Origin of the sequence: Paenibacillus sp. cl130, assembly GCF_900116035.1 — a bacterium.
GTDB classification, from domain to species: Bacteria; Bacillota; Bacilli; order Paenibacillales; family Paenibacillaceae; genus Paenibacillus; species Paenibacillus polymyxa_B.
In genome coordinates, this window is sequence record NZ_FOYG01000002.1 from 173,015 (window position 1) to 230,685 (window position 57,671).

Below are 57,671 nucleotides of genomic sequence, written 5' to 3' on the forward strand. Positions count from 1 at the left end.
CTTGAAATATTTGCTAGCCACCTGCTCAGGTACATCCTTGAGCGAACGCTCCAAATATTTGCCTTCCTTGGCTTTTGCCAATGCACCGTCATCAATGTCGGAAGCTGTAATGGAACAATTCCCCAAAATCCCTTTACCGTCGAGAACCATAGCCAGGCTATAAGGCTCTTCACCAGTCGAGCAGGCCGCACTCCACAGCTTAAGCTTCTGCTTCCCCACAAGCAGCTGTGGCAAGATTGTATCCCGCAGCACTTCCCACCGATTGGGATTTCGCCAAAATTCCGAAACATTGATCGTCATTCGATCCAGAAATTCATAGAATAGAGGTTTTTCCTTCATCATGGCATCATAAAAAGAAACAAAACTGGGAAACCCGTTTTTGTTGCGAAGCGTAGTTAACCGCCTTTTCATCTGTGCTTCTTTGTATTGTGCAAGATCAATACCTGTGCTGTCCTTGATTTTGCGGATAAACGCTGTGTAATCGGGGTCCGTCTGACCCAGTTCCATATCCGTCATGCTACCATCCTTCTTCATACGTAATTTAACTTACATCCAGGTCGCCACACTTTTTTCATACCGAATGGATTCTTCCGGCATGAAAAAATTTGCAATCTCGCGCTCTGCGCTCTCCGGTGAATCTGAACCATGAATGAGGTTAAACGGTGTATGTGCTGCAAAGTCTCCACGAATTGTGCCCGGAAGAGCTTCAGTTACTTGTGTTTTACCAATCAACAAGCGGGAAAGCGTAACGATGTTATCCCCTTCCCATACCATAGCAAACACAGGACTTGATGTGATAAAACCTACAAGCTCTTCAAAAAAAGGCTTGCCCACATGCTCCGCATAATGCCGTTCTGCCTGTTCTCTAGATACTTGCACAAGCTTGCCAGCCGTCATTTTGAAGCCTTTGTCTTCCAGTCGACTGATGATACGTCCAATCAATCCACGTTGTACACCATCCGGTTTAACCATCAAAAAAGTACGATCCATCGGCTCACTCCCAATCCAATCTAATGTATTTATACAGTACTAAACTGTATTGTAACAGAAAGCTTGGAACCGGTTAAAGCATTTTGTCACAGCAAACCCAAAACACAACTTTAGTAGGAGCGGCGTGTTACAAAATGAGCAATATCGCGTAGCGTCTTTTTTGTTTTGACATCTGGTAGTAAGTCCAGCGCGTTTAGCGCTTTATTAATATATCGGTCGGCGAGAATTTCAGCTTTAGCGATTCCTTCACTTTTTTTGATCATATCCACCGCTTTGCGTGCGTCTCCTTGCCCATCTCCATCCTGAATGCGGCGGATTTCAGCCAGTAGATCGGCACGCAACTCAGGCTGTTCAAGCGCATAAATCACCGGAAGCGTAATATTCCCCTGTCTCATATCGCTGCCCGGCGGCTTGCCAATCTTTTTTTCCGTGCCACACAGATCAAGCAGATCATCCTGAATTTGAAAAGCCATACCTACGTTATAGCCGTAGCTGTACAGCAGGGAATTGACACTTTCTCGTGCCCCTGCAGCCATAGCTCCCAGCTGGCAACTAACCGCAATCAACAATGCCGTTTTTCGCCGTATGCGAAGCAAATAATTCCGCACACTCTGATCCACATTAAAAAAATCACGAATTTGTTCCATTTCACCAATGGACATCTGCACCAGCGCTTTAGACAGTACCCGGTGAATGTCGGGATTCGGCAGTCCAGCAGCAATAGACAGCGCACGTGCATATATGTAGTCTCCGGTGTACATAGCCACCCGATTGTCCCATTTGGACTTCACGGTGGGTTGACCGCGTCTCATTTCCGCATCGTCAATCACATCGTCGTGAACGAGAGAGGCAGAATGAATCAGTTCCAGAGGTACCGCTATACGCTTGAGCTTGTCCAGATCATATTCTCCAAACTTGCCTCCCAGCAATACAAATACGGGACGCAAACGCTTGCCCCCTGCTTTAAGCAGATGAAGCGACGTATCATTAATCAACGGCTCCGTACTGTCGATACTGCGATACAACTCTTCTTCTATAAAGTTCATATCCTTCTTTAATAAACCGAACAAATCCAATCGTTTCATTCTTTCACCCGTGTCAGCGTATTGTCACTCCAGAGAAGCGGCTTCACTCGTCGGTCAAGCAGCCCCAGTTCATGCGCATACTGAAAATAAAGCTCTAAACCTTGTTGTTGCTTCTCTCCAAAATCATAACACAGATTAGTAAAGTAGCGCTCCCAATAATCTCGCAGACCTCCAATTTCCTCGCATGCTTCAGAAATAACAGGCGTCAGGTCCGACAGACTACGCTGCTTGCTTACGCGGAACGCACTTGCAATTTCAGCCACCGCCGCGGGATTTTGAGCAGCAACAGCACGTCGTACTGCCCATACAGCAAAAGTCATACTATAGCCCGTCCAGCGCTTCCACTCTTCTCCGAGGTCCGTAACATACAGACCTTCGCTTCGCCAAGATGCCTTAATCGCGTGATCTCCAATCAGCAGCCCTGCATCTGCCTGTTCCAGCATCAAGTCAAGATCCGGTTCACAGTCAAAATAGGAAGGCTGACCTTCCCATGCCTTTTGCATCAAAATTTTCAACAAATTCACGGATGTAGCAGACGTATTCGTTAGTGCAATGGTTCCGTTTTTGATTTCGTCCAGCGGCTTGCGTGAAAATAGTAAAATGGATTGCACAGGACCATCTGCACTGACGGATAAATCCGGCAACAATAGCATTTCCTCAGCACCCGATGCATACGCAAATGAGGACATCGCACTGATATCCAAACTCCCATTCAGCATACCTCGATTCAATTCAGCCGGAACTTTAGAAACCATCTCCGCCGAATGGAGAAGCTCAGAAGGATTAAAATAATGAAAAATAGGCCAAGCGTTTGTATATTTAATTTTTCCGATTGTGATTGTCTTGGTGTCCGGCGTCGGCATCGGAATCCCCCCATCTCGTAAACAGTTGATGTTCTATACGCAAGCTGTCCAATACTTTGCCTACGAGGAACAGCACAATATCATCCAGCGTCTTCGGATGAAAGTAAAAAGCCGGCATAGCCGGAATCATTTTGACGCCGAGTCTCGCAAGCTTAAGCATGTTTTCCAAATGAATGGCATGTAGAGGCGTTTCACGAGGCACAAGGATCAGCGGACGCCCTTCCTTCATCATCACGTCCGCTGCCCTCGCCATGAGGTTATCGGACGAACCGTGTGCTACTGCTGACAACGTCCCCATCGAGCATGGCATAATAATCATCGCATCCACCAAATAAGAGCCGCTCGCAATCGAAGCTCCAATATCTGTGAACGGATGGTATACAAGAGAACCGGGACGGCCTCCGAATTGTTCATTCAAAGCCCCTTCCCGGTCAGTCACATTCCAGCCCAACTCCTCTTTCAAAACCCGCCAGCCAGCATTGGAAACGATCAGGTGAACTGTGTATTGCAAGTCCAGCAGAGTCTCTACCAGTCGCACACCATAAATGCTTCCGCTCGCGCCTGTAATGCCAATAACGATTCGTTTGCCTTGATGTCCGCTCACCTGATTATTCATTAGTATTGACGCACCACCAAATCAATCAGTGTAAAGGCAAACACGACAGTGCTAAGTACACCGTTCATAGTAAAGAATGCCGTCTGCAAACGACTCAAATCTTTTGGAGATACGATATAGTGTTCATAAAATAAAATAATGTACGAAATAATCATGCCCGCCAGATACCACCAGCTTAAATCTGCAATAAAGAACAATACAATAAATCCGATTGCCGTAATGACGTGGAATGCCCGAGCGATGTTCAACGCACCTGCTACACCAAAACGGGCAGGAATAGAATAAACTCCTTCGTTTTGGTCAAAATCTATATCCTGACAAGCATAAATTACATCAAATCCCGCCGTCCAAAATGCAATCGTGAGATATAGTACGATAGCGGTCAAATCTATTTGTCCCGTTACTGCAACCCACGCGCCGAGTGGCGCCAAACCAATGGTCAGACCAAGTACAATATGGCAAAGCCAAGTGAAACGCTTGGTGTAAGAATAAAAAACGAGCATAAAAAAGGCCAGCGGGAACAGCTTGAACGCCAGCGGACTTAACTTGAATGATGCCCAGAATAACAACACCAAACTGACGATAATGAAAATCACCACTTCGCTCGATTTGAGCAACCCCGCCGGGATAGCGCGTCCTGCTGTGCGCGGATTTTTCCCGTCAATCACCCGGTCAATCATACGATTGAAGCCAAAGGCCGCGCTACGTGCGCCAACCATAGCTAGCAGAATCCAGCCGATCTGCGGCCAAGAGGGAAGGTTGCCTGTCACGATAACAGACCCCAATACAGCCCCCATGAATGCAAATGGGAGCGCAAATAACGTATGTTCAATTTTAATCATTTCCAAAAAAATAGCAATTTTCTTAAACATGCTGACTCTCCTTGATTCCAATGTGCAATGCCGCAATGCCTCCGGTGAGAGAATGAGCCTGAACATCCTTCAATCCGACTTCACGGAAGATGCCAGCCAACTCATCCCTTCCTGGAAAAAGCGCCAACGAATCAGGGAGCCATTTATACTGCTCATAACGTTTGGCGAACAATTTGCCGAGCATGGGCAAGATGTGTTGAAAATATGTGTAGTAAATTCCCTTGAACGGCTGCCAAGTAGGTTTGGACAATTCCAGACATACGACCTGCCCGCCAGGTTTGACGACTCGTTGCATCTCCTGTAACACGTGGCGCAGATCAGGCACGTTGCGCAGACCGAAACCAATCGTCGCATAATCAAATGAATTATCTTCAAAAGGTAGTTCCATCGCGTTGCCTTGAACAAGCTTAATTTGCTTTTCACGGGATTCTGATGTAATCTTACGCTCGCCAACATTGAGCATGTTCTGACTAAAATCGAGTCCTACGATGTGACCACTTTCACTTGCTCGTGCCATCGCAAGCGTCCAATCACATGTACCACAGCAAAGATCAATTGCCGTATCGCCGCGATGCATGTTCATTTTTTTCATCGTAAATTTCCGCCAAGCCTTATGTCTGCGAAAGCTCAGTATATCGTTCATCAAATCGTATTTACCTGCTATGCTTTCAAACACACCATGAACAAATTGCTCTTTCGGCTTGGTGTCGCTTGATCCCATCACGTTCACCTAACCTTCCCTCACAACTGGGTGCGGACTATTTAGCAGCTTCTGGAAAGGCTCAAGCATGCGTTCAAATTCCTCGATCCCTGTATTTTGATCATCTGACAGGATATGCCTGATGTGTGTAACAGCCGTGCGAAGCTTGTCCAGTATCGCATCCTCGGCTTTGTATTTCAGAACAAGCTTACGCCATGCTTCAGTGTCAGTACCACTCCCTGAAAGCAATGCCTGCTCGTTCCGGTCCCCGTTACCATAAATATGCCAGAACATATATCCGAAACGGGACTTGTCCGGTTCTGCCCGCTTGCCCCATTCCTCCACCAAGGTATCACAGAGGGCAAATTTGTTGAGAAGCTGCTTCCAAATTTCCTGATCCTGTTCTGCTACAAGTGAAGTGAATGATAAAAAAAGCTCCTTTTTGAAACGAACCATCTGAGTTAAATACTGAGTTGCATCCAATCGGAATTGCTTCATTCCCCAGTACAGATTCATTTTCCCTGCGTTCACTTCACATACAGCATCACTCAGCTTCGAAATGGCCGTGATGCGGCCTGCCAGTGCAAGCAGCTGATAAAAACGACTGCTAAAATAGTCCCCAGCTAACACTTTCAGCTGTCTGGAACGCATCTCCTCCGGGCTCCGTATACCGGATAAAGTATCAATCATATCATGCGTATCCAGCCCCATCTGCACAAGCGAGGTTACCAATGCGTACAGTTCGTCCTCACTGGCATGCAGCTCCTGCGCATTCCGGTTCAAAAACACAAACATCAAACGGGTACGGCTGTCAGGAAAAGCCGGCATTTCCGTATGTTGTTGAATCATGTCGTATTCCACATATTTCCTTGCTAATTGGGGTACGCGATACGGTTTCATCCTAAGCCTCCGAGACATGACTTTCTGCTATACTCAAATAATTGCAATGCCTTATATTATATCACAATTTAAAATGATTCGCGACTAAAGTACTGTAGGTCCACCGGCAGAAACATCTAATCTGTATATACACCGTTAAACCTGTTTTGCCACATGGGCGTTACCGTAATGCGGAAACGGGACTTCAAATCCTCTGGCAATTCCGCGCCTTCCCGGCTTCTCAGCTGTTCCAATGCCTCGTTCGTCCACTCGTTCCGGCGTATATCGGATGCAAGCAGCAAATGACGTTCTCCTGACCATTCATCCTGTGTCACCACCCGAAGCAGCAATTGCCGTACATTCGTCGTTCCGTAAAAGCTAAAAGCGGCAAGCTCCGCCATGTTTTGATAAATCTCTAGTGGGGCAGTTTCTTCCTTAGACAGCTTGACATCCAGGGTCAGGACTGAATGTTCCCAGCTTGCGCTTGCAATCGGTGTGGTCAACGGCAGCTCATTCAGCGTATCCACCAGATTGTCATCCGACAGCAGCACCCGTTGCTGAGGCGAAATCGTCGCCTGTGTCTCGCGAACTGCTGCGGTTCCTGAGTCCAGCACCTGTAAGGACGGCAGCAACACAGCTGCTGCGATGGTTATGAGAATGGAGCCACCGAATACAATCCAAGGTTTCATCAGAGCCTCCCCTGACCTCTACCTCATAATGTGGGTTTGCTACGGTAAAGGTCCTCACTCTCATTCTACAACAAAAAAAAGCAGGCTATGCCTGCATTTTAATCCTCCGTATCTACTACCCCGTGCTTGGTCATCACAACGGCTTTGCCGCGAATTTTAATAGCAGAAGTATGATCCGTAAATTGGACGATCAGTACTTCGCCCTTGTCCAATTTTTCTGAATGATGCAAGCGTGTATCCTGACCTCTGGTCAGACCAAAAACCTGACATCCGTTGCTTTTCGCTTTAATTACGACGTACTCACTACTACCCGTCACGTTATCTTCCATGTCCTTTTCCTCCCTGAGAGCCGAAGCTATACTTTTTATGATGGAGATTCAAGCTTGTTTTGTCAACTACATGCTTCCTTCGCTACCTGCAACAATTAGCGTGTCCCGAGCCATACTATCCGTGCAGTCCCATCCATTAAAGAAAGGAACGGATTTGATGAAAAACTATCTTCCCGCCAATCTCAGTCCTGCCCAAATCGAACGACTTCAACAGCTGGAGCATGAATTTGCTGAGCTAACAGGTGAACCCCTAGTGCTGATCGCTTATGCCTCGCGAAACGGCAGAACAGCTTCCTCTTCTCCAGTCCATAGCACCTCTACCACGAAGTAAACAGGACAAAAAGAAAAGGCCGTGAATCAAATTCACGGTCTTTTCAGCGCATTGGGAATATGTAAGAAATCTTATTTAATTCCGTCTTTGAGCGCTTTACCCGGTTTAAATGCCGGAATTTTGCTCGCAGGGATTTCGATTTCTTCTCCTGTTTGCGGGTTACGTCCTTTACGTGCGGAACGTTCACGAACCTCAAAGTTCCCGAAACCTACCAGTTGCACCTTATCTCCGCTTTGCAGCGCTCCAGAGATCGCCTCAAATACTGCATCGATTGCTTTGGTTACGTCCTTTTTGGACAATTCAGTGCTTTCAGAAACCTGATTGATCAAATCCGTTTTATTCATAATATTCACCTCCCAATTCAAGTGTAGTCCAGCATTAAGGTTATCGGTGTTAATGACCGATATGAGGTCGCCTGTATAAAATAACCCGGGCGGCGTACTGCCTTCCATAATGTTATCATCTGTTTCCGTTTCGTCGTTAAATATACATAGAATATACCTAACCTCCGCAATATAGGCCGAAACTGGCGTTTTATGGCACCCTTCTTGCGTGGAACAAGGTTTATAGTAATACAGTCCACAGACAATTTCAAGTACGACGACGGTTTAACACGTAAAAAGTAACGGCCAGCGCAAGTACCAGCACTACTCCTTTGACAATATCATGGGCAAAATATTGCACATTCATCATCGTTAGTCCATTAACCAACACACCGATCAACACTGCACCAATAAATGTACCAATGACATTGGGTTTACCAGCACCAAAGACCGAAAAACCGACGAATACTGCAGCTACCGCCTCCATGAGCAAGGGGGACCCCGCGTCAATTTGGCCTGAGCCTACTCGCGAGGCATACAAAATACCGGCAATCGCCGCAAATACGCCTGAAGCAACATAGGCTAGAGTACGGACTTTTTTTACCCGTATGCCCGACAGACGAGCAGCTTCCTCATTTCCACCCGTTACATACATTTGACGCCCATGCTTTGTATAGGTCAAGAAAACATGCACCGCTGCCACAGCCAGCAACAGTAAAATAACTGAAATCGGGATACCCAACCATTTACCTTGCCCCAGCAAAAGAAATGCAGGAGATATCTCCCCCGGCGCCTTGCTGCCATCGGGAAACTGCATATGATTGTATATGGTATAGCCCTGGGCGTACGTTTTGTGAATCCCGCTTACAATATACATGATTGCAAGGGTTGCGAGCAAATCAGGAATACGCAGTTTAATAATCAGTAATGAATTCAACAGTCCTACCAAAGCACCGACAACCAGAGACACAATAATGACCACCGCAACAGGCTGCTCATACCAGACCATCAAAGAAGCTGAAACGACCGTTGTCAAAGATACTGTAGCTCCCACCGATAGGTCAAAACCGTCCACAATAAGTGACAACGTCACACCAATGGCAACGAAAGTCACAATGGCAATTGAGCCAAGAATGTCCATTAAATTATCATACGTCCAGAAATAAGGTAATGTAGATGAAAAAAACGCTAACACACCTATAATGACAACTACGGCACCGTAACGAAATGAGACGTTTAACCATTTTTCCTTCATGAATGCACCTCTTCACCGCCGCTGGCATACAACAGAAGCTGTTCCTGTTCCACTTCGCCCCGCGCAAATTCCTTTATAATTTTGCCATCATACATCACTGCAATCCGATCACCAATACCAATCCCTTCAGCAAATTCACAGGTTAGATAAATGATCGCTTTTCCTTGCTCCGCCAACTCGCCAATGATACGGAAAATATCACTTTTTGCCCCTATATCTACACCTTTGGTTGGCTCGTCAAAAACAAATACATCCGCTCCAGAATGTAACCATTTTCCAATCGCAACTTTTTGCTGATTCCCACCACTTAAATATTTAACATTCTGGCGGAGCGATGGCGTCTTAATACCGAGAGAGGCGACAATCCCATTACCGTTATTTCGTTCTTTATGCCGACTGATGAAACCAAGGACACTCAGTTTGCCCAAAAGCGGAAGGCTGAGGTTTCTTTCCACACTCTCCTCAATTAGCACCCCCTGCTTACGCCGCTCCTCAGGTATCGACACAATTCCTTGAGCTACCGCGTCCGCTGGCTCTCTCAATCGAATGGAGCGACCTTTAAAGGTCAGCTCTCCCTTATCCGGCTTGTCTGCTCCTGTAAGAAGTCGTGACAGCTCTGTCTTGCCTGCACCAACCAAACCCACAATAGAGAGAATTTCACCACATCGGACTTGTAAATCAACGCCGTGCACTCGTAATCCTTTGTGAAGCCCTTTTGCTTCCAATACCGTTTCACCAATCGGTACCTCTGTTTTTGGGAACTCCTCTTCAAATGTTTTTCCAAGCATATGCGTAACGATGTCGCCTACACTTAAATCAGAGGCAGGCCCCGTGAACACACGCTCACCATCACGCATCACCGTAACATGGTCACTGTGTTCGATAACCTCCGGCAATCGGTGTGTGATGAGGATACATGCAGCTCCCTCATCCTTGAGTGTATGGATTGTGCGGAACAAACGTCGCGTTTCTTCCTCGCTGAGCGGCGCCGTAGGCTCATCAAAAATGATAGTATTTGCTTGCTGTGTCAGAATGCGTGCGATAAGCACAAGCTGTTTTTCTGCCAACGTCAATTCAGACACATATCGTCGTACGTCAATATCTACCTCCAGACGTGCTAATGCCTCACGCGCTCGTCTGCGCATAGAACCCGGTGCGGCCCACCATCGACCATCAGGTGCAGACAAATCGTCCATTACAATATTTTCAGCGACAGTTAACTGAGGTACAAGTGCTGAATCGACCTCCTGATACACACAGTGAATTCCCGCTCTTTTGGCCTCCCACGGTGAACTAATGTTCAGTTCCTTCCCACCAACTACGATAGCTCCCTGATCGGAACGATACGCACCGGACAAAATCTTCATCAATGTGCTTTTCCCTGCCCCGTTGGCGCCCAGCAGAGCGTGAATTTCGCCACCCTGCACCGTAAAATCCACGGCTCGCAGCGCATCTACACCAGCAAACTGTTTGCTGATTTTTTTCATTTCCAATGTATATACTTGTGAACTCATGGTGCCCCCTCACGCCTGCTTATGATAAAAGCGCGCCGAAGCGCGCCTTTGCGTTATGCAAACATTTTATTTGGACGTTTCATATTCCTTCATCCAATCCTTATAGCCCTGCTCGCTTTGGCCCCATCCCTTCACATATTGGGACAGCTCGGATGTGGAAATTTGCTTATCTGGCAGCGCTTCGCGTTGCACATATACAGCCTTCAGTACAACTTTCTCCTCCGGATTATCCCCATGCAACTTCTGATATGCATAGCGCACTTGTACGCGCCCGATATCTGTTGGATCTACGGCTGCCGAGGCCACCCAAGGATTTTTCGGGTCCTGGATCATTTGCAAGTCCTCGTCGCTCATGTCAATGCCGTAGACTTTAATTTCCGTACGTCCCGCTTGTTGGATGGCACGGGCTGCACCTTTGGCAAACTCATCCCACGCCGCCCAGACGGCTGTAATTTCGCCCTTAGGATATTGCTTTAATACAGCTTCCATTTTGGCTTGCGTATCCAACGCAGGATTCTGAGCCGAACCAAAAGTCGCAATTTCTTTAATATCTGGATTGGATTTCAAAAATGCACCATAAGCAACCTGACGACGTTCCATCGGTGCAAATCCGGCAACCCATACTTTCACAATGTTGCCTTTGCCACCGATATCCTTTTTCATTTGCTCCAGCGTCAGCTCAGCCATGCTTTGGTCATCCTGTGAGAGCACTACCGCACCCGGAACATTGACGGCAGCATCAAACACGATAACCGGAATATTGCGGGAAATTGCCTTTTTCAGCCCTGTCTCCAGCAATGCATCACCGTGATCAGTCAAAATGACATCAAATTGCTGGTTAATCGCACTATCAAGCAGAGAAGCCATTTTAGCCTTATCGTTATCTGCCACAAACTTAGTCAGCGTACCGCCAAATTTCTTAACTTCCTCTTCCACACCTTGAACATACTGTTGCGAAAATGTGCCCGTGTTAAACTCCATGATCAACGCAACCCGTTTACCCTTTAGATTTAAATTGTCCGTTTTTCCGTTTGTTGTATTCGATCCTGCAGTGCTTGTCCCTTGAGTGCCGCTCTCTGTCTTCGGCACGCCACATGCAGTGACCAGCAAAACCAGCACCAGTAGCATGATAGCCCCCAGCCCTAGCTTTTTGTTTCTTTGGAGCTCTTTTTGGATATTCATGATTTCATTTCCCCCTCGTTCAATCCACAAAATAATTCAAATTTGATACTTAATATATCGCTTTAAACCAAGTATGTAAATAGGTTTTATGAAATATAGAAAAAATTCCGACTACATATGACAAAATACGACAATTCCGCAAAAAAATTAAACAACCGCCCCCGATTGAATAACGGGGAACGGTTGCTGCATAGAGGTGTCTTTTTAGTTCTCTACTTGACAGGGTACGCCACAGGGTCGATTTTTGCTTATGCTTAAAATGTGAACATCATGAGCGGAGACTAGCCTGGAGATACAATCTCCTTGTCATTTTCAATATGAGGACGCTCCCATCTAACTTATTTGGAGCACTGCTTTACCAGAAAACTTCCGATCTATCAGTTGTTGGGCAATAGTTCCAATTTCCTTCCACGATGCCTCCACTTCGATCCTTGGTACTAACTGGCCTTTTGAAACAAGCTCACCTAGTAATTTCAGATCTTCCGCTGGCGAATAGCGATTTATCTCCTCTCCTAGAAAGAAGCTGTACAAGGTCCTACCACCTAAGCCCCTGATATTAATCGTTGCGTAAGGTGAGGACGAATGTCCCATGGATACACAAATCCCTTCTGGCACAAGCTGAGGTAGTAATGCAGCTAGCGTATCACCACCTACTGAATCCAAAATTAGATGATAAGGTCCAAATGTATCAACCGATGAAATCGCCGTATCTCCAACGATAACCTCATTAGCACCAGCCTCTTGAACAAGTAGAGCTTTTCCCTTGGTTCTGGCTACACCTACTGTAAAAGCTCCTGATTGCGCTGCTAGCTGGTGTGCAAAAATCCCCACTCCGCCAGTCGAGCCAGTTATCAATATTCGCTTACCGAGCAGCATTCCTCCTTTTCTAAGCGTATAGAGCGCTGACAGACCGGCTACCGGTAAAGTAGCAGCCTGGGCGAAGGTAATATCATCGGGAAATTCAGCCAGTAATGAAGTAGGGGCAGCAACTTGTTCGGCCCATGCTCCCATTGGGAGAAGGCCTACCACACGGCTTCCTTGTTTCGGACCCGTGCCATCTTTGGCCTGCTCGATGACGATCCCAGCAAAATCCCAGCCTGGTCTGATCTGTCTTCCATTATTCCTTGCATCTACAACTTCACCCCGATTAAGAGAGAAGGCCTGTACTTGAACGATCGCTTCCCAAGGCTGGGCCTGTGGGGCGGCAACTTCCTTTATCGCGAAAAATCCTGAAGCAAACGGATCTGTTACAATTGCACGAACCATACGATCTCCTCCATGATTATCATTGAGAACCTCTTGTAAATAGCTCACCTTTTTCACAATGTAGTATACTGTAGGGAATCATCTGCACCAAGTGTAGAACTACACCTCATTATGAAAAGGATTGAAAAAGGATGACCATGCACAAGGACGAGGACTTCCAATATAAAACATTAAAAATCGTATTGGGAGAGATTGAAGCTGTTCGCATGAAACGTCAACGGGAATATACTGAGCTATCTCACCCGTTATTGAAACGATTTACTCAGCAGGAGCTTAATGATGAGGCATGTCCTACGTATAAAAATCTATTGGTTGGACGGTCTCGTCGAATACCGGATCGGCAAACGATGATCCATATTGCTGAGTATCTGGAGTGCACTTCAGATGAGCGCAATGATCTTCTCCTCGCCGCTGATTATCTTCCGATCCATTACGAATTGGAGGGACGGTCTCTGGAGCTGGCTCTGGAGCAAGCGCAGCAGATCATGAGTAATTTGCCATTTCCGGCAATGATCGTTACTCATACCTTAGATATCAAGGGGTTAAATGAGCCGTTTCGCCATTTATTTGATATCCCCTCCGATTCTTTTATGAATGGAAAACTGAATAAAGTTGATTTTCATTTTAACTCCGATTTTTCCATTCGTCCCCGTTCTACCTTCGATGCTGAGTCGTTCGAAGAGTGGGAGTCTCATGCTATTTACGGGATACAAGCTTTCAAAAGGTATAACATGTTTTCCCGATACGACCATTGGTATAAAAAGTTAATTGACAGATTTCGAAAATACGACGATCTTAATAAATATTGGAGTATGCAGCCAAAGGACTCATCAAATGAAGTTGAGCACTCTAAAATCATTTTGGCCAGAATGGGAGCCATGGCCGATTTAGCCCCCATTCGCTACAAGCAAATTCATCTTTCTGTAAGCAGCCACATGTATCCTGGAATTGAAGTGTACTTACCGATTGACGAACCTGGACGCAGAGTATTTGAATATTTGGGGTGTCCTGCCGAATGCCAGAACAACGCTTTTAATAAATAGCCAGTCAATTGCTATATCGATTATAAGAATCGTTCATTGCAAATTAAATAAGCCTCGGTGCTACGTTGAAAGAGACCAAATATGAAAATGACTACCAGGGTAATCACGTTGTGAAACTCATTAATCGGATTGTTTCATTTGAACCTAAATCCCGCTAGGAGAAACGAAAAGCTCAATAAAAACAGAGGTAGTCTAGGACTTTATTTTCTCGTCCATGGCTACCCCTGTCTGGTTTTAGAGGTCAGTCTAATATTTTGTTTTTGCGAACCATAGAGAGCCAATTGCTCTCCACGGTATTTCTCTTATACATTTTTTTGGGTGTGGCTTAGCCTTAAAGAATAATAGCAATGAGACCGCCGGAGCCTTCATTAATGATACGACCCAGCGTTTCCTGCAGCTTATAGCGTGCATTGTCCGGCATCATAGCGATTTTACCCTGAATGCCTTCCCGTACAATGGAATGCAGCGAACGTCCGAAAATGTCTGACTCCCAAATTTTGATTGGGTCATTCTCAAAATCCTGCATCAGATAGCGCATAAGCTCCTCACTTTGCTTCTCTGTTCCGATAATCGGAGCAAATTCCGATTCCACATCCACACGGATCATGTGTATAGAAGGTGCTGTTGCCTTGAGCCGCACACCAAACCTTGTGCCCTGACGAATCAACTGCGGATCGTCTAGTGCCATTTCGGACAACGACGGCGCTGCAATGCCATATCCCGTTGTCTTGACCATTTCCAGCGCCTCGGCGAAGCGGTCGTACTCCCGTTTGGCATGGGCAAAATCCTGCATCATTTGCAGCAAATGATCCTTGCCGCGAATCTCTACCCCGACGACTTCGACCAAAATCTGGTCATATAGCTCATCGGGAGCATACAGATCAATTTCAGCTACGCCCTGCCCCATATTCATCCCGCTCAATCCGGCCCTGTCGATGAATTCATATTCCATAAACTGGCCAACCACTCGATCTACATCACGCAGACGTCGAATATCTTTAACCGTATCGCGAACGGAATTTTCATAATTGCTACGCAGCCAGTGCTCTTCGTTCAGTACCATGACCCAGCTCGGCAGGTTTACATTCACCTCATGCACCGGAAATTCATACAATACTTCACGAAGTACGCCTGTAACATCATCTTCCGTCATAGTCGCCGCGCTGAGTGTCATAACTGGTATATCGTACTTGGCAGCCAGCTCACTGCGAAGCTGGAGTGTTTCATCACTGCGCGGATGCGTGGAGTTGATAACCAAAACAAATGGCTTGCCAACTTCCTTCAACTCCTCAATGACGCGTTCCTCCGACTCTACATAAGAGCTGCGCGGGATTTCCGCAATCGTGCCGTCTGTAGTGACTACCACACCGAGCGTCGAATGCTCCTGAATAACCTTGCGTGTACCAATTTCCGCCGCTTCCTGAAAAGGAATGGGTTCTTCGAACCATGGTGTGGAGATCATCCTCGGACCATTTTCATCCTCGTACCCTTTTGCTCCTTCTACTGCATATCCTACACAGTCAACCAGACGTACATTCACGTCCAGTCCTTCCGTTACTTTGATCTGGACGGCATTATTCGGTACAAATTTAGGCTCCGTCGTCATGATCGTCTTGCCTGCCGCACTTTGCGGCAACTCGTCTACGGCGCGGGCACGGTCCGCCTCACTTGTAATGTTCGGCAGAACAATCGTCTCCATAAACCGCTTGATAAACGTTGATTTTCCTGTTCGGACTGCGCCGACGACCCCAAGATAAATGTCTCCTCCGGTGCGTTCGGCAATGTCTTTAAAAATGTCCACTTTCTCCATTGAAATCCCCTCCTCAAAAGTCTCCGAAGGAAAAATGCTTAAAGAGCATCCGCTTCGTGTTCAACCAACTGCTTGATCCCAGATGCGGCAGAACAGCCTTTAAAATGCCCGGAAGTCGTCCGCCGCCGAGATTCAGGAGACTGATGGAATCGGCGAAACGGCGTAAACTCGTACATGCATTTGGACTGATACCATCATATGTATCCCCTCCGTAAAATATGTTTAGTTTTTTAAAAAATAGATTACGACACAGCGATCATTGCAGAAACGATATTTTACGTTTGGGTCCACTCACCTAATATATGCGGGGCAAGACTCTCCCATGACTTCGTCGCTAGACTAAATAAAAAAAGGATGTTTCTCCTGACCGTTTAGAGTCGTCGGAAACCATCCTTTTTTATTCTCCTGATATAATCGGCATTACCACAGTTCATCATCCATCGCCTGACGCTCCAGTTGCCGCCTGATAGCCGCCTTAAGCCTATCCTCCGGTACGGTTACCTGCATATCGCCTTGGACACGCGCCTGGCAGGATAAGCGTATTCCTTCATCCAGTAAAGGTCCCAGCTTACGCTGCTCTGCATCGCTGGGTTGGCCTGCGAATTCAGCCCATTCCGGTGATATCTGTACCTTACACATCAGACAGGCTGCTTTTCCGTCACAACGAGTGGGAATATATACACCCGCTTTACGGGCAGCCTGAAGCAATGACGTACCCTGACCGACCTGTACGCGCCTGCCTGACGGCTTGAACATAATCTGCACATTCATGAACGGTCCTCCAGTCGTCTTTCTCCTAACACACACAGCTTATTCATTGCCCATCAGGATGACGGAGTGCAACTCGGGCCAAGGCAGAAGTTCTGCAAGCTTGTCCAATTGCTCCTCATTCCAAATATTACTGACTAGTAGCTGCTTCAGTACAATGATATGACGTCGCGGGTCGCGCTTCATAACATCTGCAATCGCTTTATATCGGTCGGGTCGATTTCGCAATATATTGAATAAAAGTTCATGACTGAGCGGCATCAGACGCAGTGAAGCACTCCCCAGCTCAAGCTGAACCCCAGCCGACCAAAGTAGTCGCTCGATCTCTAAGCGGTATAACGCTCCGCCACATAATACCTCAAATCCCCCCACCAACTCGACTGGAAAACCCTCCAAGTCATAGTGGCTCAGCAATGAAACGTAAGAGCCGCTACGGTCAACCTGCTGTCGATCTATACTCATACCCAGGGGGTGCGCATGGAGCTGCTTTGCAGCATGAATATCCGCATAAATATCAATGTCCCGAGGCAGGCGATCCAGTTCAACTTCTTGCACAAGTAGTGAACAGCTCCCCCCCAGCATCCACGGAACCGACACTTTTGACCAGCTCTCAGCCAAGCTACTCAGCGCAACTGCCAGATTGTGAGGAAGCCTGTCTACTAACACTGATGATATTGCCTCCTTCAACATCGTTTCCTCCTTTGCTGTCTTTCCTTCCGTTTCCTGATGGGCATCATTATAACATGTTCGACAGGGCAGTTCGATATTTTGTGTACTGAAAAAGAGGTTAGCTGCTCCAAAATATAAAAAAAACCGCGAACCTTCCCGGTTCACGGTGAATAATACTAACCGGCGTGCGGCCAGCGGTCTATTTTTTCATCATCATTTTCATCAACGCTTCCATATTGGAAGGATTCATTCCGCTCTTTTTGACGGCACCAACGATATCCCTTACTGTATCTTCCGACACCGGAATGTTGGCCATCGCAGACACCTGCTTGATAAGCTGACGCAGTTGCGCTTCGCTTTGAAGCGTGTCCGCCTTTACCGTGCCTGCCAGCTTTTTCACTGCATTTTCGGATATGTTTTTGCCACCTTTTTTGTTAATGGCCTTCAATGCATCTTTCGGAAAGTTTTTATTCACAATCTCCCCTCCTCCGCCATTGCTCAACTCAGTCTATGAGTGGCGGAGACAAAAGGTGATTAAGCGTACATAAGACATGCCAAACGCCTAACTAAAAAAGGCTATCTCATTATAGAAAAAATCTACCATGAGACAGCCTTTATATTATTAAAGCTCATCCGACCCTTAAGAATGCCATTGCTCCCAAGTTTGAAGTGGCATGACTTCCATCTCGGTCTTAGGATCGCGACCCATCAGCGCCTCAACGGCCTTACGGACGTCACGTCCTTCAAACAGTACTCCATACAGCACCTCTGTAATAGGCATCTGAACACCTAATTTTTGAGAGATGGCGTATGCAGCTTTTGTCGTTCGAATACCTTCTACGACCATGCCCATCGATTCTAGCACAGCATCAAGCTGCTGGCCCTGTCCCAATAGGGACCCTGCACGCCAGTTGCGACTGTGACGACTCGTTGCAGTGACCACTAGATCGCCAATACCAGCCAGGCCGGCAAAGGTTAATGGATTAGCACCCATCTCAACTCCGGCACGGGTAATTTCAGCCAATCCACGAGTCAATAAAGCCGCTTTGGCATTATCACCGAAACCAAGTCCGTCTGACATTCCCGCACCCAATGCGATAATGTTTTTTAGCGCCCCGGACAGTTCCACGCCGAGCAAATCACGGTTTGTATAGACGCGGAAATAGGAGTTCATGAACAGCCCCTGTGCGGCCTGTGCAGCCTTCTCATTGGAGGAAGCTACAACGACCGTTGTAGGACACTTCTTCACCACTTCTTCCGCATGACTCGGACCAGACAGCACGGCAATATCGCCCTCCGCGACTTCCAGTTCTTCCGAGATCACCGTGGACATACGTTTAAGCGTTTCAGTTTCAAAACCTTTAATGGCATGCACTACCAGCATATCCTTGCTAAAATGAGCTTTCAGACTACGTGCTACCTGACGAGCAGCAGCCGAAGGAGATACGATAATCACTGCTCTAGCACCAGATACCGCAGTCTGCATGTCAGTTGTAGCTGAAATGCGATCAGACAAAATGGAGCCTGGTAAATAATGCTCATTCGTATGCTTCTCATTGATTTCAGCTGCTTGCTGCTCGTTTCTCGTCCAGACAGAGACATCGTTGTTATTGGCCGCAAGAACGGAAGCCAGGGCTGTTCCCCAACTCCCCGCGACCAGCACAGCTATTTTCTCAGACAAGACGATCTCCTCCTTTGGAGCCAAGCTTATTCTCATTCCCCCGTACCAGCTTGACTATGTTGGTACGGTGTCTCCACACAGCGAACAGACAAATGATTAGAGCCGTCCAGAATAACGGCCATGCATAACCAAGCACGAGTAATATCCAGGGGGTCAAAATGACAAAAATGAGCGATCCCAAGGATACGTAACGCGTCATTACGATTGCAAGTATCGCAATGATTCCGGCATATAGTGCGGGCAGTAAGGCAAGCGATGCCAATACACCAATAGCAGTCGCAATACCTTTTCCTCCACGGAAGTGAAAATATACCGGCCAGTTATGGCCCGCAATCGCCGCAATGCCGCACAAACCCGGTACCCAGGATGATTGTCCACCTAACCAGTGCCCTATTAGCACTGCAATAACCCCTTTAAGTACGTCCAGCAGCAGCACCAGAATAGCTGGGCCTTTTCCAAGCACACGCAGCGTATTCGTCGCACCGGCATTGCCGCTTCCATGCTGGCGAATGTCGATTCCTTTTAATTTTCCATACAGCAAACTAAAGCTGACAGAGCCAAGCAAGTAACTGAGTACGATGGCAACGATTTGTAAAATCAACCTATTCGCTCCTAACTTTCGTCAGACTTGCGCCGTGTAAAGATACGAATTGGAGTTCCTTCAAAATTGAAGGCGGCGCGAATTTTGTTCTCCAGATAACGCTCATATGAGAAGTGCATTATTTCTGGATCGTTTACGAATACAACCATCGTAGGCGGCTTAACAGCAACCTGGGTCACATAGTTAATGCGCAGACGACGTCCCTTGTCTGTTGGTGGAGGATTGATGGCAACCGCATCGGAAATTACATCATTCAGCAAATGTGTCTGAATACGCAACACATGCTGCTGCGCCACATGCTGTACAACAGGAAGCAGCTTTTGCAGGCGTTGCTTCGTTTTTGCAGACAAGAACACAATCGGAGCATATGTCATAAACAGAAAGTGATCGCGAATTTTCGTTTCAAACTGGTGCATCGTTTTATCGTCCTTGTCCACGACATCCCATTTGTTAACGACAAACAGCGATGCTTTACCCGCTTCATAAGCATAGCCAGCAATGTGCTTATCCTGCTCAATAATGCCTTCCTCGCCGTTAATAACGACCAGTACAACATCTGCACGCTCAATGGCACGCATGGCACGCATTACACTATATTTTTCGGTCGTTTCATAAACTTTACCACGTTTACGCATACCTGCCGTATCAATCAGCACATACTTTTGACCGTCTTTTTCAAAAGGTGTATCAATTGCATCACGCGTCGTGCCTGCAATGTCACTAACGATAACCCGTTCTTCTCCCAAAATGGCGTTAACCAGTGAAGATTTACCTACATTTGGGCGGCCGATCAAGGCAACACGAATAACGTCTTCATCATAGTGATCTTCTTCCAGCTCAGGCAAATTGGACGTAATGGCATCTAACAAGTCGCCTATCCCTGTGCCATGACTACCAGAAACAGCGATTGGATCACCAAATCCATAAGAATAAAACTCATAAATCAGATCGGCGCGACTGAGGTTGTCCACCTTGTTGACAGCTACGATGATCGGTTTACCCGAACGATATAGCATTTGAGCTACCTCTTCATCTGACTGTGTAATTCCTGCTTTCGCATCACTCATGAATACAATTACATCTGCTTCTTCTATTGCAAGTTCCGCCTGCATACGGATGGATTTTAAAATGACATCCTCACCATCAATCTCAATGCCGCCGGTGTCAATAATACTGAAGGATTTACCATTCCACTCCGATATACCGTATATACGGTCACGAGTGATTCCGGGTTTATCTTCCACGATGGACAAACGATCCCCGATAATCCGATTAAAAATAGTGGACTTACCCACATTCGGACGACCAACGATAGCCACAACGGGTCTTGCCATAAATTCACTCCTCCTGTCAATTCTTCCGCTATCATCATAGCAAAAAACATACCTATTGGCGATATGGTCACGTAACAACAATCGGCGAACCCTCTGGGTCCGCCGATGGTGTACGTTATGCTTATTATAAAATGTATTGATTTAAACTCATTTAAATTTGTTCAGCTTATCGCCAAAACGCTCGCCGAGCGTAATGCTCAGACCGGAATTATTGAGGGAAACGTTAGGATTATTCAGTTCCTCACGAGGTGCACGAGATGCACGTGGTGCTCTTTCTGCTTTAGGAGCAGCTTCAGGAGCTTCCTCAGTTTCTTTAATGCTCAGGCTAACACGTTTTTCGGAAGGATTCATTTCAAGAATTTTAACTTTCACTTCTTGTCCTTCTTCCAGAACTTCTTGTGGAGTTCCAATGTGTTTGTGGGAAATTTGGGAAATATGAACCAAACCTTCCACGCCAGGAGCGATTTCAACGAATGCGCCGAAGTTAACCAGACGTTTTACAACACCTGTTACGATGTCATTGTTGTTGAATTGTCCAGCAGCCGATTCCCAAGGACCAGGCTGTGCAGCTTTCATGCTCAGGCTGATTTTTCCTTTTTCAGGATCTACTTTCAAGACTTTCACTTTCACTTGATCTCCTTCAGAAACTGCATCAGAAGGCTTATCGACATGAGTCCAAGCAATTTCAGATACGTGAACCAGACCGTCCACGCCGCCAACATCTACGAAAGCACCGAACTGTGTAAGACGTTGAACCGTACCTACGATTTCTTGACCTTCTTTCAGCTCAGCCATTACTTTAAGCTTGTTGGCTTCGAATTCTGCTTCCAGAACGTCTTTTTGAGAAAGGATCACTTTGTTATTTTCACGATCCAGTTCTTTTACAACAACACGCAATGTGCGGCCTTTGTAATCACTGAAATCTTCAACGAAATGACGTTCTACCATGGATGCAGGGATGAATCCGCGCAGACCTACGTCTACCACGATGCCACCTTTAACGACATCATTTACAACGACTTCAAATACTTCTTTGCTTTCGAACAGTTGCTCCAACTTTTCCCAAGCATTTTCACTGTCGATTGCACGTTTGGACAGAACAAGTTTTTCTTTGCCATCGTCGATGCTGATAATTCTAGCTTCAACCTCTTGGCCTACTTGTACTGCTTCTTCTGCGTTGTCCAGACCAGAAGACAACTCGCGAATTGGAATAACTCCATCGTATTTATATCCAATGCTTACTACCGCTTGGTTATCTTCCAATTTCACGATTGTACCCTTAACGGTGTCACCTTTTTTCAGGGAGACGATTTGATCGAGCTCGTCTTGATTTGCCGCTTCAGCAGCTTCTTGATTTTTAATTTCTTCCGACATGTCAATACCCTCCTCAATTCAAAAAAAACCATTTATTTAAACCTGCGCATGGCAGAGTTCAAAACATAAATAAACTTTTGTTCTAGTTTTCCGAGCTTAGACACAATTCATGCAAGCCTTTCAGTTATTCGTAGGCTTACCCGTTTCCTTCATCGTGCGAATACGAGACATAATTGCTTCTGTTGCCAGTTCAAGCGGATCTCCTTCGATATCGGCACCCTTTTGGTAAGCGTCCAAATTGACAGGTTTACCGTATAACACTTTCGTTTTACGGAAAAGCTTGTAATCACCAATGATGGCGACCGGAACGGCAGCCGCTCCACTGCGTAGCGCAAAGCTTGCAGCACCCTTTTTACCGATTCCCCCAGCTCCTCTGGAGCCTTCGGGAAAGATCCCCATAACCTTACCGTCACGCAAAATGTTCAATGCCAGCTTAATGGATTCCTTACTTACACCACCGCGTTTGACTGGAAAAGCTCCCAGTTTCCCAATTAGCGGACCTAGTACAGGAACATTAAACAGCTCGGCTTTTGCCATAAAGTGAACCTTTCGCTTCAACAAAATACCGACTGTAGGAGGGTCAAGATTACTAATATGATTAGAACACAACAGTACTCCGCCCTCGGCAGGAACATTTTCCCTGCCTACCGCCTCAAGTCTAAACAGAACGCGGTAAATGAGACGCAAAATACTGGCGCATACAGTATATATCATTGGCTGATCTCTCCATCCTTCTCCGTTAAGCAATAAGATACGATCGTATCAACGACATCCTGAATGCCCATATGGGTCGTATCGAGCACGATGGCGTCCTCACTGCAACGAAGCGGGGATACCTCCCTCTCCTCGTCAAGCTTGTCACGTGCCGCAATGTCACGTTCTAGCTGCTCCAGAGTGATATCATCAGTTTCGCTCAGTTCTTTAAAACGGCGAGAGGCACGTTCCTGAACACTTGCGGTCATGAACACCTTGACTTCCGCATCGGGAAGTACAGTTGTTCCAATATCGCGACCATCCATAACGACACCCTTGCGTGCAGCCATTTCACGCTGGTTTTCAGTCAAACGTGTACGTAAACCAGCAATACTTGAATACTGTGACACGTTGCTAGTCACTTCCATCGAACGGATCACAGTGGTTACATCTTCCCCGTTACAATAAACCTTTTGGCCTGTGGGGTCCGGTACTAATTCAATCACCAGCTCAGGTACATGCTGAAGCACTTTTTGTACATTTTCTGCAGGAATTTCCTTACACATCATGTACCACGTTGCTGCTCGGTACATGGCGCCGGTATCTACATATACATAAGAAAGTGCTTTCGCCACCAGGCGGGCCACTGTACTTTTCCCTGCACCAGCAGGTCCATCAATGGCTACATTTATTTTGTTACTTGAAGATACATGTTGCCTTGCCAACAGGGAATTCCTCCTAACCTAACCTCAAGAAAAAAGCAGGCATTGCCTGCGACGTGAAAATTATACCACACATTTATAGGCGATGCAAAATAAGCGACAGGTTACTAAAAAAGAAAAATTTCGGATGATTAAGATTTTTCCCGGAATTCCAGCTGCCGTTCAAAACAATATTTAATCAGTTTTTGGCGCTCCTGATCAGCAATTTTCTCATATTTCAGCATAATGAGTCTGCGGCCGTTTTCCATCTGCTGAATACGTACAATTTCAGATTGGAACGGAACATGCTCTTGAGTTCCGTTTTTATAAGGGACCAAAATCCAGCAAGATAATGATTCTCCTTCTTCAAGATGATGAGCTCCCTGGGTCTGAAAAGAAACGCCTCCGCCTCCCACATCATGCGTCTCTGCTACAAATCTGGACTCGTTCTCACCATGCTTTACCGCAATTTCCAAGTTGGCCTTAACCCGAAGAAAGTTTCGGCGCTGAATTTTGCTGATGCTGTCTGGAGCAGGTTTGTGGATGCGAACCATCCGGAGGATATCCTCTTTAAAACCCGTAACGTGGGTATTGAAATAATTTTTAATGCCTCCCTCGCTCATAAAAAATATAGACAGCTCTTCCCCTAGAAACAATTTTTTCAAGTGTCCACTTGTTTGTGACATAGGAATTTCAATTAGAAAGTTCTGTGACTCCTCTTCCGCAATACGAGACTTAAATTCAAAAATCTCGTCCTTATGGTCAGTACCAGCCACTTGTATGTATAACACATCATTAATTTTGGGAAACAAATGATCCACCATCCTTGTCCATTAAAAGCTCTAATTAAGGTATATAATACCACGACTTTATGCCTATATTAAGCATTATATTTGTTCGAGCTATGACTAAAGCACAAAAAACCTCCTTCATGAAGGAGGTTTAGAGTGACTATTGATTCATTTTCATGTAATCAACTACGCATTACTTGCAGTAACCTGAGGTTCATCTGAATCTTTAACCTCTTCAATCGTTTCTTCCATCCCCGTATTGGCGTTAATGTATATCCGGTAAACGGAACCATTGATTTTACCACCAAATTCATAACACAGAACTTCATTCGAAAGTTCATTTTCAATTAAGGCTTTACGGTGGTAAGTTTCACGAAACTCAGGATTCAATTTTGCTCGTGCTGCATTCAAATTCAATTTCGCTTGCGGAATGTGGCGGAGATGACTATGCTCATACACATAATCACTGGATTGAAAACCGATCACTTGTCCGTTATCAAGGCCTGATCTGACTGTGATTTTTTCTGGATAGATAATCACGTCCCCTTGTTGGCTCGCAAATGTAATGTTAGCTAAATTCCCGCTTTCATCATATGCAACTGGCTTCATTCCTTTGTAACCTTTTTGTTCAAGGTATTCACTAGCATAGCGAATCGCTTCATTACGTGTTGCTTTTTTAGGACCTACTGCCCTCATGTCATGATAAGAAATAAGCTTGCCGCCTTTTTTCGTGAAATCCATACTGGCCACGGGTTGCTTCTTATTTAGCAGGGTAGCTGTATAAGATGCCCATTCCGTTCCTTTACCGTTTTCTTGTACACGAATCTGGCTTTCTGGTTTTCCTGTAAATTCAGCGGCATTTCGTTTGATTTGTTCTGCATTCACTGCCGGGAGACTCAATTTTTTCACAGAGCGTTTATCATAGATGCTGGCTACAGACGGTCCCCAATCCAGCTCCTTGTAGCCCTCCACCTTTTTGTCCACCGTCTTGAAGCCATCAACAATGGTGTTATCCTTTGGACCCGTTTGGGAGCCTGGGGCAGCTTCCACATCCGTCCATCGCAAGTTTTTGCTAAGAACTTTTTGCCGGACTTCATGCATATTTTTCGAAATTTCTCTGGAATTTTTATATAACGTTTTTAGATTGGATATTTCTTTCTCATTCAAAGGCTCGTGATCCAGATCACGTACGGCAGTCTGATACGAAAATGTAGATACATGTGACAGCAAATCCTTGGCATGGTTAAACGGCATTACATTGAGAGGCAACTGATTGACCTCATTTTGGGCCTCACTTGTAATTCTCCACACGTTCATCAAACACTTGCGATGCATCGCGTGTGAAGTATTATGGACAGCAACCGCATTACCAAGTTGGGAATGCAATTGATCCATATGAAACGACAAATCATGAAACGCACGCTGATATTGATTTTCCGCTTTAATCGACATGCTTTTTGCCTGAAGAGACACCTCTTTTCTCATCTGGCTTTCCCGATAACCCCACACAAATGCTCCTATCATGAGCAGGGCAACAATCGGGAACAATACCGAACTAAGTCGCTTATACATATTGGGAGTCTCCTTTCTTCAATTACACTACCGATAGTGTGACAAGAAGAAAGCTCTCTTATGCATGGTTTTCCATGACTTCAACAATAAACTCACAGTTATCGCAAATGCAGCGTTTAAAGCCGGTCTGAATCTGTCCTTGCTCTATACGTCCTCTCAGCACAAAACGTTCCCCGCATCTTTTACAATGAATTCTTACTTTTATACGCAAAAAAAAGACACCTCTTTCTCTAACAGGTTGTCAGATCAGTGTGTCCCATTTCGTTACATATTAACCTTTTCTTCCCGTTTTAACAAACGAAAAGGAGAGCGGTTATTAGCTCGACTGATCTTCGCCATTCCTCCATACCATAGAAATGCCATAAGTGGAATGATAAACCAGATCCAGTCATGCGAAAATTTCGTTAAAATCAAATCGTATGCTCCGTGCCAGAACCATGGAAGCACCAATGACAGCAGCAACATGTATTTGCTCCTCAAGCCCTCTGAAAACTTAGCCTTCCCCATGTAGTAGCCCATCATTACGCCAAACATCGCATGACCGGATACAGGTAGCAATGATCTCATCAGCATCATGCTAACCGAAGCATGGCCCGCCCAGGCATATAACAGATTTTCAACCGTTGCAAATCCGAGTGAGACTGCGGCCGCATACAAAATACCATCATAAGGCTCGTCGAACTCGGTATGATTATAGATGATGTGATACAACAGAAACCATTTAAAAAACTCTTCCACCCCTGCTGAAATACCGAACACCTGGATTAACGTGTGATCCCCTAGCCAAAGCAGCAGCCCGCGTTGAAAAATCATGACAGGAAGAACCACCAAAAAGCCGAGCAAAAACACTTTAATAACCATGTGCAGTGGCTCCGAATCATACCTGTCCTTCAAGTAAAAATACATCAATAAGGCGAGACCCGGCGCTGTGGCTGCCGCTAAAACCGAAAACAGAAGCACCGATCATCCCTCCATAAAAATGAGTCGGCCCTGCTTTCAGCGCAGAGCCGACAAATTCACTTCGATATCACTTTCAATAAAACAAATCAAGAACGGCTGTCAAAATGAGTGCAGATGACAGCAACTGCCTGTTCAGGAATGACCAGCTTACCATACTCTTCCAACATAGCTGGTGTAACGGATGAGCCTTCTCCAAATTCAGCAAGAACCGCGATTAAAGCCGCAAGCTTGGACTCCTCTACTTCTTCTGGTTCCAAATGCAGAATCCATTTTCCTCTATAATGATACAGCTTACCTGCTTCCGTAGTGTTGCTACGAAGCATATGAGCCGCTTCTATGAGTACTTCGAAATCGCTAAACGCGTAAACGATGGAATCGCTATGCTCCAGCGTGACTTCCATTTCGTAGACTTCTTCTGGAAGCTCCTCATCGGGACCCGAACCATACTGTTGATGGTCATATTTTCCCCGGGTGACGATAACAACCATTCCTTGAGCAGGAAGCGCAAAGACTTCGACAGCTAACGGTCCCGTGGCGTCGAAGCCCAGTTCACTGTATGCCTGATCCATCATTTCGGTAAACAGCTCATGAACTCTTGGAATTTCTTGCCACATATCGTCTTTTTGAATACCGCGTTCGCTCAAATCGTCAAAGGTAAGGAAAATCCGTATCTTGTCCTGACTTAATCTTTCTATTTTCATACTGGACCCTCCTCCTGGCAGCCGAGTGTTATTAACAGATTATGATGCAATTATGATGCCTGTGATGAAAATGGTTCTATGTAATCATGTTATCATTTTATAATCGTAAATGCACGCAATAAAAAGATAAAAAAAAGAATCATTTGAACGGCTTTTACAAAAAAGCCGCAAAATGATTCGGAATAAAGGTTTCTGGGTTACAATCCCGGTACGGCTGTATGAGTTTCTTTCAAAATTTGCTCGACCTCACGTTTAACATCGGGACTTGTGCTGATGAAGTCTTTAATCAACTTCATATTCTCTTCTTTGTTCTTGGCAGTATGGGCGTTATGAGCGGTTTTATCTGTTTGTAAATGATGGTCTTGATCCTTATGGGTGTCTACTTTATTGAGCGTTATCTCGCCCATTCCGGGGAATGCCGCGTCCATCATTTTAGTACGGGCTTTCTGCACTAAATTGCCGCCTTTTTTTCCACCCATGTCCATAGATAAGCCCAACATGTTGCGGTTGCGGGAGATCAAAGAGCTTGCGACAGCGCCCAAGACGATTCCCAGGAAAAATGAAGATGTTTTCACAATTAGAACCTCCCTTTGTGGTAGAATCAAGCATAGTGTTCGTCAGTAGTGACAAACTCATACGGTATAAAATTCAGGAAGGTGAGATGAAATAATGGGTACAAAAACAGCAGCCATTTTGTTCACCGCATGTCTGCTGCTTAGTGCTTGCACTGCAACCAAGCCGGAATCTGCGGCAACAAGCAACCAGCAGGATTCGGTAGCGTCTGACTCAAGTGACAGCGCCAAAGATCAGAGCAGCGTCTCTTCCCCAAAAAGTAGCAGTAAGCAAGCAAGCAGTGATGATCATAACTCAGCTGGTAAAACCAATGCACAAAATGATAAAACCAGCGAAAGCAACGAAACAGGAGCTGCGACATCTGCAACATCTGCAACTACCAATAACAAAATGTATCACTTGGATAAAGCCTACAATGTAATCCCTAACCAACAAGGTACCGAAAAAAAAGTCGTGTTACTGACCTTTGATGATGGTCCCAAGGAAGCAGCCATGATTAACAAAATCATAGATGTACTGGACAAACACAAAGCGAAAGCGATTTTCTTCGTAAACGGTTACCGTGTAAAAGAGCATCCTGAGTTACTCAAGCTTATCCATGACCGTGGGCAGCCCATCGGCAACCATAGCTGGGATCACATCGTGCTGAAGAATAAATCTGAGTCCGAGGTCAAAAAACAGATTGAAACGGTACAAAAAGCTGTTAAGGACATTACAGGACAAGCCCCAGTATTCTTCCGTCCCCCTCATGGTGCAGGCGGAGACGTAGGTCGCAAGGTCGCTAAGGAAAACGGTCTCCTATACATGACATGGTCCGTCGGTTCTCTGGACTGGACAATGAAAAAGAATCAGCCTAATAAAACGGAGGCACTCCTCAAAAACGTAACAGAACAACTTCATCCAGGCAGCAATATTTTGATGCATGAACTGCCATGGACAGCTGAGGCGCTGGACAGTATATTGACGCGTCTTGAGCAAAAGGGTTACCAATTTGTCGATCCGCAAGGCATTGAGGTTCCTGCCAGCTAATAGACACTTGCGTATACTCCGGATTAACTATAGATGATGCAATAAAGGCCTCCATTCTCCGCTATTCATGCGGAGATGGAGGCCTTTACCGTATCATTACGCGCCTTGACCTAAGCACAGACGTCCATAATAACTTTATATTACCAAAGCATTTCACTGATGGGTGGTGCACCCTTGATGCCCCACCACAGTAACGCTGCAGTAATCAGCACAAAAAGAGTGCTCAAAAAATTTAAAAACCACTTACTTACCCGAATACGGCGGGACGGAAACATTTCCGCCCGCGTTCGATACTCACTGGCAGGAATGTCATTCTCCATCGTCACAGCAACTTCTGGTGCAGCGGCAACGTGAGCCAATTCTGGCACGGGCCGTGAAGCACGGGAGCGAACTGGTTTAGATTTTGACCTGTCCTCCTCCTTGCCTTTGCGACCATTTCGACGGCTACCATAGGTCTGCACTCTGCTAAGTTCCTGATTCATTCTTCATACCTCCGAAAACGTAACGCTAAACCAGATATAAGGTCAATCACAAAATGACAAATGATCGGTGCCCACAGACTACCGGTCTGCACATATATGTAGCCCAATCCATAACTGCTAAGAAAAACCCAGCCAGTGGGAATCCAATGCCGTAAATATCGGATATGAATCACCGCAAACAAAATGCTTGTCCAATAAGGACCAAAGCTGTACTGAATCGCACCTCTGAACAAGAGTTCCTCACAGATGGAGACGATAGCTGCTATACAAATAATATGCCAAACCGGACGATTTTGAAACAGCATTTGGTTAATACCACCGTCATCCATAGCATCCTCAGGCATAATCCGGGATAGCAACAGATCCACAAGTAACATAGCGGCGGCCAAGCCCAATCCCCACCATAAGACGTGCAGAGTGTTCGGCAATGCAAATAGTTCTAACACATTTCTTTTCTGAAAAATAATCCAGATTGCGCCAATCAGCAGGGTCAGACCCTGAGTTAGATACAAATTGTAAAGCAGCAAGCGGTCATTCAATTCGTGAATTTGCGCTCTTTTCCATTTCACTTTAAGCTTTTTCATAGTTAGTTAGTCCTCTGCATAGTCTTCTTTAGCATCATAGCCAAAAAGTCGGACGGATTCAAGAAGACTTAAATCTTAATTTTCCGCATTCTGTAGCTATATATCTAGCCGGCTATCCACACATGTCGCATGTCCTATTGACATGCCCATGTAAGCCATGATACATTATGAAAAAATTATTAGCGACAACAACAATGATGGAGAAAAGGTATTGATTTCGTCCTCAGAGAACCGGTGCTTGGGTGGAAGCCGGTGACGAAGTAACTACTTTCAGCGCTCCTGAGTTATTGCACCGAGGTCTGGGGAATATTTCCCGGCATTAGATGCAATCGGCAGAAAACCGTTATCCTTTCGGTCATTTTATGACCGCTGAAGGCAGTCCATTGCGAAATGGCTGCGAATTAGGGTGGTACCACGATAACTCTCGTCCCTTACTATGGAGATAGTATGTGATTCGGGAGTTTTTTTGATGCCCGAAAACCGCAAAGTGTCTCCGCATAAGACTTTTGGTCGTTAGTTTGGTGCATAATGCTATTCCATCCCTTTTCTGCGTCAATGCGTTATCACACTAGTATTTCACACCGCTCTCCTGTACTTTTAGAAGCATTTCAAGTTTTTTCATGTTCTTTATGGAATGTATTTCAGTTTGAAGTACATCCTGTCCATAAAAGAAGTTAACTTTGAGGAGGAAACCAAATGTTTAAAGTGTTAGTATCCGATCCGATCAGTGACCTGGGCATCCAGCAACTGATGGATGCAGACGATGTCACAGTGGACAAGAACACAGGTCTCAGCGAGGATGAATTGGTTCAAATTATTGGTGACTATGACGCGTTACTCGTTCGAAGCCAGACTCGGGTAACCGAACGCATCATGACGGCAGGTAAGAACCTCAAGGTTGTAGGGCGAGCTGGGGTCGGAGTGGACAACATCGACCTTGAAGCAGCAACACAGCGCGGGATTATCGTTATTAACGCTCCTGACGGCAACACGATTACGACATGTGAGCACACTTTTGCGATGATGATGGCTCTAGCACGTCATATTCCACAGGCGTATGCCAAAACCATTGGCGGTACATGGGATCGTAAAACATTCCTCGGTGTCGAACTGCGTAACAAAACACTTGGAGTCCTCGGCATGGGACGTATCGGCAGTGAGGTGGCTAAACGTGCCAAAGCATTTGGCATGAGCATCCTCGGCTATGATCCATTTCTAACGGAAGAACGCGCTGAGAAGCTGGGCATTAAGCTGGCGAGCGTGGACGAAATTATCCGCAACGCAGATTTTATGACCGTACACACACCATTAACACCAGAAACGAAACATATGATTGCTCGTCCACAGTTTGAAGTGATGAAAAAAGGAATGCGCATCATCAACTGTGCCCGGGGCGGAGTTATCGATGAAATGGCTCTTGTTGAAGCCATTGATGAAGGTATCGTTGCCGGTGCAGCCTTTGACGTATTCGAATCAGAGCCGCCAGCACAGGATCACCCATTCCTGAGTCATCCGAAAATTATCGTCACACCACATCTGGGTGCCTCAACTGTCGAAGCTCAGGAGAATGTAGCTATCGATGTGTCCGAGCAAGTGCTGCATATTTTGCGTGATGAGCCTTTTAAAAATGCGGTCAACATGCCTCCAGTACCATCCAACGTCATGACGCAATTGCAGCCATATTTCTCGCTTGGAGAGAAGCTGGGCAGCTTTGCCGCTCAGATCACGAATCAGGCTGTACGTGAAATTCAGGTAGATTACGCTGGTGATTTGTCCTCTGTGGATACACAGCCGCTGACACGTTATATTTTGAAAGGTGTACTTAGCCGTCATCTGGGCAGCGATGTGAACATTGTAAACTCTGTACATCTGGCCAAAACACGTGACATCCATCTTGTCGTGTCTCAGGCGCCCGCCACCAAGGGATTTACCAACCTGATTACCGTTACACTCAAAACCCAGAGCGGCGAAGAGCAACGTGTATCTGGCACCCTGCTGGCAGGCTATGGCGAACGTATTGTTCGGTTGAACCAGTTCCCAGTAGATGTGGCACCGGAAGCTCATTTCCTGCTCATCTCCCACAATGATAAACCAGGCATTATCGGTCGTGTCGGCACCTTGCTTGGGGAGAACGGCGTCAATATCGCTTCCATGCAAGTAGGGCGTAAAATTGTCGGCGGAGAAGCCATCATGATCTTGACCGTCGATAAAGCCGTGCCTAAAGATGTGCTGGTTCAACTCGTTGGTTTGCCAGAACTAAATACTGCCCAAGAAGTAGTGCTAGATTAGTTCCAGACAGTATTGAGAAGTCCAAGGTTTATAATAAAGAGAGGCGCCTGGCTACCCAGGCGTCTTTTTCTTATACCGTTATCTATCATGAGAGCAATTATCTTGAAACAGGATGTTCCACGTTGAACAAGATAAATGTTGATTTTTCAACAAAAAGCACCCTCTTCCGAGGATGCCTGCAAACCGGGGTATATCAGTTGGGGCTTATAAGCCTGTTACAGACCCAGCTTTGTTTTGTTGGAGATCGGCAGCAAAATAGTAAATTCCGTCCCTTCCCCCAATGCGCTGGCAGCAGAGACAGAGCCTCCGTGAGCCTCTACAATATTCTTGACAATAGCAAGCCCCAAACCAGTCCCTTTATCCTCACCACGTACTCTGGCCTTATCTGCCTTGTAGAAGCGGTCGAAAATATAAGGTAGATCCTCGCTGGCAATGCCTACACCTTCATCCTTAATCCGAATACGGATTAACTCGTGCCGTTCTCCCAAAATTCGATCCGCCGCAATAGTAACCTTTTTCCCGCCGGGTGTATGTCTGAATGCATTATCCAGCAAATTGGTCAATACCTGCTCCAGTCGGTCTTCATCTGCCTCAGGCAGCAGCAAACGTTGGCCTTGCTCATGGTAATCGAGTGTCAGTCCCTGTTCCTTCGAACGTACCGTAAATTTACGATGAACACGCTCGATCAGCTCATTCACATCCACTTCCTGTCGGTGCATGTCTGTATGACCAGCCTCCATTCGGGCCAGATCAAGCAGATCTTTGACTAATCTTCCCATGCGTAATGATTCATCATGGATGACCTGTACCAGCTCCTCGGATTCTTCAGGTGAACCCGCCATACCATCCAGCAACGCCTCGCTGTAGCCCTGCATCATAGATAAAGGTGTACGGATTTCATGAGAGACGTTGGCCACAAAATCACTCCGCATCTTCTCAAGCTTCACTTCTTCCGTAATATCTCTAAGCACAGCTACTGCACCGCGGATTGCATTATCCGTATACAGAGGCGCCATCTGCACCGACCAGGAGCCCTTCTTGACATGGATATAGTCTCCGACATCCTCTCCCCTGTCCATAACGGTATGGAACAGAGACTGCAAAGGCTCAGGTACAGAAGCTCCAAACTCCTCCAGATCACGCTCCTGCCACTCCAGCTTTTTCCAGATATCCAACAGACTTTGTGCCGGCGGATTCGTCAAGATGATTTGTCCGCTTCTGTCGAAGGTGATTACTGCATCAGACATGCTTCGCAGTACACTGGATAAATGGTTTTTTTCCTCATTCAGACTGCGGATCGTTGCTTCCAGTTCCGTAGACATATGATTAAAAGTTTTCGCCAGTTCTCCAATTTCATCACTGGTCACCAGCGAAAGCCGAGTATCATACCTTCCCTCACGAATCGCATTCGCCGCCTGAATCAACAGCTGCATAGGCTGTGTGATTTTAGTAAAAAGGAATAGGGCAAAAAAGGTCGTCAATAAAAATCCGACAATGCATGTATAGGTGAACAAATGCTTGATTTCCGTCGATTCATACGCCGCAAAATTTCTGTTGATGTACGGCAATAAAAAAAGCCCTAGAAAAATAAGCACAGAGCCTACAAGACAAATGATGGTGATCCACAGCTTGCCCACCAGCGATCTCCAGAAGTTCACGTTATTTTGGAACCTCCAGCTTATAACCTACGCCCCACACGGTCGTAATCATAGCCGCTGCCTCTGGCGATACCTTATTCAGCTTTTCACGAAGCCGTTTCACATGCGTATCCACAGTGCGCAGATCACCAAAAAATTCGTAATTCCAAACGTCTTTCAGCAGTTCTTCGCGCGAGAAGACTTTATCTGGTGACACCGCCAAATAATGCAACAGCTCGTACTCTTTAGGCGTGAGACTGATTTCAATCCCGCCCGCAGTTACCCGGTGCGCATCATGCTCAATGATAAGATTCGGAAAAACAATACTATTGCTTGGTACCGCCTCTTTCGTTAAAAAGGCAGTTTCCGACGAACGGCGTAAAATCGCCTTCACCCGGTAAATGACTTCTCGCGGGCTAAAGGGCTTAACCACATAATCATCGGCCCCGACTTCAAAGCCTTGTACACGGTTCACTTCCTCACCTTTGGCAGTCAGCATAATCACAGGTGTAGCTTTGGTCTGACGCAGCCGTGTACATACCTCAATTCCATCCATCCCCGGAAGCATTACATCGAGCAAAATAATGCTGTAATCGCTTGCAGTCGCTTTTTGGAGGGCAATCTCACCATCCTCAGCTTCGTCAATTACATATCCTTCTTTTTCCAGATACATCCGCAGAAGGCGGCGAATGCGTTCTTCATCGTCTACAATTAATATGCGGTTGCTTTGTTCTGACATATTCCCAGCCCCTTCGCTAAAAAAAGCATTCTCTCTATTTTACTATTTTCCTGTGCTTGGTCAAACTTTACTCTCATCCAACAGTCTCTTTACACCAAAAAGGCCGGGGTTATGACCCCCGTCCTGTCCGTTTCTTTTTCGTGTTGTCTGATTTGGCAAGTTGAATGAGACGGTTGATTTCGTCCTTAGTTAGGGGTCTGGTCAGACCGCGCTTCAAGTTTTGTAGCAAAAGATCTCCGAAGGCAATCCGCTTGAGTCTGATGACTGGGTGTGAAATGGCCTCAAACATCCGTCTTACCTGGCGATTTCTGCCTTCATAAATGGTAATCTGGATCACAGACTCCTTACCATTCGGATCTACATCTTTATATTCTACCTCGGCTGGTGCAGTAATGCCATCTTCCAGCACGATTCCTTTTTTCAGCTTGTCCAGCTCAGTACCATGCGGAACGCCTTTGACTGTTGCCACATATGTCTTGGGCACATGATGCTTGGGATGGGTGAGCAGATTGGCGAACTCGCCATCATTGGTAAGCAACAGCAGTCCTTCGGTGTCGTAATCGAGACGTCCTACCGGATATACGCGTTCCTTAACGCCTTTCAGATAGTCTGACACAATTTTACGGCCTTCCGGATCGGAAGCACTCGTAATAACTCCTTTAGGTTTGTTCATCATCAGATAGATTTTTTTCTCGGTTTTGATCGGGCGTCCCTTTACCGTAATCATATCTTGATCAGGGTCTGCCTTCGTTCCCAGTTCAGTTACGATAACCCCGTTCACTTCCACGCTACCCGCCTGAATAAGCTCCTCACATTTACGTCTGGAAGCTACACCAGCTTGGGCCAATATTTTCTGCAATCTTTCCATGTTCGCTAATTCACCTCATGCTAATGATACCCATCCATGAGCAAAATCACAACCCCCGTTCAAAAAACGATACAAAAATTAAAATATAAGCAGGCAAATCGCAATGGCTGCCACAAAACCAACCACATCTGAAAATAGTCCTACCTTCAAAGCATACCGTCCATTGCGGATACCTACCGCACCAAAATATACAGTTAGCACATACAGCGTCGTGTCTGTGCTGCCCTGAATCGTTGAAGCGATCCGACCGATCATGGAATCCGGGCCATAGGTGCGAATTAGATCCGTCGTAAACGCAAGTGAGCCGGTGCCCGTCAATGGACGAAGCAAGCCTAAAGGCAGTACCTCGCCCGGTACACCCCAGTGTTTAATCCATGGCGTTACCCAGGAGATCAAATAGTCCAGGGCGCCGGATGCTCGAAAAATGCTAATCGCCACCATCATGCCTACGAGATGAGGAATAATGCTGATGGCGGTAGAAAAGCCGTCTTTAGCTCCATCCACAAAAGAATCGTAGACAGGCACCTTTTTGGCATATGCATATAAAGGAATAAAAGCGAGAATAACCGGGATAGCCCAAGTTGATACGAGGTTAATAAAATAAAGCATGCCTCCCTCATCCTTTCCAAGTGGTGTCCCTGCCCTTGGCAGCCTTGATTCCCGTTCGCGGAACGGCAGGTGAAGATACGGACGACGTTGTTGAAGAGGCAGCAGATGTTGATGCTGGTGAGGTGAGTGGCGCCAAGGATGTCTGGGACGGCGGAATCGCTGGAGGACGGCGGCGCAATTCTCGACTACGGTACCAACGGTCCGCCGCAATTGCGGCAAAGGTGGCTATTGCGGTCGCTACCAGTGTTGTACCAACGATTTCTGCCGGATGTGCGGAATGAAAATTAAGCCGTATCGCGATCAACGTCGTAGGAATAAGCGTAATACTGGCTGTATTCAGGGCGAGCAGCGTACACATGGCTGGTGTGGCGGTTTGCTTATCTGGATTGAGCGTCTGCAACTCTTGCATCGCCTTGATTCCCATCGGTGTGGCTGCATTCCCCAGACCCAGCAGATTGGCGCTCATATTGGACAAAATGTAACCCATAGCGGGATGATTACGCGGAACATCAGGGAAGAGAAAGGCAACCAAAGGAGAAAGCAGCTTGGATATTTTCTGTAAGAGCCCGCCATCTTCAGCCAGCCTCATCATGCCCATCCAAAACACCAGCACACTTATCAGTCCAAAGCACACTGTAACCCCCGTAGTTGCCCCGTCAAAAGCCGCTTTCGTCACCACCTCAATATTTCCCTGCGCGGCAGCAAATACAAATCCAATACAAATCAAAGCCACCCATATGAGATGAATCATGGCTGATTCCTCCTTTACCCAATGATGTGACACGTGCAGCTCTATTTCCTGCTTGCCCTAGGCTCCAAACAAATTTTTAAGAATTTCGTTCCATCTGCTCGTCCAACCTCGTTGCTGAGTATTGTTCGCAGGATCTTGTGCAGTTGGAGCCTCCTGCTGTGGCCGTACGGTACTTTGAGCAGGCAGCTTACTCCCTTTTTCATACACAGGAACGGAACCAATAAGTTCACCATCCAATAGGAATTCGACCCGTCCTCGTAAGCCAAAAGATATGTCCGCTCTGTCTACAGAGGCGGAATTTTTATACAACACTAGTCTTTTGTGCAACTGGGTTTTCTCACTATCATGTAAAGGATATGCAAAGCTTGTACCTGTTAATAGTGGGTAACCATCGATAGGTTGCTGCTTGTCCGTAATCGGAATGAGCGGATAATATCGAAATCCGTAATCAAGCATACGGGCATGATCGTTCCAATCGTCCCCGTCATTCAAGGTAACAGCAGCGAGCTGGCGACCGTCCCGTGTGGCCGAACTGACCAGACAGCGAAACGCTTTTTTGGTAAAGCCTGTTTTCACCCCGTCAGCTCCCTCATACAGCCGCAGCATTTTGTTTTTGTTGTGCCATGAGTAGTCCCAAGAATCGTTGGGATTCGGTGCTTTTTTCAGTTCTGTTTTTACGATACGGGCAAAAGTTGGATTATGCAGCGCATAAGCAGTAAGCCGGGCCATATCATTGGCTGAGGAATAATGTCCCTCGGCATCCAGCCCGTGCGGATTAGCAAAATGTGTATGGCTTAGCCCAAGCTGAACCGCCTTGTCATTCATCAAATGGACAAATCCCTCTTCTGTCCCCCCCACATGCTCAGCAATGGCAGAAGCGGCATCATTACCAGAACGGAGCATTAAGCCGTACAACATATTTTCCAGCGACATTTGTTCACCCATTTGCAGAAAAAGCGAGGACCCTTCTTTGGCATACGCCGTTGGACTCACCTTCACCCGGTCCTGCAAGCGTCCATGTTCAATGGCCACGATCGCTGTCATAATTTTGGTCAGGCTGGCAATACGTAGCTCCCGGTCACCCTCGGTAGAATAAATGATTCTTCCTGATGTGACATCAATTAAAGAAGCAGCCTGTGCATGGGTTCCTAATGCGGGCGGTGCTGCTTCTGTTTTTATCGCTCCCCGAACGGGCTGCGGACTTAGCAACGTAAGCGGCAATGACAAAATAAGCAGAAGTACCAGCGGCAAAACAAATGCGCGTGCCTTATTCAAGAAATGGCTGTGGTCCGCGTGGATGTGTTGCTTTTTTTTAAACATTTGGATTCCTCCGGTTTTGAGCAAGTCTTGTACCATTCTATGTCCAAGCTGTTCAAAGTATGTCCACCTTTATAACAGAAAATTCCTTTACAGGACAGCCATTAGCTGCTCCTTTTTCGCTTTCTTTCTACACAAACTAAGCAACATCCCTCCCTGAATACATATATATTAGTTACTAAACGTTAAATATGGATCGAGGGGTTATAACATGCAGCGACTACAGTTTGAAATGATTTTAAGATCGCGGATTGTAGAGTCCGCAGAAGCATTACACCGTAGTGGTGTATCCTTTGCCACGTTTTCTACCGCACGTTGCAACCAGCAATTTTGGGATTTAACGGAAAAAGGTGGCTTTCAGATCAAAGCAGGTGTCACACCGGCACAGGGGATCAGAGATATCTTTTTAAACGGACATCAATACGCTTTTGAATGTGCAACAGCTATGGTTATTGTGCTGTACAAAGGAGTGCTGGATTCCATTTTGGAAAGTGAGTTTAATCGGATTTTTGCAGATATGCTGCTGTATGACTGGCACTATGACAGCGACCTCAGGCTCATACAGCAGGAAGGAAGTCATAAAGCGGCTCCTGGCGATATTCTGTATTTCAACAATCCGGATGTGTCGTCTGAAACATTGGAATGGAAAGGAGAAAATGTCGTTAAGCTGAAGGAAGACTTGTTTTATGGACATGGGATTGGCATCTTGCCGGCGAAGGGTATTATCGATTCCCTGAATCAACATCGTCGACCGGAAGCCACGGTATCTGCTTATTTGACGGATGAAGTGATCTATCCGGACTTCATCTACCTATCCCAGTTTGCTGCCGAAGGAAATCGAAAAAATGAAATCTCGCTGCATACTTTGTATCAACAGGAATACAGTCACCATATACATACTGTCATTGGGAGAAGGCAGTATATTCGGGGATAGGGCCAAGTACAAGCAGAAAAGAAGGTATTCCTTAGCCTATACTCGGCTTTGGGATACCTTCCTGAGAGAACGCTTTTAATTTCAATAACTTTTACAAGTAAGCCGGGCCAGAATTACTGTGATCCGTAGCAACATCTACAGGTACCTGTGGGGGTGGAGTCTGCAAGTTGCCGCCTGCGTTCTGGAAGATAGACTGAACCTTATCAATCAGGTATGGCGTGGAGTCAATGAGCTTCTCAATCAGATGCGTTTGATTGTCCAATGGAACGATTTGTGCCCCCTGTTTGCCAACAACCAGAAAAGCAATGGGATGAATAGATACACCACCACCGCTACCGCCTCCAAAAGGATGCCCTTCCTTCCCGCTATGATTACCCGACGCCGAGGAAGTATGAAGTGCCTCTTCGTCTACGTTAAAATCACTTCCTCCGGCAGCGAAACCAAATCCTACCTTACTGATTGGCAAAATAACGGAACCATCGGGTGTTTCCACTGCGTCTCCTACAATCGTATTCACATCTACCATGGCTTTGATGTTTTCCATTGCGGTTTGCATGAGCCCTTGAATCGGGTGATCTGACATGATTTATTCCTCCTCTGCTTATCTCAAGCGTAGACTGCCTTTTCTTTCGCTATTGTGCGCAGGGGTTCAAGGAAATATGTATGTCATTCGATAGTTCAGAAAGGATTGAGTTTCACCTCTCTCCACAGTTTATCTTTCACTGTTAGCTTGAACATCCTCGGTTTTTTTGGAAAAAACCCGTTTCCACGCCTCCGGTCCACCCGGAACGCGCCATATGCGGTAAGCTAACATGAGCATAGAGAAAATCAAATAACCAAGCGACATATTTGCTTCACAGGTCAAGGTGGTAGTAAAACGCAAGCGATCCACCCAATAGGGCACGACAAACAGCTTCGGGATACAGTCCACACGTACAAAGCTGGTAGCAAAACCGATCAAGGTCGTTTTCAATCCCCATAAAATACCGGTTGAGGTAGCTGTATAAGCCGCATCAGCAAGACTTATATTGGTAGACCATTCCATTTTGGACAACGTCACATGCGCCAAGGTATGTCGCAACCATCGATGTAAGGATTTCGTTCCCTTGAGCAAAACCCGGATATCATGTATAAATTGCTTGATTTTTTCTGTATCAATATTTCCGCTATCTACGGAAGCATCCGTTTTATGTATGTTTTTATTGCGGTCAAGCCGATAGAGAAGCCCTTTTTTTAAACCTGTTACGAGAATGGCCGGAATATCGTAATTCATTTTAATCATCCCGTATAGAAATCTGATCTCTAGATGCGCCCGATCATCATTGTCATGTTTGGCAATATCCAGCTTCAATCGAATACGAGAGAGCAGAATAGCCAGCACAAGTAATATAACGACGATGATGGCGATACTGATCCATTTCCACACTGGCGAGTCCTCCCTACCTTTTTGCTATAGATATCATGGCAAAAATAGTATGACCGTTCGCCGGAAAATCATGCATCTTAAAATACCAACAGCCAGCCCCCAACTACGTGAGGACTGGCTGTCTGTTTGAGCTTTACATAAGTGAGCCGCAAGATCCGGAGCAACTTTATTGGGATTCAAGATCTAGATCGTTGGCCGCAGGCTGGCTGCTCTCCAGACGCTCGAACAATAATTGAGTCTCTTCCTCCAAATTGTCCGAATCCTCGAACAACTCCGGTTGCGGTAGATCTGCCAAAGAGCCCAGACCGAAATAATCCAAAAATGATTTCGTCGTTCCGTACAATATTGGCCGTCCGATGGCTTCAGCTCGACCTTTCTCTTCAATGAGCTCCTTGTTGACCAGTGTATGTATGGCCCGCTCGGATTTGACACCCCGAATCTCTTCGATTTCAACTCTTGTAATGGGCTGGCGGTAGGCAACAATGGCCAGCGTCTCCAAAGCAGCTTGAGACAGTGAGGCACGTGCCGGAGAGTATGCGAGCTTTTCAAAGTAAGGTGCATGTTCGGATAAAGTTGCAAGCTGATAATGACCGGCAATACGGACAAGTTGCAAGCCCCTTCCCCCCTGCTCCATGTCCTGCTTCATATCTTCCAAGCACTGTTCAACCAGCTCTTGCTGCTGCTCTACAATGTCGGCGATCTGCTTGGTGGACAACCCTTCCTCTCCTGCGAGAAACAGCAGTCCCTCAATAATTGATTTCAGCTTCAGATAATCCATTAACCCGTAAATCCCCTCTCCACTCCATTACAATATCATCGAAAAGCTTCTCCTGATAACAGAAAATTCGCTTCATTTTCATCAGTTCAAGGATAGCCAAAAAGGTCACAACCACCTCATGCCGATACATATCCTCATGCATCAGCTTGGAGAACAGCAGCCGTCCTCCGTTCCCCAGCATCTCTAACGCCCCGATAACTTGCCGGATACGGTCCTTGACTGAAATTTCGTCTCGATGAACACGGGTTACCATCGTACGTCGTTCTGCTTTGCGCAAAGCACGCTGAAAGGCCGCGACCAAATCGCTTGCATGCAGCCCATGCACCGGATTTGCGGGTTCAGTGGGCAGGAATGCGCTTAGATCTTCTGGCTCCTTGCCATAAATTAGACTCCGCTCCCACTCACGTTCACTTAGATGGCGAGCAATCCCTTTATATTTACGATACTCCACCAGCTTGCGGACCAGTTCCTCACGTGGATCATAATCCTCTTCCTCATAAAAATCCAAATCGTCATATTCCATCACAGGTGGCTTGGGAAGCAACAATTTACTCTTAATAGATAAGAGCGTCGCCGCCATCACCAGAAACTCGCTCGTAATGTCCAGTTCCAGCTCCTGCATACTGTGCAAAAAAGCCATATACTGATCAGTAATATCGCTAATCGGGATATCCTGAATGTCGATCTCGGCTTTATCAATCAGATGCAACAGTAGATCCAGCGGACCCTCGAATGTTTCCAGCTTGTAGTTTACGACTGTCAATGTGCTTCCCCCTGCCTTACTCCAATCATCATTCAACAATACCTTTCCCTATAGCACTTATGCTCTACGTTATCAATCCCTCTTTCTGTAGTATATACGTCATCGCCTTGCTTAACAATCCAATCCCTTTTCACCTTGCAGTTTATACCGTTCTATTCAGCTATTCCTATAATTAAAATTGCTTGCCGAGATTGGCCATTTCAATCGCAGCCAATGCAGAATCCCAACCTTTATTACCAGCCTTCGTACCTGCTCGTTCAATAGCCTGTTCAATGTTTTCTGTCGTCACTACCCCAAAAATAACAGGCACTCCCGTTTTCAGACTACTTGCTGCCACACCCTTGGCCACTTCATTGCAGACGATATCATAATGTGAAGTAGAACCACGGATGACCGTACCCAGCGTAATTACGGCATCATATTTGCCGCTTGCAGCCATTTTTTGTGCAATCAGTGAAATTTCAAATGCACCCGGAACCCAGGCTACATCAATTTCATCTTCCTGCGCACCATGTCGTTGAAGGGCGTCAATTGCGCCGCTTAACAGCTTGCTCGTAATAAACTCATTAAATCTGCCCACCACAATACCATATTTTAAACCGTTCGATACGAGATTACCTTCTAGAAAACGTGCCATGTTTAATCAACCTCTCTTAGTTTAATTATTTAGGGACTTCGGATAATACTTCAGATTTACTTGGAACCGAGATGTATTTTTACAATGACAAACGACGACGGTAGTCCACCAAATGCTGAATACTGATCAGCTTCAATTGATGTCGCTTGGCGACCACTGCCAGATCAGGCAGGCGGGCCATTGAGCCATCTTCCTTTATAATTTCGCAAATGACCCCAGCAGGCTTGAAGCCACTGAGTCGGGCCAGATCAACAGCCGCTTCAGTGTGACCAGCACGCTGCAAGACACCACCATCGCGAGCAATCAGCGGGAACATGTGACCAGGCTTGCGGAAATCACTTCCTGTGACTGCTTCGTCTGCCAAGGCGCGTACAGTCAAGGAGCGCTCGGCCGCTGAAATACCCGTTGTTGTCTCCATATGATCTACCGATACCGTAAAGGCAGTACCGTGGAAATCTGTATTTTGCTCTACCATAGGATGCAATTCCAAAGCTTCGGCTCTTTGTCGTGTGATTGGCACACAGACCAACCCGCGACCTTCTGTAATCATGAAATTAATGACCTCAGGCGACGCTTTTTCAGCCAAAGCGATAAAATCGCCTTCATTTTCGCGCTGTTCATCATCCACTACAATAACGACTTTACCGTTTTTTAAATCCTCTAACGCTTCTTCGATGGAATCCAAACGAATCTCTTCGTCATGCTCCAACTCGCCATGCTCCATGACGTTTGCCATTGCACTTGTTTGGCTACCTCTATCCATAACACTTTCCTCCTTATGTCTTGTGCCACGAATGCTCCTAAACAGGCTTACCATTCAATATCAGGCAAAGCCGTGTTTCGCCAAATAGTCCAAACTGAGAGGAGCTTTTTCTACTCTCTCCGCCTCCGCTGCACCTCTGTAATTTAAAAGCTGTTCTACATATTTGCCCAAAATATCACATTCGATATTGACGGTATCCCCCTCACGTTTGGCTTGTAAGGCCGTTTCGGATAAAGTGTGGGGAATAATGGATACGGCAAAGGTATCTCCCGTACGCTGTGCGACTGTGAGGCTGATACCATCAATTGTGATTGACCCTTTGAGTAGAATATATTTAAATAATGTTTGATTTTTAGGCTCAACTTCGAACACAACTGCATTCTGGTCTGATGTCACCCCGCGAATCGTTCCCGTCCCGTCCACATGTCCTTGCACGATGTGTCCTCCGAACCTTCCACTCGCCGCCATTGCTCGCTCCAGATTGACTCGGCTGTCGGATCTCAACTCTTTCAGATTAGTGCTGCGAAAGGTTTCCGGCATCACATCAACCTTAAAGTCTTTCGAACCAATCCGTATCGCGGTCAGGCAAACGCCATTCACCGAGACACTGTCTCCTATTTTCAAATCGCCCAACACTACGGAACCCGAAATCCCCAGCACCATCGCTTCACCGCTTTTGGAAATAGTTTGAATGCGACCCACTTCCTCAACTAATCCGGTAAACATGCCTTCACTCCTTTCCACTACATTTCAGTTTATCCCTAATTCATCAGCTATAAGCGCAAAAAACCCCCAGTTCGGATTCAATCCGTCATGGGGGTGATGAGAGTCACATTTGTAGTATACAAGCGCAGTTCATATGCATCTTAAGACGACATGAAATCATAGGTTTGCCAATAGAAAGCATGACTGAGGATACAACCAAATACGCTCAGAACACCCATCAAAAAGAAAGCTTAAGCAAGCTATCGCCCGATGCTGTCCTACAACGAAATAAGCCGTACGCACAATTGGGTATGCTAAAAATCGGCACATGTCACGTCATGCACATGCGCTTCGTATCCTTCTCCCATCCAGACTATACTGTCGGTCCCGGATTTGCACCAGGTCCACCTTCTGCCGATCATTCAGCATCCGGGTCACGGACTAAGCCATGCTGTTTCTCACAAAAACGATCCACAAACATGTCATCACCGCCGGTGGGGAATTTCGCCCCGCCCCGAAGGATCTTGCTCTTATTTAATTGAATTAACATTAAACTTGTTACGTATATTAGCACCGACTTCTAAAAAAAGCAAGTTATCTAATAGAAGCGCCTGCTTTGGTTTTGACATATTGGCTGGAGAGTTCTTCAAACCAGGTTTTATCATTCATATGAAGCGCCAAGTCAATCAGATCGGCCAGCTCCTCGACTCCCAACTCTGTTGCATGATCAAAGGTAATTACGGCTGAAGCAACAGGTCCCCGCCCTTCCTCAGAACATGCCTCATAATCCAGTCGCACATCAACATGTCCGTCAATAAACTCGCATTTCAGAAAATAAATAATTTCACACATTAAAATGGGGCGTACTTGTGTTTCTAACACGCAATCCATCACCTTGGCAGAATAATGCTGGTTCGTCAGTGTGAATTTGTGTTCTGTCGCTGCCAGCGAGGCCCGTCCAAAATCGTCCGTAAACTTTAGTTCTACTGGCTTGATGTTCATAACCTTAGGGATCTGCTTCTTTATAATTTCGATTATTTCAACTGTATTCAGCTTAATCATTACCTGCACCTCATTGCATCTTAAAATTCAGAAGAAAACTTTTTAACGTGCCTCTTATAGGCCTCCACTCCTATATCGGAAATCATTACCTGTTTTTTTATGCTTGAACCCATAAACGACAAAAAAGATTCTTTGCGCAATAAGCGCAAAGAATCTTGATCGAACCACTACAGTAACAGCGGCTAACAATGCTAATCGATGATTATGCAAAAAACAGAATTATAGCTCTGAAATTTCATGTTTCTTTTTCAGGGTAGTCCAGCGACGCTCAATCTCCTGCTCAAAGGTAGCCAGCGTAGCCTCTTCCTTGAGAAGATGCTTCGTTTTACCCATTAATTTCAACCATTCTGCAGCTGGAATCCGTTTTCCCTTGTCTTCCGGATTATACGTAATCGTCGTACTGCCTTGCTCTATTTCGTACAAAGGAAAGAAACAGGACTCGACTGCGGCGCCCACAATGCTGGTGCCCAGTCTGTCTTCGGATTTCCAATTCAGCGGGCAGGCGCACAGGATCTTACCATAGGCCGTACCCACGTTGTTCGCATACCATTGAGCTTTGGCTGCTTTACGCAGCATATCCTGCGGATGACTTTCAGCTGCTGTAAAAGCATACGGAATGTTACAAGCAGCCATGATTTGCACGGTATCCTTGTGATGCCCTTGCTTTCCTTTTTGCATTTTCCCTACACCCGACGTACTGGTCATGTGACCGAGCGGAGTGGAGTACGATTGCTGTGAACCTGTATTCATGTACCCTTCGTTATCATATTCCAACATGATCAGCTTATGATTACGCAGAGCCGCACCAATCGCAGAACCCATACCAATATCCATCCCACCGTCACCACTGATCATGATAAAGGTCGGATCGTCCGACATCTCAATTTCATTGCGGCGCTTCATTTCCATATAAGCTTCCAGCGCTCCCGAAAGTGTAGCGGCCCCGTTTTGAAAAAGATTGTGGATCATCGGTTGTTTGTGTGATGTATATGGATACCCTGTCGTCGTCACATATACGCAGCCTGTCTGGAACAGCACGACAATATCCCCTTCAATACCTTTGAAAAACAGTTCCAGCGCAGACAATGCCCCACATCCTGGGCAAGCCCCGTGACCTGGTGTAAGACGGCGTGGTTTGGTCGTCAACGACCGCAGGGGTGGTACCTTGACTTTGAGCTTCCCGGTCGCCTCGTCCGGCGTAACCTGAATCAGACCCGTACGGTATGCATTGCCACGTGGCGGTTGCATAACTTGCGGCATCACCTTGTCCGGTGAACCCGGATTAATTCCGTAATAATCAAAGGGCTTCTCGGCTCGTCCGGCCTCTGCCGCCTCAATCGCAAGCTGGAAGAACGCCTCTGCATCTTCCGCATAAAAATCCTTGCCGCCCAAGCCAAATATACGACTCAACACGAGTGTCCGGTTCAGCGGGTCCTCCTGCAAGGCCGCTTTAATTTCATGCGTTAAATTACCGCCGTCTGCCCCATACGAATCTGCACGTTCACCTACCAGCAGCGCCTTGACATCGCGTAATGCTTCCCGTAGTTGTGCAGCTGGGAACGGTCTGATGATATTCGGACGTATCACACCAGCTTTAATCCCGCGCGCGCGGAGTTGATCCGCCACATCCTTGGCCGATTCAGCCGCCGAATTCAACAGGAATACCGCGACCTCAGCATCCTCCATATGATACAGATCCAAAATCGGGTATTCCCGACCGGATAAAGCGGCATATTCTGCTGCTACCTGCTCATATACTCCTTCTGACAGCTTCAGTGCTTCGGATAGCTGAACATGATTATTCGTCAGGTCATCACCGTTCATATGCGCACCCACGGTAACAGGATGATCAAAATCCGTAATATTCGGATAATTCAAGTTCGGGTTAGGACCTACAAAACCGCGCACGGTCTCAGCATCGGCAAAATATTGCACTTTACGTTTTTGATGGGACGTATAAAAACCGTCATATGCGACCATTACAGGCAGCCTAACATCGCTATGCTCTGCGATTTTTAGTGCCATGATGTTCATATCATACACAGCCTGTGGTGTACTTGCCGTCAAAATGACCCAGCCTGTATTCAAACCATAGTACAGGTCCGAATGATCCCCGCGAATATCCAGGGGACCACTAACAGCTCGTGTCACCAGATTCATAACCATTGGAAAACGGGTACCTGACTGAACAGGTAACTGCTCCAGCATGTACAGGAAACCTTGCGAACTAGTGGCGTTCACAACCCTCGCTCCCGCTGCGGCAGCTCCATAACAAATCCCTGCCGATCCGTGTTCTCCGTCTGCTGCAACCAGCTTAATATTATGCTGACCTCTCGTTCTCATCTGATCCAGATACTGCGCTACCTCGGTAGATGGAGTAATCGGGAAATATCCCATCATATGATAATTAATCTGCGCAGCCGCCGTAGCTGCCATTTCATTACCGGATTCGAACGTTGTCACTTGCGCGGCGCCTGTCTGTTTGAGTTCTTCCTCCAGTTTTGCCATTACGCACGCCCTCCTTCATATGCCGGAAATTGGTGGGCAACTCGATTCTGTTCCGCCCATCCCCATTGTTCGCGACGCGAGCTTAATGCCCCCGACGGGCAAATATCTACACATTTCAGACATCCTTTGCAATACTGGTAATCAATTCCTTGCAAAAATGGCATCATTCTTCCGCGTTTGTCTGCTTGCTCTTCCCATACAAAACAGTAATCCGGGCAAATCGAATCACACTTGGCACAATGGGTACATTTATCAGCTTCATATTCAGGCACATACCCCTGACGTGAACCACTAACATCTCTCGTCATGCTGTTTCCCTGAGTTGCAATAACGCCCCCCAGTAGTTGGGTTTCGTATCCCAGCAATGGCTGCGGACGTTCAAAAACCCGATCCTCTGCGTCATCAGTAACTGGATATACGTGCAGTTCCATTTCATCATAACCACGGTTAAACGTACGCAGATTAGGTTCCACTAACAGTGGATTTTTCTTTTCAAAGGTACTGCGAATAACCGATCTCATCGCTTCCGGGTCCAGGAAATCACAGACACGGAACAAGGCACCGAGCATGGACGTATTTAGTTTGGTTCGCTCTTCCAGTGCGATGCCCATCGCATCCACCACCGCTAATGTACCGGATACCAGTCCCAAATCAGCCCGTATTTCTTCTGCTGGACGTGTGGAATTAACCACTACAATCCCATCCGCTGGCAGTCCGCTAATTACATTTACCGTTTTGTATAACGTTTCATGGAAAATGCCTACCACATGCGGTTGCTCAATCGGACTGTGATCCCGAATATCGACCTCCGGCTCACAGAAGCGGACGAAGCTTTTAACCGGAGTTCCCTTTTTTTCCGAACCGTAGGACGAAAAATTTGAAGCATTCAGCCCCAGACCAAGCACCCCGGTTTCGGCCAACATTTTGCCAGCCAGATTAGCGCCGAGTCCACCAATGGATTCCAGCCGGATTTCAAAAAATCCGAGTCGATTTGTGCGCGTTAAAATAGACAATGTGATAAGCCCCCTTCTTTTCCAATCCTTACTGAGTTTGAATACTCATATAAAATAAATGGAAAATGCATTCTTATGAAAAGGCTATCACAACACTTACTTTTCGAATGTGATCTTACGCACTGTAATGCCTACGTGATTGCGAAAATCAATAAACCGTCAAACAAAAGACAACAAAAGCCGCCTGTCCAAAGACAGAACGGCTTAGGTGCAACGCTATTTAAAAAAGATCATGTAATTAACGGTAAAATTACACGTCAAATACTTTAACCTCTTTCATTTTGTCGCCTTGTTTTACAGCATCAATGAATTCCATACCTTTGGTTACTTTACCAAATACAGTATGTACTCCATCTAAATGTGGTTGTGGAGCGTAGCAGATAAAGAATTGGCTGCCACCTGTGTTGCGACCTGCATGAGCCATGGACAGAACGCCTTTGGCATGCTTTGTTGTATTCGTAGCTGTTTCACAGTCAATCGTGTAACCAGGACCGCCTGTACCGTTACCGATTGGACAACCACCTTGAGCCACAAAGCCCGGAATGACACGGTGGAAGCTCAAACCGTTGTAATAACCGCTGTTTGCCAGCTTTTCAAAGTTAGCAACGGTGTTTGGAGCTTCTTCTGGGAAAAAGTCAATTTCGACGATACCGCCGTTTTCAAGATCTATTCTACCTTTTTTCATTGTTTGTATCTCCTTTTCAACCTGTTTTGAGAACTAAATAACATCAAGTTCCAGTTTACTATGAATTGCCGCGCTTAGCAAAGTCTTGTCCAAAAAAAAGGGCCATTGTCCCCGGTGTATTATTACCGACTCAATGGCCTGCTTGATCTTACAATGCTAAAATCAGGACGAAACCGTAATCTTGGCGTTAGGCTGAACCGCCGGACTGGCTTGATCACGAATCAAGCGCTGTGGCACAACATCGTTGCGTACGATATCCTCGTAGGTTTCCCGACGCACCACCAACTCGGCCTCACCGTTGTTGACAAATACAACTGCTGGTCGACGTATTCGGTTATAATTACTCGCCATGGAGTAATTGTAGGCTCCGGTTGAGGCAACAGCGAGCAAGTCGCCGCTATTTATACGAGGCAGCTCTACATCCCAAATAAGCATATCGCCGCTTTCGCAGCATTTGCCCGCAATGGACACCGTCTCTTCGTCCGTATCCTGCGCTCGATTAGCCAGCATCGCTTCATACTTGGCCTGATACAGTGCAGGACGTGGATTATCTGTCATCCCGCCATCTACCGAGACATATTTACGTACCTGCGGAATATCCTTGATGCTTCCTACCGTATATAAGGTCGTGCCTGAATCGCCTACAATACTGCGTCCCGGCTCAATCCAAATTTCTGGAAGTTCATCGTAAAGTCCTGAAAAATAGGTTTTCACCGCTTCGCCGATAGCCTGCACATAGGTGGATACTTTCAGCGGTGTGTCCTCCTCTGTGTAGCGAATGCCAAATCCCCCACCCAGATTAATCACTTTGAAAGAAAACTGAAGCTGTTCTTTAATTTCTCTGGAAAAAGCTGCAACCCGTTCAGCAGCCATTTGAAAGCCATTCACTTCGAAAATTTGCGAACCGATATGAGAATGTACCCCTAACAGGTTAAGATGGTCCAGCTCGATAGCCTGTTCCACTGCTTGGCGTGCTGTACCATTCCCAATGTCAAAGCCAAATTTCGAATCTTCTTGACCTGTGGCCATATATTCATGCGTATGCGCCTCAACCCCTGGTGTAACACGCAGTAAGATATTCACCTGCTGTTCTTTCTCGGAGGCAAGGGCCTGCAACAAATGCAACTCCATTTCGCTATCAACGACGAAGCAGCCAATTTTCGCATCTAACGCCATTTCAATTTCTTCCGGTGTTTTGTTATTGCCGTGAAAATGGATTCGCTCTGCCGGGAACCCTGCTTGTAGCGCAGTAAACAATTCTCCACTGGAAACTACGTCAAGCGACATTCCTTCTTCAGCAGCTAAAGCACACATCGCCATAACACAAAACGCTTTGCTTGCATAAGCAACTTGAAACTTCAATCCGGTTTCACGAAAAGCTTCTATGAATTCCCGGCAGCGCCGGCGGACTAACTGTTCGTCAACAATATATAGCGGCGTGCCAAAACGCTCTTTCAAAAGCGTTGTATCACAACCGCCGATCTCCAAATGTCCATTGCTGTTAATTTTACTGCTTCCATGCAAATACATGTTCTGGCGCCTCTCTTTCTGGAACAAGCTAGTCATATTCCATCGAATGTTTACACCAGTATAGCAAAAAAAACATCAAGAACAATGGATTTTTATGCAGATCATTTATATTAATGCTCCTGTCCATTGCCTGAGTTCGAATCTGTGTCGGCATCCGTATGGGGCATACGCGTATTGTCCCTCGTTTTGTTAGATGACGGGCGGTTAGGCGCATCTAGTACAGGCATACGGAACAAGATGGAAGCTAACGCTTTGGCATTAAAAGGAATGAACGGCCACAAATACGAAGAATTATATGACCGATGCAGCGTCAGCATCAAAATGATCAGTGTCGTACCCACGACAAAGCCCGGTACGTGAAAAATTGCAACAGCAACCAGCAGGAATAGTCGAATCAGTCTATTCGCTAACCCCAGCTCATAGCTCGGTGTTGCGAACATTCCTATGGCAGCGACAGCCATATACAGCACGACCTCATTCACGAAAAGTCCCGTCTTAACCGCTATATCACCGACCAGAATCGCTGCGATCAAGCCCATAGCGGAAGCCAGTGGTGTCGGAGTATGCACAGCCGCCATTCGCATTAGATCGACCCCTAGTTCTACAATGATAAACTGGGCAATCAGCGGAAGATGTGCTTCCTTTTGAGGACCAATAAAATCAAGAAACGCCGGTTTTAATTCTGGATTGATGACCATTAGCAGCCACATCGGAAGCAGAAACATCGAGGCGAATATACCTATAAAACGTACCCACCGCAAATAACTTCCCATAAAAGCGGTTTGCCGATTCTCTTCTGCATGCTGACACAAGTCAAAAAAAGTGGTAGGCAAAATCATCACGCTGGGTGAGGTATCGACGAAAATAACGAGCCTTCCTTCCATGATATGCGATGCCACGACATCTGGTCGCTCCGAATATCGTACTAATGGATATGGATTCCAACCTTTATTGATAATCGTCTCCTCTAATTGCTTGTCGGCCAGCGGAATACCATCCAAATTAACATTTTTAATTTTGTCTCGTACAGTATCCACCATCACCTTATCCACAATATCGTCAATGTAACCCAAACATACGTCTGTTCGGGTTCGACGTCCGACCTGCATAGCCTCAAATTTAAGCCCTGGGTCGCGCAAACGCCGGCGCACCAGACCTACATTTGTAAGCATTGTTTCAGTAAACCCGTCGCGAGCACCGCGCACAACCCGCTCCAAAGAAGGTTCCTCCGGATTACGCACCGGGTAATTACGAGTATCCAGAATAAGGGAAAAACGCTCGCCTTCCATGAAAAAGGCACTCAGTCCCGTCAGCACCTTGTTAATGACCACAGACATCTTATCCGTCTTCTCCACCTGAATATGTGGAATAAAATTTTCAAAATACGCTTGTAGTCCATCCGAAGAGAGATCATCCGGCGTCAGATAGGTGAGCCGCTTTAGCACTTCAAGCATGATCTGATCCTTCGCAAAGGAATTTAGGAACAGATATCCGGTATGACGCCCACCCAGTGTCATTTCCCTGAATACGACATCAAAGGTCTCCCCCAAACCTAATACTGTTTCAAGTGTATTCTTATTATCCTTCATCCTCGGCGATATATCATCTTCGGCCTGCCAGTAGCGAACGGACTCCTCTACGTTATCAGACCGCTCACTCTCTTTTTTGTGTTTAAAACGTGCTGATTCCTGCGCCTGCTTTTTCTGCCATGGACTCAACTCTTCTCCGCCGGTATGGTTTTCCTTTCCAATTCCCCCGTCTTCTTGATGCTGCTCCTGATGCTCTTGATCCGCTCTGTGATCCATATTCCTTGCCCCCTTCGCTTTCGTTGTTAACGGTTGTATACAAACCAGTCAAATAAGGAACCTGTCACCTTGCCAAGCACCATTGCCATCAACAGACCGAGCATATACACGGTCATGTGGAGTCGCTTGGCGAGTATAGGCAGGAGATTCAATACCTCCGTTAGAGCCGCGGCGAGCAAGCCAATAAACACTCCGCAAAATAACCCAGGTATCCATGTAAATATGCCCGGTAGTGGCAAGCAAATGTTCCAAAAATCGACCACAGTTCCCAGTACTGAGCCTACAATCATTGCCTTTTCGTATGCACGTGATTTTTTATACGTACGGGTGAGTTGTGCTAGTCGCGGCATGATATCCAGCACAATAAAAAAAGCAATTACACCGCTACCCACCGCAAGGCCCCCAGCAATACCTAAAATAATCTGAAGTGCAGCCTGTACAAATATCATGGTTTCTTATCCTTTGTCTGCAGACGAGCCATCTTTTCATATTCCTCTGCCACAACATACTGATCCACATTTTCCTGGTACAGATACATCTCCACCTCCAGCGGCGTCGGCTCCTCGTTCCAATTTTTCTTGAACAAGTGATTAAAAAAAACGATCATGCCAAAGCCGATGCCGATCGAGTAAGCAATTTGAAACAGGTACGGATGCTCATCCTTATGTCCCGTAATCATCTCCACAATCCGAACCTGTACCTCCATCATGCTAACGTCGGCATGAAAATTCATAATTGTCAGCGCAGAGCCAAAAAACAGAAGCACCCATACCAAAACAAACAGTATTTTGGACGGCTTACGGGGTTTCTCCACAAGTTCCACAAGTACATGCGGCTTCCCGAGAGATTCAACTACGACCCCCGGAATATGATCTCTAATTTTTGCTATAATCTGCAGCATGTCTATCAGTATCAGATTACCGTCCTGGTGCTGCGGCCGCTTGAGAACAAGCTCAAGCAAATCCTTTTCCCATTCAGGATTAGTCAGCAGTTGGGCTACATCACCCAAATGTAAATCCTGCCCTTGTATCATGCGGACACGGCTGCGGAGCCGCAAGTAGACAATAGGAGCTACTGTAGGAGCCGGACTATGAGTCATCCGATCCCCTCCTTATCCTCGTAATTATCGATTAGTATGGAACGAAGCAAGGAAACCTATTCTGTGTATTGTCTTTTATCCCACGCAAAAAAGAGTACCCCTTGCCATTAAAATGGCTTTGGAATACCCTTTAGTAATACGTAAGCATAAGGATGTCACTAAGATCCTGACTGTTATTATTGGGCAATCTGATCGCGGATCAGTTGTAAAATCTTTTTTTCCAGCCGTGATACCTGCACCTGAGAAATACCAAGCCGACTTGCAACCTCTGATTGAGTCTGATCCCGGTAGTAGCGCAGGTACACAATCAACCGCTCCCGCTCAGATAGTCCGCCAATGGCCTCATTGAGTGCCAGCTTGTCGAACCATCTTTCCTGTGATTCGTCAGCAATCTGATCCATAAGTGTAATCGGATCACCGTCATTTTCGAAAACCGTTTCGTGAATTGAAGTAGGCGGCTTATTGGCCTCCTGCGCAAAAACAACATCCTCCGGTGTCACTCCCAGCTCATCAGCAACTTCCTTGACTGTAGGCAGGCGGTTGAGTCGTTTGGATAGCTCGTCCTTCATTTTGCGGACCTTATTGGCCGTTTCCTTCAAGGAACGGCTAACCTTGAGTGTACCGTCATCACGCAGAAACCGTTGAATCTCACCGATAATCATCGGTACTGCATATGTTGAAAATTTGACTTCGTAGCTGAGATCGAATTTATCCACCGATTTTAACAAGCCGATGCAACCAATTTGAAAAAGATCGTCAGGTTCATACCCCCGGTTCATAAAGCGCTGCACGACAGACCAGACGAGCCGGATATTACTATTGACCAGTGTCTCACGAGCCTCATTATCACCAGATTGACTCAGTGCAATAAGCCGCTTGACTTCCGCATCCTCCAAATAGCTGTGCGAAGTTTTTTTTCCTCCTGCTTCCATAGGATCAACTCCTAATTATATAAAGCTTTCTTGGATTCAATCCTTTTCTTCATCCGGACCGACGTGCCTCCGCCCGGCTCACTGACTGCTTCAAACTCATCCATGAAATTTTCCATAATCGTAAAGCCCATGCCGGAGCGTTCCAATTCAGGTTTGGACGTATATAGAGGTTGCTTGGCTAGCTCTATATCCTCAATTCCTCGCCCTGCGTCCTCAACAACCAACGTGATCACGTCCGCTTCAATCCCGACTTTGATCGTTACGACACCTGACGGATCGCTGTCATAACCGTGAATAATACTGTTTGTCACCGCTTCAGACACCACGGTTTTCAAATCGCTTAGCTCATCCATTGTGGGATCAAGCCTGGAAATAAAGGCCGCGACAGCCACACGAGCAAATGCTTCATTCTCCGATTTGGCAGCAAACTGCAAGCTCATGAAATTGTTTCCCGTGCCTTCTCTCATGACACAACCTCCAGTTCCGTGAGCGCATTTCCCTCGTTGTCATATATGGGCATGATTTTGAACAGCCCTGACATATCCAGCAGTCGGTGTACTGGCGGATTGACATCACAGACTGCCATTTTTCCGCCCTTTTGCTTGATCAGTTTGTACCGTCCCAAGATAACGCCAAGGCCGGAGCTATCCATAAACTGAAGATTCTTCAGGCTGAGCACAATATGCTCGCATTGCCGGCGCTGAATCGCCTCGTCCATTTGCATACGGACCATGTCCGACGTATGGTGATCAAGCTCACCAGACAGCCTTACAATCAGTACCCCCCGGTGATGCTCCATTTCAATTTGCAGGTTCATGCTTACTCACTCTCCTCCCGGTCTTGGACAAGGATTTCTACGTAGCCGCAGACGATTCCTGCCCTCCGACAAAACTAGAAGAAAACCCCGTAAAATCTACAAAGAAAATAGGTTCGACATGGTACGTTTAAACAATTTCCACCATCCGGCCTTTTCGATAGCCACAGGCGAAGTGATATTAAACTCCTTAAGCTGTTGTCCATCCTGATAGACGACCAGCTTACCGATTGGGTCACCAGCCCGGACAGGAGCTTTGAGGCTTGGGGCCAGTTGCAATTCATGACGCAACGTTTGTTTGTTGCCACCTTTTTTCACCAGTACACTGTAAGAACGGTCAGCCTGAATTTTCAGCTCTGGCAATACGCCTTTTTCAACTTTTACGCTGCCCAGCAATTCACCCGGCTTGTATATGGATTTCATTGTATATTGTGAAAATGCATAGTCGAACATGGAAGATACTTCATTGTTGCGTATCTTCGTATTTGGCTCCCCGAGCACCACAGCTACGACACGCAAGCCATCACGCTTCGCAGTAGCGGAAAGACAGAACTTTGCTTCTGCCGTATAGCCTGTTTTCAGCCCGTCTGCTCCAGTATAGAAACGGACAAGCTTATTCGTATTCACCAGCCAAAAGGGTTTGACTGAGGATTTGCGCAAATAGTCCTGATAGGCTCCCGTATATTTCGTAATTTGCGGGTATTTCAACAACTCTCGGCTCATAACCGCAATATCATGCGCAGAAGAATAGTGATTCTCTACGGGTAAACCGTTGCAATTGGCAAAATGCGTATCCTTGAGCCCGAGCTGCTGCACCTTCGCATTCATCATCTCGACAAAAGCCTGTTCAGATCCTGCAATTTTCTCAGCCATCGCCACAGAGGCGTCGTTGCCGGAAGCCATTGCAATTCCCTTCAGCATCTCATCGACCGTCATTTCTTCACCGGGCTCCAAGAAAATTTGCGAGCCTCCCATTGAAGACGCATATTCGCTGGCCCGAACTTTATCGGTCAGCTTGAGCTTGCCATCTTGAATAGCCTCCATTGTCAGCAACATCGTCATAATCTTGGTGATGCTCGCTGGAGGAAGCTTTTCACGACTGTTTTTTTCATAGATGACTGTGCCCGTATCTGCATCCATCAGGATCGCCGAGAGAGCCTCGGGAGCCAGCTCAGCCGCTGATCCCTCTTTGGTTTTGCCTTCAGGTCTGCTTTCTTCGGCCCAACCGCCGACAGGGACGGCAGTCAAGGCTACCAGACAAGCCAGGATGAACGCCACCACTTTTTTCTTCACAATCGGTTCCCTCCTCAACATATTGGCGTAAAGCACCGGAGCCCATTTACTTAACTCTCCGGCCTATTCGCGTGCTGCTAACCATTGTCGTCAGAATGAAAGAAAAATATTCCATATGAATAAAAACATCAAATAGCACCAAGCTGAGTCAGCATGGTGCGCATATTCCAATATATAAATGACAGAACATCTATCGTCTGTGAAATAATTGTTTAAATTCGGCTTATAGTGAAATATGTGATTCCTCCACCGGGTAGAATATCCATCGTATTTTGACTGAACACCCGTATATCAATAAAAGAATTCGCTTCCAGTCTAAGTTCCATTGCTCCACTCAATGCACTATAGTTCAGTCCGCCAATTACCCTATCATCGAGATAAGCATAGGCGGAACTCCCGGCAAGCTGCTCATCATTCAGATGAAGTGCAAGCCGTGTACGATTGCCATCCACTT

General features: G+C 46.3%; 63 protein-coding genes, 1 riboswitch and 1 other annotated feature (2 of these 65 running past the window's edge). Of the genes, 5 read left to right on the forward strand and 58 right to left on the reverse strand.

All coding sequences use genetic code 11. The annotated features are described in order from the left end of the window. The 10 genes from BM358_RS07140 to mtrB form a co-directional block, all read right to left on the reverse strand. Positions 1-516, reverse strand: the 5' portion of a protein-coding gene (locus BM358_RS07140; protein WP_023989169.1) for a CheR family methyltransferase. Its footprint begins 285 nt before the window's first position; the window shows 516 of its 801 coding nt (coding positions 1-516); it begins with the start codon at positions 514-516; its stop codon lies beyond the left edge, outside the window. Between the two features lie 30 nt (positions 517-546). Continuing rightward, positions 547-990 (reverse strand): nucleoside-diphosphate kinase, encoded by a 444-nt coding sequence (ndk, locus tag BM358_RS07145; protein WP_028540637.1) that lies wholly within the window; start codon positions 988-990, stop codon positions 547-549. Between the two features lie 110 nt (positions 991-1,100). After that, positions 1,101-2,075, reverse strand: a complete 975-nt coding sequence (locus tag BM358_RS07150) for a polyprenyl synthetase family protein (RefSeq protein WP_013310723.1) — start codon at positions 2,073-2,075, stop codon at positions 1,101-1,103. Then, positions 2,072-2,938 carry a menaquinone biosynthetic enzyme MqnA/MqnD family protein gene (locus BM358_RS07155; protein ID WP_028540636.1) on the reverse strand — a complete coding sequence of 289 codons (867 nt, stop codon included), beginning with the start codon at positions 2,936-2,938 and terminating at the stop codon, positions 2,072-2,074. The genes BM358_RS07150 and BM358_RS07155 overlap by 4 nt, the downstream gene beginning before the upstream one ends. Beyond that, positions 2,895-3,554 (reverse strand): UbiX family flavin prenyltransferase, encoded by a 660-nt coding sequence (locus tag BM358_RS07160; protein ID WP_013310725.1) that lies wholly within the window; start codon positions 3,552-3,554, stop codon positions 2,895-2,897. Before BM358_RS07160 ends, BM358_RS07155 begins: the two co-directional genes overlap by 44 nt. Next, positions 3,554-4,426, reverse strand: coding sequence for a UbiA-like polyprenyltransferase (locus BM358_RS07165; RefSeq protein WP_028540635.1), 873 nt, complete (start codon positions 4,424-4,426; stop codon positions 3,554-3,556). The genes BM358_RS07160 and BM358_RS07165 overlap by 1 nt, the downstream gene beginning before the upstream one ends. Continuing rightward, the gene (locus tag BM358_RS07170; protein WP_023989173.1) at positions 4,419-5,147 is read right to left on the reverse strand and encodes a demethylmenaquinone methyltransferase; all 729 of its coding nucleotides are present in this window, start codon (positions 5,145-5,147) and stop codon (positions 4,419-4,421) included. Before BM358_RS07170 ends, BM358_RS07165 begins: the two co-directional genes overlap by 8 nt. Before the next feature lie 9 nt (positions 5,148-5,156). Then, a complete protein-coding gene (locus BM358_RS07175) occupies positions 5,157-6,026 on the reverse strand; it encodes a heptaprenyl diphosphate synthase component 1 (protein WP_028540634.1) in 870 nt (289 codons plus the stop codon). A 116-nt stretch (positions 6,027-6,142) separates the two neighbouring features. Further along, positions 6,143-6,694: a hypothetical protein gene (locus tag BM358_RS07180; RefSeq protein WP_023989175.1), complete on the reverse strand. Its 552-nt coding sequence runs from the start codon at positions 6,692-6,694 to the stop codon at positions 6,143-6,145. Between the two features lie 98 nt (positions 6,695-6,792). Further along, a complete protein-coding gene (gene mtrB / locus BM358_RS07185) occupies positions 6,793-7,023 on the reverse strand; it encodes a trp RNA-binding attenuation protein MtrB (protein ID WP_013310730.1) in 231 nt (76 codons plus the stop codon). 37 nt (positions 7,024-7,060) lie between these two features. On the opposite strand from mtrB, the gene BM358_RS07190 reads away from it, so the two are divergent. Further along, entirely contained in the window at positions 7,061-7,354 is a 294-nt protein-coding gene (locus tag BM358_RS07190; RefSeq protein ID WP_034095056.1) for a hypothetical protein, read from the forward strand. Positions 7,355-7,425: 71 nt separating this feature from the next. On the opposite strand, the gene BM358_RS07195 is transcribed toward BM358_RS07190, so the two are convergent. The 5 genes from BM358_RS07195 to BM358_RS07215 all read right to left on the reverse strand — a co-directional run bounded on the left by BM358_RS07195 (position 7,426) and on the right by BM358_RS07215 (position 12,894). Beyond that, positions 7,426-7,698: an HU family DNA-binding protein gene (locus tag BM358_RS07195; protein ID WP_013310732.1), complete on the reverse strand. Its 273-nt coding sequence runs from the start codon at positions 7,696-7,698 to the stop codon at positions 7,426-7,428. A gap of 247 nt (positions 7,699-7,945) precedes the next feature. Continuing rightward, positions 7,946-8,932 carry an ABC transporter permease gene (locus BM358_RS07200; protein ID WP_013310733.1) on the reverse strand — a complete coding sequence of 329 codons (987 nt, stop codon included), beginning with the start codon at positions 8,930-8,932 and terminating at the stop codon, positions 7,946-7,948. Then, the gene (locus tag BM358_RS07205; protein ID WP_028540633.1) at positions 8,929-10,446 is read right to left on the reverse strand and encodes a sugar ABC transporter ATP-binding protein; all 1,518 of its coding nucleotides are present in this window, start codon (positions 10,444-10,446) and stop codon (positions 8,929-8,931) included. Before BM358_RS07205 ends, BM358_RS07200 begins: the two co-directional genes overlap by 4 nt. 66 nt (positions 10,447-10,512) lie before the next feature. Then, complete coding sequence (locus tag BM358_RS07210; RefSeq protein ID WP_013310735.1) at positions 10,513-11,628, reverse strand: sugar ABC transporter substrate-binding protein; 1,116 nt, start codon at positions 11,626-11,628, stop codon at positions 10,513-10,515. 333 nt (positions 11,629-11,961) lie between these two features. Next, positions 11,962-12,894 carry a zinc-binding dehydrogenase gene (locus tag BM358_RS07215; protein WP_028540632.1) on the reverse strand — a complete coding sequence of 311 codons (933 nt, stop codon included), beginning with the start codon at positions 12,892-12,894 and terminating at the stop codon, positions 11,962-11,964. Positions 12,895-13,025: 131 nt separating this feature from the next. Between BM358_RS07215 and BM358_RS07220 the strand changes: the two genes are divergently transcribed. Next, positions 13,026-13,937 (forward strand): MmyB family transcriptional regulator, encoded by a 912-nt coding sequence (locus BM358_RS07220; RefSeq protein WP_023989180.1) that lies wholly within the window; start codon positions 13,026-13,028, stop codon positions 13,935-13,937. Between the two features lie 331 nt (positions 13,938-14,268). Here BM358_RS07220 and spoIVA read toward each other — a convergent pair whose 3' ends face one another. From spoIVA to BM358_RS07295, 15 genes are all read right to left on the reverse strand, one after another. After that, a complete protein-coding gene (gene spoIVA / locus BM358_RS07225; RefSeq protein WP_023989182.1) occupies positions 14,269-15,747 on the reverse strand; it encodes a stage IV sporulation protein A in 1,479 nt (492 codons plus the stop codon). 420 nt (positions 15,748-16,167) lie between these two features. Then, positions 16,168-16,518, reverse strand: coding sequence for a 2Fe-2S iron-sulfur cluster-binding protein (locus tag BM358_RS07230; protein WP_028540631.1), 351 nt, complete (start codon positions 16,516-16,518; stop codon positions 16,168-16,170). Between the two features lie 39 nt (positions 16,519-16,557). Next, a complete protein-coding gene (locus tag BM358_RS07235) occupies positions 16,558-17,205 on the reverse strand; it encodes a hypothetical protein (RefSeq protein ID WP_028540630.1) in 648 nt (215 codons plus the stop codon). 178 nt (positions 17,206-17,383) lie between these two features. Further along, on the reverse strand, positions 17,384-17,659 hold the full coding sequence (locus tag BM358_RS07240) for a stage VI sporulation protein F (protein WP_013310741.1): 276 nt from the start codon (positions 17,657-17,659) through the stop codon (positions 17,384-17,386). Positions 17,660-17,824: 165 nt separating this feature from the next. After that, positions 17,825-18,865 (reverse strand): NAD(P)H-dependent glycerol-3-phosphate dehydrogenase, encoded by a 1,041-nt coding sequence (locus BM358_RS07245; protein WP_028540629.1) that lies wholly within the window; start codon positions 18,863-18,865, stop codon positions 17,825-17,827. Then, positions 18,858-19,466 (reverse strand): glycerol-3-phosphate 1-O-acyltransferase PlsY, encoded by a 609-nt coding sequence (plsY, locus tag BM358_RS07250; RefSeq protein WP_025723065.1) that lies wholly within the window; start codon positions 19,464-19,466, stop codon positions 18,858-18,860. The genes BM358_RS07245 and plsY overlap by 8 nt, the downstream gene beginning before the upstream one ends. 11 nt (positions 19,467-19,477) lie before the next feature. Next, on the reverse strand, positions 19,478-20,800 hold the full coding sequence (gene der, locus BM358_RS07255; RefSeq protein ID WP_013310744.1) for a ribosome biogenesis GTPase Der: 1,323 nt from the start codon (positions 20,798-20,800) through the stop codon (positions 19,478-19,480). Between the two features lie 147 nt (positions 20,801-20,947). Beyond that, positions 20,948-22,174, reverse strand: coding sequence for a 30S ribosomal protein S1 (gene rpsA, locus BM358_RS07260; RefSeq protein ID WP_013371699.1), 1,227 nt, complete (start codon positions 22,172-22,174; stop codon positions 20,948-20,950). Positions 22,175-22,294: 120 nt separating this feature from the next. Beyond that, positions 22,295-22,888, reverse strand: a complete 594-nt coding sequence (locus BM358_RS07265; RefSeq protein ID WP_013310746.1) for a lysophospholipid acyltransferase family protein — start codon at positions 22,886-22,888, stop codon at positions 22,295-22,297. Continuing rightward, positions 22,885-23,592 (reverse strand): (d)CMP kinase, encoded by a 708-nt coding sequence (gene cmk / locus BM358_RS07270; RefSeq protein ID WP_023989187.1) that lies wholly within the window; start codon positions 23,590-23,592, stop codon positions 22,885-22,887. The genes BM358_RS07265 and cmk overlap by 4 nt, the downstream gene beginning before the upstream one ends. Before the next feature lie 128 nt (positions 23,593-23,720). Further along, complete coding sequence (locus tag BM358_RS07275) at positions 23,721-24,380, reverse strand: flagellar brake protein (protein WP_023989188.1); 660 nt, start codon at positions 24,378-24,380, stop codon at positions 23,721-23,723. Between the two features lie 165 nt (positions 24,381-24,545). Continuing rightward, on the reverse strand, positions 24,546-25,931 hold the full coding sequence (gene ypeB, locus BM358_RS07280) for a germination protein YpeB (RefSeq protein ID WP_028540628.1): 1,386 nt from the start codon (positions 25,929-25,931) through the stop codon (positions 24,546-24,548). A 264-nt stretch (positions 25,932-26,195) separates the two neighbouring features. After that, positions 26,196-26,891 (reverse strand): glutamic-type intramembrane protease PrsW, encoded by a 696-nt coding sequence (gene prsW, locus BM358_RS07285; RefSeq protein WP_028540627.1) that lies wholly within the window; start codon positions 26,889-26,891, stop codon positions 26,196-26,198. Positions 26,892-26,977: 86 nt separating this feature from the next. Further along, positions 26,978-27,592 carry a genetic competence negative regulator gene (locus BM358_RS07290; protein ID WP_013310751.1) on the reverse strand — a complete coding sequence of 205 codons (615 nt, stop codon included), beginning with the start codon at positions 27,590-27,592 and terminating at the stop codon, positions 26,978-26,980. A 197-nt stretch (positions 27,593-27,789) separates the two neighbouring features. Next, positions 27,790-28,167, reverse strand: coding sequence for a hypothetical protein (locus tag BM358_RS07295; RefSeq protein ID WP_028540626.1), 378 nt, complete (start codon positions 28,165-28,167; stop codon positions 27,790-27,792). 94 nt (positions 28,168-28,261) lie between these two features. On the opposite strand from BM358_RS07295, the gene BM358_RS07300 reads away from it, so the two are divergent. After that, positions 28,262-29,194 (forward strand): polysaccharide deacetylase family protein, encoded by a 933-nt coding sequence (locus BM358_RS07300; protein WP_028540625.1) that lies wholly within the window; start codon positions 28,262-28,264, stop codon positions 29,192-29,194. Between the two features lie 140 nt (positions 29,195-29,334). On the opposite strand, the gene BM358_RS07305 is transcribed toward BM358_RS07300, so the two are convergent. Both BM358_RS07305 and BM358_RS07310 read right to left on the reverse strand, forming a co-directional pair. Then, positions 29,335-29,676, reverse strand: a complete 342-nt coding sequence (locus tag BM358_RS07305; RefSeq protein WP_028540624.1) for a hypothetical protein — start codon at positions 29,674-29,676, stop codon at positions 29,335-29,337. Beyond that, positions 29,673-30,260, reverse strand: a complete 588-nt coding sequence (locus tag BM358_RS07310) for a type II CAAX endopeptidase family protein (RefSeq protein ID WP_025723057.1) — start codon at positions 30,258-30,260, stop codon at positions 29,673-29,675. Before BM358_RS07310 ends, BM358_RS07305 begins: the two co-directional genes overlap by 4 nt. A 185-nt stretch (positions 30,261-30,445) precedes the next feature. Then, positions 30,446-30,695: a binding site (T-box leader), on the forward strand. A gap of 261 nt (positions 30,696-30,956) precedes the next feature. Between BM358_RS07310 and serA the strand changes: the two genes are divergently transcribed. Then, positions 30,957-32,549: a phosphoglycerate dehydrogenase gene (gene serA, locus BM358_RS07315; RefSeq protein ID WP_028540623.1), complete on the forward strand. Its 1,593-nt coding sequence runs from the start codon at positions 30,957-30,959 to the stop codon at positions 32,547-32,549. A gap of 215 nt (positions 32,550-32,764) precedes the next feature. Here the strand turns inward: serA and BM358_RS07320 are convergent, their stop codons facing one another. From BM358_RS07320 to BM358_RS07345, 6 genes are all read right to left on the reverse strand, one after another. After that, positions 32,765-34,207, reverse strand: coding sequence for an ATP-binding protein (locus BM358_RS07320; protein ID WP_023989196.1), 1,443 nt, complete (start codon positions 34,205-34,207; stop codon positions 32,765-32,767). 1 nt (position 34,208) lies between these two features. After that, positions 34,209-34,925: a response regulator transcription factor gene (locus BM358_RS07325; RefSeq protein ID WP_013310758.1), complete on the reverse strand. Its 717-nt coding sequence runs from the start codon at positions 34,923-34,925 to the stop codon at positions 34,209-34,211. A 109-nt stretch (positions 34,926-35,034) separates the two neighbouring features. Next, complete coding sequence (locus tag BM358_RS07330; RefSeq protein ID WP_013310759.1) at positions 35,035-35,793, reverse strand: pseudouridine synthase; 759 nt, start codon at positions 35,791-35,793, stop codon at positions 35,035-35,037. A 78-nt stretch (positions 35,794-35,871) separates the two neighbouring features. Beyond that, entirely contained in the window at positions 35,872-36,402 is a 531-nt protein-coding gene (locus BM358_RS07335) for a spore maturation protein (RefSeq protein ID WP_023989198.1), read from the reverse strand. Positions 36,403-36,409: 7 nt separating this feature from the next. Then, positions 36,410-37,153, reverse strand: a complete 744-nt coding sequence (locus BM358_RS07340) for a nucleoside recognition domain-containing protein (protein ID WP_023989199.1) — start codon at positions 37,151-37,153, stop codon at positions 36,410-36,412. Between the two features lie 57 nt (positions 37,154-37,210). Beyond that, the gene (locus BM358_RS07345) at positions 37,211-38,473 is read right to left on the reverse strand and encodes a D-alanyl-D-alanine carboxypeptidase family protein (RefSeq protein ID WP_028540622.1); all 1,263 of its coding nucleotides are present in this window, start codon (positions 38,471-38,473) and stop codon (positions 37,211-37,213) included. Positions 38,474-38,681: 208 nt separating this feature from the next. Between BM358_RS07345 and BM358_RS07350 the strand changes: the two genes are divergently transcribed. Continuing rightward, positions 38,682-39,404, forward strand: a complete 723-nt coding sequence (locus tag BM358_RS07350) for a protein-glutamine gamma-glutamyltransferase (RefSeq protein ID WP_023989201.1) — start codon at positions 38,682-38,684, stop codon at positions 39,402-39,404. Between the two features lie 91 nt (positions 39,405-39,495). Here the strand turns inward: BM358_RS07350 and ytfJ are convergent, their stop codons facing one another. The 20 genes from ytfJ to BM358_RS07450 form a co-directional block, all read right to left on the reverse strand. After that, the gene (gene ytfJ, locus BM358_RS07355; RefSeq protein WP_023989202.1) at positions 39,496-39,987 is read right to left on the reverse strand and encodes a GerW family sporulation protein; all 492 of its coding nucleotides are present in this window, start codon (positions 39,985-39,987) and stop codon (positions 39,496-39,498) included. Between the two features lie 129 nt (positions 39,988-40,116). Further along, the gene (locus BM358_RS07360; protein ID WP_028540621.1) at positions 40,117-40,830 is read right to left on the reverse strand and encodes a DUF2953 domain-containing protein; all 714 of its coding nucleotides are present in this window, start codon (positions 40,828-40,830) and stop codon (positions 40,117-40,119) included. Between the two features lie 166 nt (positions 40,831-40,996). Continuing rightward, complete coding sequence (gene scpB / locus BM358_RS07365) at positions 40,997-41,608, reverse strand: SMC-Scp complex subunit ScpB (protein WP_013310766.1); 612 nt, start codon at positions 41,606-41,608, stop codon at positions 40,997-40,999. Beyond that, entirely contained in the window at positions 41,577-42,371 is a 795-nt protein-coding gene (locus BM358_RS07370; protein WP_028540620.1) for a segregation and condensation protein A, read from the reverse strand. The genes scpB and BM358_RS07370 overlap by 32 nt, the downstream gene beginning before the upstream one ends. Positions 42,372-42,543: 172 nt before the next feature. Next, positions 42,544-43,008, reverse strand: coding sequence for a 6,7-dimethyl-8-ribityllumazine synthase (gene ribE / locus BM358_RS07375; RefSeq protein WP_023989205.1), 465 nt, complete (start codon positions 43,006-43,008; stop codon positions 42,544-42,546). Between the two features lie 79 nt (positions 43,009-43,087). After that, positions 43,088-43,771, reverse strand: a complete 684-nt coding sequence (ribB, locus tag BM358_RS07380; RefSeq protein ID WP_081819194.1) for a 3,4-dihydroxy-2-butanone-4-phosphate synthase — start codon at positions 43,769-43,771, stop codon at positions 43,088-43,090. Positions 43,772-43,831: 60 nt separating this feature from the next. Continuing rightward, on the reverse strand, positions 43,832-44,497 hold the full coding sequence (gene ribE, locus BM358_RS07385) for a riboflavin synthase (protein ID WP_028540619.1): 666 nt from the start codon (positions 44,495-44,497) through the stop codon (positions 43,832-43,834). 331 nt (positions 44,498-44,828) lie between these two features. After that, positions 44,829-45,002: riboswitch (FMN riboswitch) on the reverse strand. A 68-nt stretch (positions 45,003-45,070) separates the two neighbouring features. Then, positions 45,071-45,538: an IDEAL domain-containing protein gene (locus BM358_RS07390; protein ID WP_013310772.1), complete on the reverse strand. Its 468-nt coding sequence runs from the start codon at positions 45,536-45,538 to the stop codon at positions 45,071-45,073. Positions 45,539-45,757: 219 nt separating this feature from the next. Next, a complete protein-coding gene (locus tag BM358_RS07395) occupies positions 45,758-48,046 on the reverse strand; it encodes a thiamine pyrophosphate-dependent enzyme (RefSeq protein ID WP_028540618.1) in 2,289 nt (762 codons plus the stop codon). Beyond that, on the reverse strand, positions 48,046-49,059 hold the full coding sequence (locus BM358_RS07400) for a 2-oxoacid:acceptor oxidoreductase family protein (protein WP_023989209.1): 1,014 nt from the start codon (positions 49,057-49,059) through the stop codon (positions 48,046-48,048). The genes BM358_RS07395 and BM358_RS07400 overlap by 1 nt, the downstream gene beginning before the upstream one ends. 250 nt (positions 49,060-49,309) lie before the next feature. Continuing rightward, complete coding sequence (locus tag BM358_RS07405; protein WP_013310775.1) at positions 49,310-49,744, reverse strand: peptidylprolyl isomerase; 435 nt, start codon at positions 49,742-49,744, stop codon at positions 49,310-49,312. 162 nt (positions 49,745-49,906) lie between these two features. Further along, complete coding sequence (gene lysA, locus BM358_RS07410) at positions 49,907-51,274, reverse strand: diaminopimelate decarboxylase (protein ID WP_028540617.1); 1,368 nt, start codon at positions 51,272-51,274, stop codon at positions 49,907-49,909. A 110-nt stretch (positions 51,275-51,384) separates the two neighbouring features. Then, positions 51,385-53,079 carry a spore germination protein gene (locus BM358_RS07415; RefSeq protein ID WP_028540616.1) on the reverse strand — a complete coding sequence of 565 codons (1,695 nt, stop codon included), beginning with the start codon at positions 53,077-53,079 and terminating at the stop codon, positions 51,385-51,387. A gap of 26 nt (positions 53,080-53,105) precedes the next feature. Beyond that, positions 53,106-53,528 (reverse strand): stage V sporulation protein AB, encoded by a 423-nt coding sequence (locus BM358_RS07420; RefSeq protein WP_023989211.1) that lies wholly within the window; start codon positions 53,526-53,528, stop codon positions 53,106-53,108. Next, positions 53,525-54,178, reverse strand: coding sequence for a stage V sporulation protein AA (locus tag BM358_RS07425; RefSeq protein WP_013310779.1), 654 nt, complete (start codon positions 54,176-54,178; stop codon positions 53,525-53,527). The genes BM358_RS07420 and BM358_RS07425 overlap by 4 nt, the downstream gene beginning before the upstream one ends. Positions 54,179-54,354: 176 nt before the next feature. Further along, the gene (gene sigF, locus BM358_RS07430) at positions 54,355-55,110 is read right to left on the reverse strand and encodes an RNA polymerase sporulation sigma factor SigF (protein WP_023989213.1); all 756 of its coding nucleotides are present in this window, start codon (positions 55,108-55,110) and stop codon (positions 54,355-54,357) included. An 11-nt stretch (positions 55,111-55,121) separates the two neighbouring features. Continuing rightward, the gene (spoIIAB, locus tag BM358_RS07435; protein ID WP_023989214.1) at positions 55,122-55,577 is read right to left on the reverse strand and encodes an anti-sigma F factor; all 456 of its coding nucleotides are present in this window, start codon (positions 55,575-55,577) and stop codon (positions 55,122-55,124) included. Next, positions 55,574-55,927, reverse strand: a complete 354-nt coding sequence (gene spoIIAA / locus BM358_RS07440; RefSeq protein ID WP_013310782.1) for an anti-sigma F factor antagonist — start codon at positions 55,925-55,927, stop codon at positions 55,574-55,576. Before spoIIAA ends, spoIIAB begins: the two co-directional genes overlap by 4 nt. Before the next feature lie 96 nt (positions 55,928-56,023). After that, the gene (locus BM358_RS07445; RefSeq protein WP_028540615.1) at positions 56,024-57,217 is read right to left on the reverse strand and encodes a D-alanyl-D-alanine carboxypeptidase family protein; all 1,194 of its coding nucleotides are present in this window, start codon (positions 57,215-57,217) and stop codon (positions 56,024-56,026) included. Positions 57,218-57,429: 212 nt separating this feature from the next. After that, positions 57,430-57,671, reverse strand: the 3' end of a protein-coding gene (locus BM358_RS07450) for a glycosyl hydrolase family 28-related protein (protein ID WP_028540614.1). It continues 1,402 nt past the right edge of the window; only the last 242 of its 1,644 coding nucleotides appear in the window; its start codon lies off the right edge, out of view; it ends in the stop codon at positions 57,430-57,432.

What these genes read in the sequence shown, in the direction of transcription:
- ndk (WP_028540637.1), bottom strand. Translation starts at nt 990, where the DNA reads ATGGATCGTACTTTTTTGATGGTTAAACCGGATGGTGTACAACGTGGA.
- BM358_RS07150 (WP_013310723.1), bottom strand. Translation starts at nt 2,075, where the DNA reads ATGAAACGATTGGATTTGTTCGGTTTATTAAAGAAGGATATGAACTTT.
- BM358_RS07155 (WP_028540636.1), bottom strand. Translation starts at nt 2,938, where the DNA reads ATGCCGACGCCGGACACCAAGACAATCACAATCGGAAAAATTAAATAT.
- BM358_RS07160 (WP_013310725.1), bottom strand. Translation starts at nt 3,554, where the DNA reads ATGAATAATCAGGTGAGCGGACATCAAGGCAAACGAATCGTTATTGGC.
- BM358_RS07165 (WP_028540635.1), bottom strand. Translation starts at nt 4,426, where the DNA reads ATGTTTAAGAAAATTGCTATTTTTTTGGAAATGATTAAAATTGAACAT.
- BM358_RS07170 (WP_023989173.1), bottom strand. Translation starts at nt 5,147, where the DNA reads ATGGGATCAAGCGACACCAAGCCGAAAGAGCAATTTGTTCATGGTGTG.
- BM358_RS07175 (WP_028540634.1), bottom strand. Translation starts at nt 6,026, where the DNA reads ATGAAACCGTATCGCGTACCCCAATTAGCAAGGAAATATGTGGAATAC.
- BM358_RS07180 (WP_023989175.1), bottom strand. Translation starts at nt 6,694, where the DNA reads ATGAAACCTTGGATTGTATTCGGTGGCTCCATTCTCATAACCATCGCA.
- mtrB (WP_013310730.1), bottom strand. Translation starts at nt 7,023, where the DNA reads ATGGAAGATAACGTGACGGGTAGTAGTGAGTACGTCGTAATTAAAGCG.
- BM358_RS07190 (WP_034095056.1), top strand. Translation starts at nt 7,061, where the DNA reads ATGATGGAGATTCAAGCTTGTTTTGTCAACTACATGCTTCCTTCGCTA.
- BM358_RS07195 (WP_013310732.1), bottom strand. Translation starts at nt 7,698, where the DNA reads ATGAATAAAACGGATTTGATCAATCAGGTTTCTGAAAGCACTGAATTG.
- BM358_RS07200 (WP_013310733.1), bottom strand. Translation starts at nt 8,932, where the DNA reads ATGAAGGAAAAATGGTTAAACGTCTCATTTCGTTACGGTGCCGTAGTT.
- BM358_RS07205 (WP_028540633.1), bottom strand. Translation starts at nt 10,446, where the DNA reads ATGAGTTCACAAGTATATACATTGGAAATGAAAAAAATCAGCAAACAG.
- BM358_RS07210 (WP_013310735.1), bottom strand. Translation starts at nt 11,628, where the DNA reads ATGAATATCCAAAAAGAGCTCCAAAGAAACAAAAAGCTAGGGCTGGGG.
- BM358_RS07215 (WP_028540632.1), bottom strand. Translation starts at nt 12,894, where the DNA reads ATGGTTCGTGCAATTGTAACAGATCCGTTTGCTTCAGGATTTTTCGCG.
- BM358_RS07220 (WP_023989180.1), top strand. Translation starts at nt 13,026, where the DNA reads ATGACCATGCACAAGGACGAGGACTTCCAATATAAAACATTAAAAATC.
- spoIVA (WP_023989182.1), bottom strand. Translation starts at nt 15,747, where the DNA reads ATGGAGAAAGTGGACATTTTTAAAGACATTGCCGAACGCACCGGAGGA.
- BM358_RS07230 (WP_028540631.1), bottom strand. Translation starts at nt 16,518, where the DNA reads ATGAATGTGCAGATTATGTTCAAGCCGTCAGGCAGGCGCGTACAGGTC.
- BM358_RS07235 (WP_028540630.1), bottom strand. Translation starts at nt 17,205, where the DNA reads ATGTTGAAGGAGGCAATATCATCAGTGTTAGTAGACAGGCTTCCTCAC.
- der (WP_013310744.1), bottom strand. Translation starts at nt 20,800, where the DNA reads ATGGCAAGACCCGTTGTGGCTATCGTTGGTCGTCCGAATGTGGGTAAG.
- rpsA (WP_013371699.1), bottom strand. Translation starts at nt 22,174, where the DNA reads ATGTCGGAAGAAATTAAAAATCAAGAAGCTGCTGAAGCGGCAAATCAA.
- BM358_RS07265 (WP_013310746.1), bottom strand. Translation starts at nt 22,888, where the DNA reads ATGATATATACTGTATGCGCCAGTATTTTGCGTCTCATTTACCGCGTT.
- ypeB (WP_028540628.1), bottom strand. Translation starts at nt 25,931, where the DNA reads ATGTATAAGCGACTTAGTTCGGTATTGTTCCCGATTGTTGCCCTGCTC.
- BM358_RS07290 (WP_013310751.1), bottom strand. Translation starts at nt 27,592, where the DNA reads ATGAAAATAGAAAGATTAAGTCAGGACAAGATACGGATTTTCCTTACC.
- BM358_RS07300 (WP_028540625.1), top strand. Translation starts at nt 28,262, where the DNA reads ATGGGTACAAAAACAGCAGCCATTTTGTTCACCGCATGTCTGCTGCTT.
- BM358_RS07305 (WP_028540624.1), bottom strand. Translation starts at nt 29,676, where the DNA reads ATGAATCAGGAACTTAGCAGAGTGCAGACCTATGGTAGCCGTCGAAAT.
- BM358_RS07310 (WP_025723057.1), bottom strand. Translation starts at nt 30,260, where the DNA reads ATGAAAAAGCTTAAAGTGAAATGGAAAAGAGCGCAAATTCACGAATTG.
- serA (WP_028540623.1), top strand. Translation starts at nt 30,957, where the DNA reads ATGTTTAAAGTGTTAGTATCCGATCCGATCAGTGACCTGGGCATCCAG.
- BM358_RS07325 (WP_013310758.1), bottom strand. Translation starts at nt 34,925, where the DNA reads ATGTCAGAACAAAGCAACCGCATATTAATTGTAGACGATGAAGAACGC.
- BM358_RS07330 (WP_013310759.1), bottom strand. Translation starts at nt 35,793, where the DNA reads ATGGAAAGATTGCAGAAAATATTGGCCCAAGCTGGTGTAGCTTCCAGA.
- BM358_RS07335 (WP_023989198.1), bottom strand. Translation starts at nt 36,402, where the DNA reads ATGCTTTATTTTATTAACCTCGTATCAACTTGGGCTATCCCGGTTATT.
- BM358_RS07340 (WP_023989199.1), bottom strand. Translation starts at nt 37,153, where the DNA reads ATGATTCATCTCATATGGGTGGCTTTGATTTGTATTGGATTTGTATTT.
- BM358_RS07345 (WP_028540622.1), bottom strand. Translation starts at nt 38,473, where the DNA reads ATGTTTAAAAAAAAGCAACACATCCACGCGGACCACAGCCATTTCTTG.
- BM358_RS07350 (WP_023989201.1), top strand. Translation starts at nt 38,682, where the DNA reads ATGCAGCGACTACAGTTTGAAATGATTTTAAGATCGCGGATTGTAGAG.
- ytfJ (WP_023989202.1), bottom strand. Translation starts at nt 39,987, where the DNA reads ATGTCAGATCACCCGATTCAAGGGCTCATGCAAACCGCAATGGAAAAC.
- scpB (WP_013310766.1), bottom strand. Translation starts at nt 41,608, where the DNA reads ATGGATTATCTGAAGCTGAAATCAATTATTGAGGGACTGCTGTTTCTC.
- ribE (WP_023989205.1), bottom strand. Translation starts at nt 43,008, where the DNA reads ATGGCACGTTTTCTAGAAGGTAATCTCGTATCGAACGGTTTAAAATAT.
- ribB (WP_081819194.1), bottom strand. Translation starts at nt 43,771, where the DNA reads ATGGATAGAGGTAGCCAAACAAGTGCAATGGCAAACGTCATGGAGCAT.
- ribE (WP_028540619.1), bottom strand. Translation starts at nt 44,497, where the DNA reads ATGTTTACCGGATTAGTTGAGGAAGTGGGTCGCATTCAAACTATTTCC.
- BM358_RS07390 (WP_013310772.1), bottom strand. Translation starts at nt 45,538, where the DNA reads ATGATTAAGCTGAATACAGTTGAAATAATCGAAATTATAAAGAAGCAG.
- BM358_RS07395 (WP_028540618.1), bottom strand. Translation starts at nt 48,046, where the DNA reads ATGGCAAAACTGGAGGAAGAACTCAAACAGACAGGCGCCGCGCAAGTG.
- BM358_RS07405 (WP_013310775.1), bottom strand. Translation starts at nt 49,744, where the DNA reads ATGAAAAAAGGTAGAATAGATCTTGAAAACGGCGGTATCGTCGAAATT.
- lysA (WP_028540617.1), bottom strand. Translation starts at nt 51,274, where the DNA reads ATGTATTTGCATGGAAGCAGTAAAATTAACAGCAATGGACATTTGGAG.
- BM358_RS07415 (WP_028540616.1), bottom strand. Translation starts at nt 53,079, where the DNA reads ATGGATCACAGAGCGGATCAAGAGCATCAGGAGCAGCATCAAGAAGAC.
- BM358_RS07420 (WP_023989211.1), bottom strand. Translation starts at nt 53,528, where the DNA reads ATGATATTTGTACAGGCTGCACTTCAGATTATTTTAGGTATTGCTGGG.
- BM358_RS07425 (WP_013310779.1), bottom strand. Translation starts at nt 54,178, where the DNA reads ATGACTCATAGTCCGGCTCCTACAGTAGCTCCTATTGTCTACTTGCGG.
- sigF (WP_023989213.1), bottom strand. Translation starts at nt 55,110, where the DNA reads ATGGAAGCAGGAGGAAAAAAAACTTCGCACAGCTATTTGGAGGATGCG.
- spoIIAB (WP_023989214.1), bottom strand. Translation starts at nt 55,577, where the DNA reads ATGAGAGAAGGCACGGGAAACAATTTCATGAGCTTGCAGTTTGCTGCC.
- spoIIAA (WP_013310782.1), bottom strand. Translation starts at nt 55,927, where the DNA reads ATGAACCTGCAAATTGAAATGGAGCATCACCGGGGGGTACTGATTGTA.